The following is a 57,671-nucleotide window of genomic DNA, read 5'->3' as shown; positions in this document are numbered from 1 at the left end:
CGTCCCGCACCTCCAGCATCTCCGGCCCGCCCACTCCCAGGAGCAGGGCCGCCCTCATGGTCGCACGTCCGGATGGCCGGCCCGCCGCGTCGCGTTCAACGTCGCTCATGCCGACGATCAGCCTATGGAGGCGCAGCGGGAGTGATTTACCACAACTGTTCCTGCGAGGACTCCGAGTAGTAGAACGGGCCTTCCCGGAACTCGAACGGGGTGCCGTCATAACCGTCGAACCGCAGCGCCTCCTGGGCGCGGATGTCGTAGAAGGGCTCCTCTTCAAGCATCAGCTGGGCGACCGCCTCCGCCGTCGCCACTCGCTGTACACCGCCGCCCCCGTACCCGGTCGCCACGAACAGCCCCTCGGGGCCGAAGCGTCCGACCAGGGGCCAGGCGTCCGGTGTGGCGACCAGCACGCCGGCCCAGCCGCCCGCCACCCTGGCCTCCCGGAGGGCCGGAACCCGCCTCCGGAGGAGTCCCAGCCACTCGGCCGCGGTCGCCGGATCGGGGTGGCGAGAGAATCGATCCGCGTCGACGCCTATCTCGGACGGAGGGAGGCCCAGGAGCAGGGTCGCAGGGGAGCGAGGCATCACGTAGTGCCCGGCCTCGAACTCGGACATGAAACGGAGGCCGCCATGGTCGCCGACCACGATTATCGCTTGCAGGACGAAGCTCTCGGTGGGCAGGAAGATGCTGCTCCGGGCCAGCAACGGCGCCGACCAGGCCCCGGCAGCCACCAGAACCCTCGGCGCTACGACATGGTGGCCGGAGGTAACCACGCCCGACACGCGGCTGCTGTCGACGGTCAGCCGGTCTACGGCGCAACCCTCCCAGATCTCCGCACCCGCGTTCCTGGCCATGCCCGCCAGGGTCACGCTCAGGGTCTGGGAGAACACGAACCCGTCGGTCCCGGTGTAGTAACCGGCTGCCAGGTCATCCGTCCGCAGGTTCGGCCAGCGCGAGGCGATCATGTCAGGCTCGAGGTACTCGCCGGCCACCCCCAGCCGGTCCGCCAGATCCATCCTGGCCCGCAAGGCCCTTGCCCCGTCCTCGCTGGTGGCCATCTGCAACCCGCCCACCACGTGGAACCGAACCATCCCGCCTGTGACCCGGTCCAACTCGTCGATGATGGCTCGAGTCCTCAGTAGGACGGCCAGGTTGGCGGGCGAGGTCGACTCCTGGGGGATATGGCCAGCCGCCAGGGCGCTGGACTCCGAGGCGATGGTGCCGCGCTCCAGTACCGCCACCCTGAACCCGCCCTCCGCCAGCTTCCATGCCGCGAGCAGGCCGGGTAATCCGGCGCCGATGACCACTGCGTCGTATCGCATCGGCGTAGGTCAGCGCGGCGCGCCGGCCCGGAAGGGAGGGGATGCGGTCGCGATCAAGAGACCCCCACCGACTCCGGGTCCCTCGCGAGACGCTCCAACCAGGCGCGGTCCGGGCTCACGATCTCGTCTCCCTCCATCAGGAGCTCGGTGGTCTCGGGCCACTTGGGACCGGCGCCGGTGAACAGGCAAACCACCGTTTCCCCTTCCCGGATAGTCCCGTCCCTCGCCAGTGCCCAGGCTCCTGCCAGCGAAGCCGCCGAGGAGGGTTCCGGGCTCAAGCCCGCCGTAGCCGCATGAAGGGTGGCGGCCACCATCTCGGAATCCGTCAGGTCGATCGCCTGCCCTCCTGACTTCCGGATCGCCTGAAGGGTCATGGATCCGCCGGTCGGGTCGCCGATCGACAGGGCGATCGTCTGCGGATCCTCTATGTAGGGGACGGTATCCGAACCGTCGCGGAAGGCGCGAACGATCGGGTTCGCCCCGGTCGGCTGGACGCCGTGCACCTTCGGGATCGAATCGGTCCATCCCAACCGGGCCATCTCCCCGAACGCCTTCCAAGGTCCGTACAGGCCATCGCCTGCCGCGATGGGCACGATGTAGTGATCCGGGACGCGCCCGAGCGCCAGCACCGCGTCGTATGCCATGGTCTTGTAACCCTCCATGCCGTAGGGCGTGGCCACCGGGGTGGGCGTCATGTAGGTGGAGGGATACCAGCCGTGGTCGCGCACGAAGCTCTCGAGCGGTGGCCGGCGATCCATTTCCACGATCACGGTGGCGCCGAACAGCCTCATCCACCGGCGCTGCACCTCCGGTGCCCTGGGATCGACCAGGATCACGCATCGCAGGCCGCCCCGGGCCGCGTAGGCGGCCGCGCTCATGCCGTGGTTCCCCGTGGTGGAACAGGCCACACGGCGGTATCCGAGTTGGCGAGCCATCGACTGTGCCACCGAGTGGAAGCGGTCCTTGAACGAGTAGGTGGGGTTCACCGTCTCGTTCTGGATCCATAGGTCGGCGACCGGGTTGGCTTCGGATCGGGGAAGGCGGACCAGCGGCGTGCGGCCCTCGCCCAGGGATATCACCGCTGACTCGTCACTTACCGGGAGCAACTCCCGGTATCGCCATAACGACCGGTCGGCCCGGTCCCTCCAGTCGCGATAGGAGACCGCGGACGCCACCCGGGCCTCGTCGTAGACCGTCTCCAGGGCGCCGCCGCAGTCCCGGCATCCGAAGAAGTGACCACCCAGATCCGTCTCCAGGTGGCATCCAACGCATCGCAACCCTTCGGCGAACATCCCTACCCCTAGGCTCGTCCGACGGGAGGATAACGGTTCCGGGAACGGCGGCATGACGGCCCGGCCGGGCCGGCCCGAACCCGCTCTCCCTATACTCGCCAACGATTCATCGAAAGGAGTAAAGGGTGGTTACAGGCGCCCGAGGACCCAACGAGACCCTCATCGGAGTTGCAGGTTCGCGCCACCAACTGGGTACTCCCTCACTGGTGATCGACGTGGACGTCATGGACGCCAACATCGCCTCGATGGCCGAGCATGCCGCGACGCACGGCTACGAGGTACGGCCGGTCGCCAAGATCCACAAGTCGATCGAGATCACCCGCCGCCAGGTGGAAGCGGGAGGGCGCGGACCTTGCTGCGCCACGCTGGCCGAGGTGGAGGTCATGGTGGACGCCGGATTCAGCGATGTGATGCTGTTCACCGCCGTGGTCACCGCTCCCAAGCTGGACCGGCTCGCCGAGGTCAACGCTCGCGCCGAAGGGTTGATCGTGTGCGCCGACCACGCCGCCAACGTCGTCCAGTTGGGTGAGGCCGCCCGCCGTTCGGGCCGGCCGATCAGGGTGCTGGTCGACCTCGAGACGGGGAGCTACCGCACCGGGGTGGTCGGTGAGGATGCGGCGGTGGCACTGGCCCGTCTCATAGTGGACACCGACGGCCTCGAGTATGCCGGGGTGCAGGGCTACACCGGCGGTCACATGAACACCACCGACTACGAGGCCCGCCGCGCCAGGGGACTGGAGGTGGTGGAACCGGTGGTCTTGGCGGTCGAACGGCTCCGGGCCGAGGGCCTGGAACCCGAGATCGTGTCCGGGGGCGGTACCGGGAGCCATGCATTCGACCACGAGTTGGATGTCTTCACCGAGATCCAGGCCGGTACGTACGTGCTCATGGACACCAACTACTACAACGTCGTCCAGCGGCTCGACGAGCCCAGCCCCTTCGGGCCGGCCCTGTTCGTACGGACCGTCGTCATCAGCAACTGCCAGCCCGAGTTCGTCATGACGGATGCCGGCATCAAGGAAGTGGACGTGATCTTCGGCATCGAGAACCCGGCGATCCTGCGCGGCGCCCCGCCCGGGTCCGTCTACGAGATGGCCGGTGACGACATGGGCAGGATCCGGTTCGCTAATCCCGGCCAGGACCGGCTCGAGGTCGGCGATGTCGTGGAGATACTGGCCTCCCACTGCTACCAGACGATCGTCCTGTACCGCTACTTCCACGTGGTGAGCGGTGACACCCTGGTCGATATCTGGCCCGTCGACGCATACGACAACTGGTAACCCGGGGGAATCCGCAACTCTCCAACGGAGACCTCGGGGGTTCTTGGCGGGTGAATGGGCTCTGCCGTTCGCGCCTCAGCCTGTCACGGCGAACATCATGATGGGAACCGACCCAGTGTCAGGTCTATGTCGATAGTCTCGTCGCCTCGCTGCAGGGTCACGGTTACCAGGTCATCGGCCCGGTAGCTTCGTAGCCTGGCGACCAGCTGGGGCATGGATCTCACGGCTACACCGTCCAGCGCCACGATCACGTCGCCATCCTCTGCGCCGGCATCTCCGATGGCGGACTCCTCCAGGATGCTTATCTCGACCCCGAGCGGCGACTCCACGCCGTCCGCCAGTTCGCTGAACGCCGAACTGCCTCTGACTCCCAGGAAGGCGTGCCGGACCTCGCCCTCAGACATGAGGTCTTGGACGATTTGCTCGACCAGGTTGATGGGAACGGCGAACCCCAGACCCTCGGCGCCCACGTCGCTCAGCCCGATGGCGGTGGTGATGCCGAGCAGGAGACCATGGACATCCAGGAGGGCGCCGCCGCTCGATCCCCGGGTTATGGGAGCGTCGGTTTGCAGCAGTCCGTACAGGCTGGCGCCGGTGAGGGGGTTGGTCACCAGACTCCGGTCGAAAGCAGAGATCACCCCGGCGGTCACGGATGGGCCGCCGTCGAGTCCCAGGGGATTGCCCACCGCAATGGCAGGCTCGCCGGTCCGCAGGCCTTCCATCGAGCCGAATCGTATGTACGGGAGGTCGCCGGCCTCGACCTTCAGCACGGCGATATCCATGAGGGGGTCGGAGCCGACCAACTCCGCCGGATAGGACAGGCCGTCCGACATGATCACCTTCAGCGTGTCGGCGTCCTCGATCACATGGTGGTTGGTGATGATGAAGCCATCGGAACTGATCACCACCCCGCTTCCCGAACCGGCACGGCTGAGTTCCTCGTCGAGGTTGTGGACGGTCACGATCGAGGGAATGGCCCGGGAGGCCACGACGGCGACCAGGTCGGCGGGTGCGAACACAGGAACCGTCGTGCTGGATGGCGGAGACTCCGGTCCGGAAGGAACCGAAGTGGTGGCAGCCTCCGATGGCGACGGCTCGCCATCAGCGAGAGGGGCCGGGCTGCTCGAAGCGGTGGTTGGGTCGGGTTGAGCCGGAGTGTCCTGCGGGGCCGGGCTCTGAACGACCTCCCTCACCTCGACGATCTCGGTAACTCGTACGATCTCCCGATCGAAGGCGCCCGCCAGCCATAGGGCGGTAGTTGGGGCAGCGGCAGCCAGCAGTGCCGAACCCAGCGCTATCCGGAAGCCATAAAGCCCGCGATCCCGTGTTCGAGGGTGTGCTCGGTCGTCGCCCTCCCCGCTGCTGTGCGTAGGTGACGGTTGGTCGGCGGCATCCATTGACCACGGATTCTACGAAGCCGCCGGCCGTACCCGAACCACCCGAGATGCAGGGCTTTGGCCGAGTCAATGAGTGTGTATTTCCAGTTATTCTGTGGTTGAGGCTGTGTTAATGTCTTCACTTATGATTCACGCTTCGAGATGCGGGTCGGGAGGCCACGATCACGTAGCGCGCGAGGTGTGTGTGTCTCTCTCTCTCTCTCTCTCCCCCCCCCCCCTGTAGGAGCCGGCTAAGCAGACCCGGGCTCCAATACACCTGGCCGGCCTACCGGCAGCCTCCTCGCGTGCATGAGGACACCATCGGCGCGCTGTACGCCGTGGGCGCCACGGCAGGCTGTTCGACACATCCTCTGCGCTACCAGCCCGCCCCACCCGCACCTCCGAAGCCCCCGTTGACACAGAGGCGTGGGGCTCCGGAGGGAGCACGAGATGTCTTCGGTGAATCCGCTCTCGGGGGTGTGTGATGTCCGTCATGCCGCACCCCGTACCGAAGAGGAGAGGTCTGGCCTTGGTCCTGGCCGCCGTCCTGTCCGTGGTCCTGTCCGGGGCCGGCTCGGTGGGCGCCGCGGACGACGGCGGGGCTGAACCCCCGGCCAAGCCCACCGGGTTGTCGGTCTCCACCCAGCCCGGCTCGCTGGGCGTGTCGGTGGACTGGAACGAAGTGGCGGGCGCCGACTCCTACTGGGTGCGCTGGCGGGCGTTCGCCTCGGGCCAGAAGCTGAACGAGGGGGTGCGCACTGCCTCGAGTGACGCCGTCATCGCGGTGGACGGCTTCGGCGAGTGGGTGGTGCGGGTGCAGGCCTGCAACGACGTGGGCTGCGGGCGGCCTGTGGCCAAGCGATTCACCGCCGAGCCGGCCCCAGAGCCAACTCCTGAGCCAACGCCGGCCCCCGAGCCAACTCCTGAGCCAACGCCCGAGCCGACACTGGAGCCGGAGCCAACTCCTGAGCCAACGCCCGAGCCGACACTGGAGCCGGAGCCGGAGCCGGAGCCTGCTAATCGGGCGCCGGTGGTGGATGAGGGCGCGGCGCGGTACGGCTTTTTGGTGGATGCGGGCAACGCGCCGCGGGGCACGCTGGTGCATCGGTTCTTCGATGGGGTGTTCTCCGATCCTGACGGCGACCCGCTCACCTTCACCGCCGCGGTCGCCGCCGGCCGCGCCGATCTGGTGGACGCAGTGCAGGTCGCCGCCGACCGCTCGCTGCTGTTCGTGCGCGTCGACGGCGACGACGACTGGGCGGCGCTGTCGCCGATGCCGCCCAACCCGCTGGTCACCACCGTCACCCTCACCGCCACCGACCCCGACGGCCTGTCGGCGTCGCTGGCCACCACCTGGCACACCGCCTGGGACGCCCCCGAGCCCGAGCCGGTGCAGGCGCCCGTGCTGCTGCGGGCCCTGCTTCAGATGCAGACGCCGACTGCGGATGTGATGCGGAATTCGCCCAGCAACCAGCGCCCGCAGTTGCGGGCTTCGGTCGCGGCAAGCTCCCTTGAGCTTCCGGTGGGTGAGCCGGTGACGCTGATCGCCGACGTGTCCAACGCTCCCGAAGAAGGCGGCCCTTCCTACAGCTGGGAGATGGACTTCGGCGGCTCCTGGTATGCGTGGGGGGCGGGACCGAGCTTCTCCTACGCCACTGGCATCGCCGAGTCCCAGGCGTTCCGAGTAAAGGTGTCCTACGGTGCCGGAGTGTCGGCCACGTCTGACCCGATCACCATCACGTGGGCCGAGCCCGCCGCGGAGGCACCCCGCAGCCGCGCACCGTCGTCCGGGGTTGGGCGGAGGACCGTCGTCCGGGGTTGGGCGGAGGAGTTGGTGACCGGGCAGTCAGAGGACTTGGTGACCGGGCAGTCAGACGTCACCCCTCCCGATTTTGTCAGGGCGATTGTGTCGGCGCCCGGCTCCTGGAATGAGAGCTGGATGAGGATGACTTTCAACGAGAACCTCAACAGTGGTCGCGTGCCGCCGGGGAGCGCGTTCGAGGTGTGGGTCCTCGGACTGGACGACACATCCCGCATTCTCACCGGCAAGGATGGGGGCGTGACCCTGCTGGGGCCAGATGTCACGGTCATGCTGGATGGCGGCTTAGGGGTGACCGACATAGTCGCCCGGGTGTGGTACACGCAGCCGGACGTGGAGACCAACCGGTTGCAGGACACCGCCGGCAACGAGGTAGCGGACCTCGACATCGATTCGGCCTCTACAGTGGACGAGACCAATCCATGGGTGATCTTCGGCACCTTCATGAGCGACAAGGTCTACCTGACCTACTCCGAGACGCTGGACTCCAACTCGGTTCCCGCGGCTCGCGATTTCACGATGACTTACTACGATGAGGACTTCGCACCTACCACCGGCCCGGCGGTCACCGGAGTCGAGATCGAGGGGCCGCTCGTCATTCTGACCTTGGCCAACGCGATCCCCGATGCCGCCGCGAACCCCGCGTTCGCATACACGGGGGGGACCAATCCGATCCAGGACGAGGCCGGCAATGAGGCATTCGACGAAGCTGAACAAGGCCTGACTGCGGACACCGCCACCGCCACCGAATCGCCGACGAACACCTCGACTGCCCCGACGTGGCTAGGGGCCTACGCGGCCCGGGTGGAGCTGACGTTCGACGGGATTCTCGATCCGAGGTCGGTGCCCGACAGGACGGCCTTCCGGCTCCGGTACTCCGATGTCGTGCTCAAGACGGATAGCGGCGGAAATCCGACAGAATCCGGCGGCGACATACCGGCGTCTGTGGACTATGCCGTGATCCAGGGCCCGAGGGTGTACCTGTACCTGAACGGGCCCATATCGGGCTGCCTCGCCAACTACACCGTGACATACGCCAAGCCGACCGCCAACCCGCTCAAGAATTTCGCGGGCGGGGAGGTGGATGGTTTCGCGGACCAGTCGGTCACCAACACGCTGGCGATAACCGACCCTGCGGAGTTCGCCAACAGATGCCACGCGACAGAAGCCGATTGACGCCGAACGCGCCTCGCTGACTCGGCTTCCGGATCGCTGTTCGCTCCCCCAGTCGACGACGGTCCACGACAGCGAGCCTCAGGACGAACGACCGACAAGTCCCGGCAGCAAGATCCGCAAACAGGCTCCGGGCGGAGCAGTCGTTTGTGATGCAGGGCTTTGGCCGGGTCAATGCGTGTGTATTTCCAGATATTCTGTGTTTGAGGCTGTGTTAATATCTTCACTTATGATACACGCTTCGAGGTACGGGTCGAGAGGCCACGATCATGTAACGCGCGAGCCGTCTCTCTCTCTCTCTCTCTCTCTCTCTCCCCCCCCTCTAGGAGCCCGCGAAGCAAACCCGGGCTCGAGATACATCTGGCCGGCCTACCGGCTGCCCCTCCTCGTGCATGAGGACACCATCGATGCGCTGTACGCCGTGGGCGTCACCGCAGGCTGTTCGACACATCCGCCGCGCTACCGGCCCGACCGGCCGGTAACCCCAGCCCGGATGGCCGGTTCCCGGCCCGCCCCACCTACACCTCCGGAGCCACCCTCAATACAGAGTTGGGGGGCTCCGGTAGTAGCACGAGATGTCTTCGGTGAATCCGCTCTCGGAGGTATGTGATGTTCCCCATGCTGCGCCATGAACTGAAGAGGAGAGGTCTGGCCCTGGTCCTGGCCGCCGTCCTGTCCGTGGTCCTGTCCGGGACCGGCTCGGTGGGCGCCGCGGACGACGGCGGGGCTGAACCCCCGGCCAAGCCCACCGGGTTGTCGGTCTCCACCCAGGCCGGCTCGCTGGGCGTATCCGTGGACTGGAACGACGTGGCGGGCGCCGACTCCTACCGGGTGCGCTGGCGGGCGTTCGCCCCGGGCCAGAAGCTGAACGAGGGGGTGCGCACCGCCTCGAGCGATGCCGTCATCGCGGTGGACGGCATCGGCGAGTGGGTGGTGCGGGTGCAGGCCTGCAACGACGCGGGCTGCGGGCGGCCTGCGGCCAAGCGGTTCACCGCCGAGCCTGAGCCGACGCCCGATCTGGAGCCGACGCCCGAGCCGACACTGGAGCCGGAGCCGACACTGGAGCCGGAGCCTGCTAATCGGGCGCCGGTGGTGGATGAGGGCGCGGCGCGGTACGGCTTCTTCGTGGAGGCGGGCAACGCGCCGCGGGGCACGCTGGTGCACCGGTTCTTCGACGGGATCTTCTCCGACCCCGACGGCGACCCGCTGACGTTCACCGCCGCGGTGACGGGCGGCCGCGCCGAGTTGGTGGAGGTGGTGCATGTCGCAGCGGACCGCGCGCTGCTGTTCGTGCGGGTCGACGGCGACGACGACTGGGGGGCGCTGTCGCCGATGCCGCCCAACCCGCTGGCCACCACGATCACCGTCACCGCCACCGACCCCGACGGGTTGTCGGCGTCGCTGGCCACCACCTGGCACACCGCCTGGGACGCCCCCGAGCCGGAGCCGGCGGCGAGCGTCTCGGTGTGCGACCGCACCCCGCAGGTGCGCGACGCGCTGGTCGCGGCGACCGGTCTGGCGTGCGGCGACATCGGCGACGACGACCTCGCCGGGGTGGCGGCGCTGGACCTGTCCGAGTCGCGTGTGCGTGCGTTGTCGGGCGACGACTTCGACGGCCTGGTCGAGCTGCGCAAGCTGGACCTGTCCAACAACCGGCAGCTGCGGGCCCTGCCCCAGATGATGGGCAGCCAGCTGCCGAGCCTCGAGACGCTGCTGGTGTCCAAGACCGGCCTCGACGGCGGCACCTTCAGGACCTTGCTTGCGGCCGATCTGGGCCTGGGCGACACAGCGGGCAGCATCTTGTCGCTGGACCTGTCGGGCAACACGTTCGCCTTGCTGCACGCAGACGTGTTCGCCGGCATGTCGAGTCTGCGCTGGCTGAAGCTCGAGGACAACGCTCTGACCACGCTGCCCGCCGGCGTGTTCAACGGCCTGGGGGCGCTGGAGGAGCTCGCGGTGGGCGGCAACGCCATCACGTCTTTGCCCGCGGACGTGTTCAGCGGCCTGTCGAAGCTGCAGTTCCTGTCGATCGCCGACAACAGCTTGACCGCGTTGGACACGAACGTGTTCCGGGGTTTGGGCGTCGACGCCTGCACCTCGGACGCGACCGACGACCAGAAGGAGGCGAATCCCCTCCTTCACCCGGACGATCACGCCGAATTCAACCGGTTCGGGTTGCGGCGCTTGAACCTCCAGAACAACCAGATCACCGCCGCGGGCCTGCCCAACAATGTGTTCTCGCCGTTGAACTGTTTGGAGGAGCTGTGGCTGGCGGGCAACAGCGGCTCGCCGTTCACCCTCACCGACAAGGGCGTCAGAAGCGCGGCGGTGGTGACCGACAAGCTGTCGGTGACGGGCTTCGCCGCGGTCCCGGGCGACGGCCAGGTCGCCTTGAGCTGGAACGAGGGCGACAGCGCGGTGTCGCATGAGTACCGGTGGTTCGGGCGCAGCGCCACCGCCAGCACCCAGCAGGACTGGACCGCGGTGCCGAGCCCGACCACCAGCAGCGGGAGGACCACAGCGACGGTGACCGGCCTCTCCGCCGGCACGTTGTACACGTTCCAGCTGCGCGCCAAGAAGTCCAGCACCGGCAACGCCAGCAGTTACAGCCCCGAGGTGACCGCGTTCGCTGTGTTCGGCACGTCGCTGGCCGACACGCTGGGCGACGGCCAATTCGCCTGGGTCGACAAGCGCATCGCCGGTTTGGGCGGCGACGACGTCCTCATCGGCGGCGCCGGCAAGGACGTCCTCGACGGCGGCGACGGCACCGACACCGCGTCGTACGCGACCGCCGCAGTGAGGACCGTCACCGAGACCCGCACAGTCCAAGGCATGCAGGTGGAAGTGCAGGTGGAACACGGGGTCACCGTCGACCTGTCGTCGCCCGGCGACAACACGGGCAACGCCGCGGGCGACACCTACACGAGCATCGAGCGGATCGTGGGATCAGCCCACAACGACCGCCTCACCGGCGACAACGCCGCCAACCACCTCGGCGGCGGCGGCGGCAACGACACCCTCAACGGCGGCCTCGGGGCCGACACCCTGCTGGGCGGCGTCGGCAACGACAACCTGCTCGGCGGCGCCGGCAACGACACCCTGGCCGGCGGCGGCGGCAACGACGTCCTGTGGGGCGGCCCCGGCACCGACACCCTCGTCGGCGGCGCCGGCAACGACACCCTGTCCGGCCAGGACGGCGACGACACCCTCCTCGGCGGACGCGGCGCCGACACCCTCACAGGCGGCAACGGCACCGACACCTACCTGTTCGCTGTTGATTTCGACCACGACACCATCGGCGGCTACGCCGACAACGAACCGATCCGGCTGTGCATGGGCACCACCGCCACCACCCACACCGGCGCGGCGTCGGGCGGCAACTGGGTGATCACCGTCACCCACAACGCACAGACCCAGGGCACCATCACCGTGCTGGGCCGCACCACCGGCGCCAACATCGCCGTCACCGCCCACGCGGCGGACCACGCCGGCTGCGCCGCGGCCGCCGGGCCGCTGCGGGTGTGGTTCAGCAGCACGCCGCGCATCTTTGCCAAGGACGCCGACGGCACCCCCAGCACCCCGGTCATCTTCATGCGCAGTGACAACAACCGGCCGGCTTTCGTGGTCTGCCGGTTCGCGTCCTACGACAGCGCCGCCACAGTGCGCTCCCGCACCCGCAACTGCCCCGCCGGCACCCTGATCAGCTCGCGGTCGGACGCTGCCACCTACGCCGATGTCGAGTACTGGGTCAACTCCGCCGCCGACCGCACGCCCCGCTGGGGAGCGCGCCTGGACATCTGGGCCACGGGCGGCCCCGACGCATCGACCGTCACCGCCGTCTCGCCGCGGCTCAGCGGCCACGTCGGCGGCCACGAGCCGCCCAAGGACATCACCACCACACCCAGCGGCGACCGCGTCGAGCTCGCCTGGGACGCGCCCGACGGCCGAGGCCACCCCACCGCCAGCACCAACGGCTACACCGTGGCGTGGCGCGAGCAGGGCACCCACGCCTGGGCCACCGCGACCATCCCCCACGCCTCGGCGCGCGGCTGGACCTTGCGCGGGCTCGACCACAGCACCGCCTACGAGTTCCTGGTGTCCACCCGCAACGACGCCGCCGACCGCAACAACGCCACCCACTGGCACGGCTTCGGCGAACGCCTCACCGCCACCACCCTGTGCGACACCCCCAACCCGCCCGCCGACACCGGCGGCAGCCAACAGGCCGGCCAGTTCACCCGCAACTGGACCGCCCCCACAGGCGGCTCATGCCGCATCACCGGCTACGACATCGAATACTCCGTCGTCGGCACCGGATCGTGGACCCGCGTCGCCAAAACCGCCGACCAGACCAGCCACACCCAAACCGGCCTCACCCAAGGCGACTACTGGGTGCGCATCCGCGCCCGCAACACCGACAGCCACAGCGACTGGACCGCCAGCCAACGCATCACCATCCCAACCGCCCCAACCGCAGGGCTCAGAGCCTGGTTCATCAGCGGCACGCCGTTTATCGCGTTCGAGCCCGCCGACGTGCGCATCTTCATGACGGCCCAATTCAACAAACCAGGAGCCGGCGAGTGCGACCTGCGGGCGGGCACCGCCGCCAACGAAGCCAAATCCAGGGTCAACTGCCCCAGGGGAACGCTGGTCAGCACTAACGGCTACAACCGCGATCGGGCCACTGAGGACGACACGGTGAACCACTTCCTGGTGCTGGCCACCGACGACAACCACCCGACGCTGGACAAGTGGACATTCGTCCGCCCCCGCTACGAGAACGAGCTGGTGATCCGGGTCACCGCCACAGCCGGCAGCGAGACGGCGACCACCTGGGACTTCTTCACCCACATCGGCGGCCCCCAAGCGCCCCAGATCGCGGTGTCGGCGGGCAACGCCAAGATCTCCGTCGGCTGGTCGACGCCCACACCAAATGCGGGAGGCGGCCCCGCGCTGGGCAAGCCCGGCAACACGCTCAGCGGCTGGCAGGTCTGGCACCGCCAGACGGGCACCTCTGCGTGGACCAAGTCCGCCTGGCAGAGCGCCGCTACCCGCACCCTCGACATCACCAGCGGCATCACCAACGGCAACCAATACGAGATTCGCGTACGCGCCCGCGCCCGGTCGATACTCGACGGTGTTCTCCGTGAGTTCGAGGGCATGACCACCGGATCGTGCAGCAGCGACCTCTCGGTCATGTGCGCCGCCACCCCCAGCACCGCCGCGCTCACCGCGCCCGGCGCGCCCACCCCCGGCTCGACGCCGATCACCGCCGGCGACACCACCCTCGCCGTCGCCTGGAACGCGCCCGCCGACACCGGCGGCGCCGCGGTGCACGCCTACAGCATCCGCCGCCGCCCGTCGTCGAGCACCAACGACAGCGACTGGGTCACCGCCACCGTCGACGGCCGCACCACCACCCACACCCTCGGGGGGCTCACCAACAGCACCCAATACACCGTCCAGGTCCGCACCCACACCGCCCATGGCACCAGCACCTGGGCCACCATCGGCACCGGCACCCCGACGAACTAGCCCGGAGCGGCGCCGCAGAGCGACGTCGACGATTCACGATTGTGCGCAGGGGCTGGAACCCCGGCTGAAACCGACGTCGGCCGGGTCCCGATCGCTGCGGACTTTCGTCGTGATGGACGGCCGGAGCGTGTGATATGCCACGATGGAACAAAGACCTGATGGACCGCCTGGCAGAACCGGTCGGGTCCATTGCCCCAACCACCCGGATCCCTGCCCTGACCGGTTGAGACCTCAGGCCTTGCGATGCGCTCAGTCGCCGGATTGGCGTCGCCGCGCGTCGGCGAGTGCTGACACGACCTGGCGGATGTCCGCCTCGGTGTGGTCGGCGTTGACCTGAAGGCGGATCTCCTCGTCACCCCTGGGCACTACGGGGTAGGCGAGGCCCGTTGCGAGGATGCCGGCGTCGTACAGGGCCGCTACGAGGCGCCGGGTCTCGCCCGTGTCCCGCAACATCAGGGGCACGATGGGATGTTCCCCGGGGATGACCTCGTACCCGAGCGACCGGAGCCCGGACTCGAGCCGGTGGGTGAGGCGGCGCAGGCGGGCCAGCAAGGCCTCCCCCTCGGCACTCTGCAGGATGCGCAGTGCCTCTGTCGCCGCGGCAGCCTCGCCGGCGGTGATCGGGTTCGAGTAGATGTAGAGCGGGGAGGCCTCGCGGAGGAACCGGATCACCGGGCGGCGCGACACCACGTACCCCCCGTTCACTCCGAACGCCTTTCCGAGCGTGCCGATGAGCACGTCAGCGGGCGGGGCGCCCGTGTACTCCTCGGTTCCCCGTCCCGTGCGCCCGAATGCTCCTACACCGTGGGAATCGTCCACCACTACCACGACGTTCTCGGGGAAGCTGTCGTCGTGGCGGCGTGCGATCTCCATGATCCGGTCCAGCGGCGCATGGTCACCCCGCATGGAAAAGATCCCGTCGGTGACGACGACGGCGCGACGGGCCCGGCCGCGGGCCTCCTCCAGTAACCGGTCGAGCTCCGCCAGGTCGAGGTGCGGGTATACCGACTTGCCGGCGGGCCGGGAGAGGCGGATGGCGTTGATGATGGAGTTGTGGTTGAGCTCGTCCGAGATCACCGCTGTGGACGGATCGATGAGGGCGACCAGGGCGCCCACCACCGCGTTGTATGCCGACGAGTAGATCATCCCTTCTTCGCGGCCGTGAAAATCGGCCAGGCTGCGCTCCAACTCGACATGGGCCGCGTGGGTGCCGATGATGAACCGGACCGCTCCCGGACCTGCTCCGGCACCGAGCGCGGCGTCCTCTCCTGCCCGGATCACGGCCGGATGCAGCCCTAACCCCAGGTAGGAGTTCGAGTTCATCCGGATGAACTGGCGATCTCCCTCACCTTCAAGCAGGAAACGCGGACCGCGCTCTCCTACGGGCCGGATCACCCCCCGAACGACCGTTTCCCGCCCCTTGGCAGTCCCCTGCTGCTCGAGCCGGGATACATGGCTGTCGAGTACGTCTGACAAGCGGTCCAATGGCATCTAGCCTCGCTGTGGTCGATCAACCGTCCAGGTTATCCGCCGCGCGGCCGGCTTCTTCTGTCGGCCGGCCTGACGAAGCGACTCTCGATCCGGCGCCCATCCGACAGTTACGGCGAGAAGCGTCGCTTCGTACCGGCAACCTCTCGGAACGGACGAGTGTCAGGCCTCGATCAGCTGGAGGCCGGGAGGGCATGAGCTAGGAACGAGGCGAGTTCGTCGCGGCGTACGGGTTCCTCCGGGCAGTAGTTGCGGCCCGGTGTCTTGTTGCAACCCTGGGTAACGCCGGCGGCCGGGATTGCCTCCACCGCAGCGGCGTAGTACGACTCCGCGGGCACGTCGTCGAAGACTCCGGTGGGTGTTTCCACCGGAGTCAGTCCGTCGAAGGCGCTGGTAAGGAACAAAGCTATGTGGGCTCGCGTCACGTGTTCCTCCGGCCGGAACGTCCCGTCTGGGTAGCCGACGCTGATCTCGAGTTCGGCCAAGCGTTCCACGTAGGGCCTGTACCACGAGTCGTCTGGAACGTCCGTGAAGCGCGACGGTCCCGATGTTGAGGCGACCGGTTCGCCTAGAGCGAGTATCAGCAACGTGGCCATCTGGGCTCGCGTGACCGGCCGGTCGGGGCAGTACAGTTTCAGCTCGCGATTGCAACCGCTGGTGATGCCCCGGTTGGCGAGGAACTCGATGTTCTCCTCGTGTCTGTTGTTCTCGTCATCCGCGAACGTCCCGACATAAGGGTTGCCGACCCACACGCGGAACCGGTCGCCGACCCTTTCGGTGACCTCGACCCTGAATCCTTCGACAGTCAGCTGATCACCCGGACCGTATACGTGGTCGGTCAGGTCCTCGATCTCTTGATCATTGTCCGGGGGCGGCGGGACCTGCTGGGTTCGCCGGCCAAGGCCGGTGCATGTGAGCCGATCCGGATTCGCCGGTGGAGATTCGGGGCTGCAGGCAGAGGCGCGCTGGTCGACCCGGTAGGCCTCCACCCCCGAGGCTGGAATGCCGGCGTCATAGCCCGAGGCCACACGAGCACCCATTGAGATGAATTCCCCGGGGTTGCCGGTCGGTAGCACCAGCATCTGTGTGCCGGAGATGCCGATCGGCGCCAGAACGTAACTGGCGATTCCACCGTCGTGGACAGCCACATCGTCGGGGTCGATCCAACCGGCCGCGTACCTGTTGACCGCGATGGTGCCGGCCACCAGCCCGTGCCTTCGTAGCTCCCAACCGTGCGGGCTGCCACTGATCATGTCCATGGGGTTGTCGTACTCATCGATATCTATGTCGATCTCGAGCAGCGCTTCACTGGTCTCTGGCCGGTTGCCGCCGAACGAGTGGGGCCAGCCCAGCGCGTGGCCCACCTCATGGGCCACGACATCCAGGCGGATGTCGTCTGGGTAAGTGCAGTCGGAGCAGTAAGCCGAGACGGGCAACACAGTTTCCGCCGTCAGCTGAACGGAACGGCTGTTGTCGGGGAAGGCTCCGGCCGACACGGTCCACGTGCCATCGACATGGGAACTGTTCTGCCGCCCAACCCCTCCGGAGCTGACAGCCTCCTCCTTGTCGAGAACGATCACCGCTCCCTGCGCACCGCCTTCGGAGACTTCCGCCACCCGGTCCTCGCACTCGTAATCACTGGCGCGTGGTGATTCGTGAGTGGGGTCGGCCTCAACAACGCCGCCGACTACGAACTCAGGTCGGTACCGGCCACCGGACAGCCAGGCGAAGTACGGGGTTATCTCCCGGTTCAGAAGCGTGGCGGCATCCGCCGCATCGACCGGCAGGTCGCCGTCCGCAACGTCGCACACCCACACTTCCCAGGTGTCGGCGCCGAGTGTGTACGACCGGGCGAACCGGTGATCTGCGATCAGACCCAACGGGTCATGGTCATCACCGTTGGCGGTTCCCCATGCGGTACCGAACAACCCGCGACCGGCGTCGTTGACCGCCGCGACTATCACGCTGTACCGCTGGTAGTCGACGAGGCCCGTGATCCGGTATCCACGTGCGTCCGGACCCAGGCCGTTCCCTGCCCTGGTCCACAGCACCTCTTCGGCTTCCTCGTAGGTCTGAGTCGAGCGATCCTTTTCGAGTAGGTACCAGACCTCGTAGCCGTTTACCGGAGCGCCGCCATCATCGACGGGGGGTGCCCACTCCACAGTCACCGAGCCGGGTTCTTCCGCGCTCACCGTCGTTGTGGAGGGCCTAGGTGGCGGCCGTACCTCAGGTGCCGCCTCACCCGGCCGCGCCAGTACGGAATCCTCGGACCATTCCCATTGATCGTCACCGTATTGCGCGATGACGGTCAGCTCATACCAGACCCCGTTGGTCAGGTCTCGCACCCGCGCCTGCCGGTTGTCCGGACCCACTTGGCTCTCGTGCTGGTACGACCACCATCGTGTTTCTGCTGGTTGGGCGCCTGCCTCCGCAGCCGAAGGGCGGTAGACGACCGTGTAGCCATCAGCTTTCGGCCGGCCCGAGGGCACATCCCAGGCCAAGGTCACCGATCCGTCTGTCTGCCTGACGACACGAATATTCACCGGCCGGGCCGGCTTCTCGGACTCATCGGACTGAGCCGATGCCCCAGACGAAGACGCGAACATCACGGCGGCCGCGACGAACAGGAAGACCGCCGTCTTGTGGAACTTGTAGTGGGTGGTTCCGCGCATCGTTCGGCCCCGCGTACGTCCGCTACGCGATCACAGAAAACCTCTCGGGACCGAGGTGTGCCAGGTGCGGGAGAAGTGGGGTTTGCCGTCGGTTCGGACCTCTGACGCCGTGACTGCGTGGTAGGAGTCGGGGTTCCCCACCACGCGGGTAGAGCTTCTGACCTCGGTTCGGGAAGTCCCGTGGTCGACATCGAAGCGGAATGCGGCCTCGACACTCGAGTTGGCCGGGTCGGACCGGTCGGTGGTGACCTTGAAGTCCGTGTGGGTATGGATCCGTGCGCCGTTGTCGTTGGTGGAGTCGCCCCCCATCGAGATCACCACGCTCACCTCGGTACCCGCGAGGTCCTCCACCAGGTCCCATCGCGTCGGCTCGGCGGTCCCCAGCGGATCGGGCGGGGGATGGGCCGGTCGGTAGTCAGGAGGGGGGAGGCCGGAGTCGGGACGGCTCACCACCGGGAGGCTGATCCTGGAGGGGTGGTCGGTGTCCATGTGGATGGTGTTGACGGCGTTCTGCGGCAGGGGCCAGACCAGCGGGAAGTCCGAACTGGAGATCATGACGCCGATCCGGTGGCCTGCCTCGAACGTGTAGGACACAGCCTCCAGTTCGATGGTGACCTCGGTGACCTCGTTCGGCACGAGCGGCTCGGGGTCGGTCCTGGAGTTTCGTTGGGTGGCGTTCTTGATGGCCCTGGACACCAGCGCCCAGGGACCGTCGGGATGTACGTCGATCAGCTTCACGGAGAAGGCGGTGATCTCGGCGGTCGAGGATACGAAGAGGGTGGCCGCGGGGAAGCCGGTCACCTCGCAGCTCTCCTCGAGTGGCTCCCCGAGGAAGACCACGGACCCCGCGGCATCACGACGCTGGTCGATGGGGAGGCCGACGTCGGCGCCGAGCCCCGTTATCAGACCCATGGTCGAGATGCCCACAGCCGGGTCGTAGGTATATGAGACGCGGTCCTCCTCGCCTTCCGACAGCGGGACGCCGTTCAACCGCCCGTCGGGCCGGAGGTGGAGGGCCTCGTCCGTGGCCCGGGCGAGCGGCCACGCTGCCTCCGAACGCCAGTAGCCGCCGGCCGCTTCCCGGCGAGCCTGGGGGCGGTCATAACCACGCACCCAGAGGCTGACGGGAGGTTCGTCCGCAATGCCGGTGTCTTCCCCCTTGAGGTGCTGGTCGAACCAGCGCACGATCTCGTGAAGGTGGTCGAACCGTTCTCCAGGCGTCCCGATGTTGGGGGCTATGTGGAGGTAGGGACCCATCATCAGCTTCTTGGGTAGGTCCGGGCTCAGGCCCATGTACATGTAGAACGGGTCGGAGACGAAGATGTCATGCCACCCGCCGAAGATGAAGGTGGCTGCCCGGATGTTCTCGAGCCCGTAGCGGACCGAGCCTTCGTGCCACACCGGACCGTCCACCGGATTGCGGATCCAGGACTCGAGCCAGGGCTGGTTGGCGGCGAGGTGCTCGTCCCAGATCTCCAGCCACGCGCCTTCCGTATCGGGCGCGGGAGGCGCCCCTGACAGGGCGGTCATCATGGCGTTGTATGCGCCCGTCCAGATGGAGGTCTGCCACATCCCTCCCGGATGGCTGTTCTCGTAGAGGTCCCATCCGGCGTAGATGGGGGCGATGGCCTTGAGGCTGGGCGGCGCCTGGGCGGCGGTGAGCAGGGACGAGTACCCGCCGTACGAGACCCCGGTCATCCCTACCGCCCCGGTGCACCACGGCTGGGCAGCCAACCACTCCACCGCGTCGTAGCCGTCCTCCCACTCCTGCAGGCGGAGCATCCGGTCGCAAACTCCGGCCGAGGCGCCGGTTCCCCGCACATCGAGCAGGGTGGTGATGTAGCCATGGGCGGCGTAGTAGTTGGCGCGTTCCACGGTCAGGGCGCGCAGCAGGTCGTCCTTACGGTACGGGTAGTACTTGATGATCACCGGGGCGGGATCGTCCGACTCCGGATAGAACAGGTCGGCGGATAACTCGACACCGTCCCGCATCGGGATACGAACGTTGGCCCGGGTCCGGGCCGGGCCGGGTCGTTCTTCAAGCCAGGTAGTCATAGCCTGCAAGCTACACCAAAGCCCCGACGGCTGCCGGCTCCCGTCGAACCGGCGGCTGCGCCCTTCACCTGCTCCGCGAGCGTCCTAGCACTGATCTGTAGCCTCACGCGAACCGCGTACGGGTTGATAGATGTCATAGGATGTGATACATTGCGGTTAATACTCCCCGCCGTCCCGGTCTTCGGACTTGAACTGGCGGGGATTATCTATGAGTGAACAATTCTCGAGAGATCGAAGTACCGACAGATGGCTGATCGGGTAGTCCTGTTCGTGGACTATCAGAATGTCTACATGGCCGCTCGCGAAGTATTCCATCAAGCCCGGGCGCCGCTATCCGTTGTCCAGAGGCGGTCGATCGGTATCGCCAGAATGCGGTCTTCGGGTTGGGTGGTCCACTCACCGGTGTGGAACACGACCCCGACCCTGAACCGGTCACCGAGTACACGACTGGCTCCCCGTTTCTTACATGAATGGCCTGTCATTCGTTACACGATTGGCCGGCTAGAACGTGGATCGGGCTGGGATCGCGTCGGCGGATGTTGGTCCTCCTTCAAGCCTGGCAGCTGTGTCTGATGGGTGTCGCCCAGTGCTCCCCGCCGTCGCGGTCTCCGGACTTGAACCGGCGGGGACTATCCATGGGGATCAGCTTACGTCGAAGGAGCTGAGATTCCCCGAGAACGAAGCGCCCCGCTGCGAGTTACTGAACCGAGCGATGGCAGGCCGCTTCGTCGAGGGGCTGCCGGTCATGCGACCCGGCTGCGTTCAGGGAAGGGGGTCGTCGGAGGCGAACTTCCGCAACACGTTGGCGGTGATCCGCGACACGTTGTTGTCGTAGTCGTTGTGGGAGAGGCAGGCGCTCCAGGCGATCGAACCGGTGGTGAAGACGGCCCCGCCGTTGGGATACTCGAAGAGCACCATGTCCGCCCGCACCTGATCGTTGGTGGTGCCGGTCTGCTCGGAGTTCATGTGCATGACCTCCTCCACTACGTGATGGAAGCTGTCGTCGAAGTCCGTCGCCGTGGCCACCACCAGGGCGTGATCGGGCGTTCCGAGAGCTGGATCGGCCCGGTCCATCTCGTAGCCGGCCGCCCCCCATCCCAGGTTTAGGGTGTCGAAGTCGCCTATCACCTCATCGTCACCGATCCCCTCGAAGATGAAGGCAGCCCTCGGATCGAGGCTATCCGGGAGGCGCCGGTAGGCCGAGTTGGTTCCGGAACCGCCCTGGGCGGTCATTCCCACGCCCACCAGGCGTTGCGGCGCCCAGCCGCGGAACCTCCACAGGCCGCCCGGCTCCCCGGTGGTGCTGTGGTGGCTCTCCGCGAAGTCGGTCCGCCACGACCCGGTTCCGTTCCAGCGGCGCACCTCGATGACGTGGGGCCGCTCGGGATCGACCGACGTGATCCAGTAGAGGCCGTTGCCGCCCAGGTACATGAATCGCCCCCCGGCGTTGAGGTAGGCCTCAAGGGCGATGAGCATGTCCTCCGTCCAGTACTCGGGGTGGGCGTCGGACATCACCACGTTGTATCCGGACAGCAGGTCCAACCCATCGAAGTGGATGTCCTCGTCAGTGATCAGGTCGAACTCGAATCCCTGGCTCTCCATCCAGTCCATCTGGTGGAGGTCGGCGGACAGCAGGACCGGCGCGCCCAGACCGGCGCCGACCGTCCGCTGCTTGTTGTTGGGCCGGAAGTTGACGATGGGCTTGCGGCTCGACGAGTAGCAGATGCCACTCCCGTCGGTGTGCAGGTCGTAGAGCCCGCCCAGCTTGTTGTCGACCATGTAGTGCTCGTGGGGGAGGAGCGGGAACTCCACCTCCATCCCCTTACCCTCCAGGTACTCGATGAGCACGGGGTTGTTGGCCAGGTGCTCGTTGGCGTAGGCCAGGAAGGTGTAGGTCCCGAGCAGGAACGCGATCTTGGCGGTGGGTTCGCCGGTCCTGGGCCGTACCGCGAACGGGATGTAGTCCTCGGCGTCGTCGGTGGTGAGCCGGAAGGCGTACATGGCGCTTCTCAGGTCCTCGGGTACGACGTACTCGAAGTCCGTCTCCCAGCGTGCGTCGTCCAGGTCGTCGTCGTTGAAACGGATAGCCGCGTACTCCTCGGGGGCGTGCTTGAAGTCCATGTTCCGGCCGGCCCAGTTGTGACCGGTGACCGCCCGGCCCGGCATGTTGAGGGCCTCTCCGTGCAGTCCGTTGGGGGAACCGTCGGTGACGGTGGCGGTCGAGAAGTCCCGTCCGAAGTCCCATGCGCCTACCAGGTCCGGATCCCCCGCCACGGAGGAACGGTCCTCCCTGAGGGCGGCGATCTCGTCCGGTCCGAGCGCCCGCCCGATGATGGTCGGGTTGTCGATCTTGCCGTTGTAGAGGCCGCCGACCGTGCCCGGGACGTTCTCCGGACCACGGCTACAACCGCCGATGATCAGGCCGGCGCCGGTCCGTCCCGGCCCACCCGCGGCCGCTGCTCCGGCCTCCGCCGCGGTGTCCTGCAGTGGCCATTGGTCGAGGGGCGTCTGGTAGACACGCATCGAACCATCATCCGCGTCGTAGACACCGGCGGCGAAGTACCACTTGGCATCCCGCATGGCCACGCCGGTGCTGACCTCATCGACGGTCTCGCCGTCACCGATCCGGAGGGACAACGCGCCCTCCCCGTCCACGAACAGCCCGTAGCCGGTGTCCGTGTTGCAGTCCCATTTGGTGACCAACCCTTGCCGACCCTTGCCTACGGTGGTCGGGTAAATCCATGCCTGGATGGTGAAGCTCCCGTCCAAATGGAGCCGGGGATCGTCGGGCACTGCGACGAAAGAGCCGGGGTGGAGTTCCTGAATCCTCCCCGGGTACTCACCGTTGGCGGGTGAGTCGAGGTCGTCGATCTTGGATCCCGGTCCGTCAGGGTTGTCGTCGCCGTGGTTCACACGGACCAACTGGGCCCGGAAGGTCTGTGCCTTGCAACTGACCTTGAAGCTCACCATCTCACCGGGCTGGGCCCTCAGCCTGTCCGCATAACCTACGATCTCCACTTGTCAACCTCCTGAACCATGGTCAGGACCAGGATAGGACGTAGCTCGGGACGCAGACCAGAATCTCGGGTCCGGGATGCCTCAACCCAGGTTGTACCAGTCCAGAGCCTCCGGCGTCAGGAACTCACGCAATCCGTTCACGATCCACCGCTGCCCCTCGTCCTGGAAGGCGTACACGTCCTCGGAGCGATGGCCATCCGGTGTCCCGCGGGCGAAGATCGTCAGGATCAGGAAGTCCGATCCGTCCTCTCCGGCGCCGGTCTCGATCCTGGCGTACAACCGCCCCTGCCGCTTCCCGGTCCCGTCTGACATGGGGTACTGGGTGATGATCCGCATCGCCTCGAGATCAGGTAGATACGAGCCCTGGTTTGCGGAGAACATTCGTACCACCCGGTCCAGCCCGCCCGGACCGTCCCAGAGTCCCTCCGCCCGCAGCTGGAAGCGGTAGGAGATCTCGCACTGGAGCGGCTTGAACTCGCCCAGGTCGGTGTCTGTCACGAAGTCGACGAGGCCTTGCAGTGACTCGGCGAAATCCGAGCGCACCGAGGCATAACCCGGATAGGGGGTGACCGCTCCGTTGCTGGTGCTCTCGAGGGTCGCTCGCCAGTTGCGGGCGAACCAGTTGCGCTGGACCTGTACCAACCCGCTCCCGTCCTCACTGCTGAACCACCGGCGGATGTTCGTTATCGGGCTGGCGGACGGTAGAGCGGCCAACCCACCGTCCGGGTCCTCGATAAACGGTTTGTGGGGGGCCTTCTCCTCGTCGGTGGGGAACTGCTCGGCGTACTTCTGGTCCCACAGATCGTCCAGTTCGTAACGGAGCATGCGGTGGAATTCCTCGAATCCCACGCTCAGCGCAACCTCGACCAGCGCGGTGGTGGACGATCTGTCGAAATCTACGGGCACGCGTACTCCCACGGTGTTGTTGATCGGTGCTCCGGGGAGGATACCAGTGACCCTTTCTCAACCACTGCCCGCAGCCCCGCACCGTTGTGCACCAGGGTTAGGCTGGCGGTGTGTCGGGCGGTCCACCAGTGCCGTCCTCGGGCAGACCGCCGGAAGGAGAGCGACCATGGGAGTTTCCGGCCGGGTAGCGGTCGTCACCGGCGCCGCATCGGGTCAGGGCCGCGCCACGTCCCTGCAGCTGGCCGGTGAGGGCGCCCTGGTGGCCGCGCTCGATGTCGACGCCGCAGGACTCGAGAGTCTCGTGGACGAGGTATCGGCTACGGGAGCCCGTTGCCGCGGACTCCAGGTGGACGTGTCCGATGCGGAAGCCGTGGCGACGGCATTCGCCGAGATCGAGGCCGACCTGGGCCGAGCCTACGTGCTGGCCGCCGCCGCGGCGATCTACCCGCCGGGGGTTTTCTCCCACCTCCGCGATCCCGAGGAGACCGCCAGGATCTTCGACGTGAACCTGATGGGGGTCGTCCACTGCGCGAGCGCCGCAACCAGCCAGATGATCGAGGAAGGCCGCGGGGGGCGGATCGTCCTGTGGTCTTCCATAGGCGCCGGCGCCGCCATAGCCGGCCACGCCGCCTACTGCGCGGGCAAGGCGGCCATCGAAGGACTTGGCCGGGCACTGGCCGCCGAGTTGGGGCCCTACGGGATCACCGTCAACACGATCGCTCCGGGGGCCATAGACACTCCGATGCTCGGTACGCCGCCCGATCCGGCCTACTTCGAGGTCCTGCCCGCCGGCCGGGCCGGAACGCCCGAGGAGGTGGCGCACCTGGTCAGCTACCTGTGCTCGGACGCGTCGGGGTTCATGACCGGGGCGGTGCTGGCTCTGGACGGAGGCCTGAGCGGTGTCAACGGAGCCGTAAGGCCGGAGGTGTGACAGAGGCGGCCGGCGCCGGTCATCGGAAAGCCGATCCACATCAGGAGGTTCAACCATGAAGAACGCGGTTACGGTTACCGGCCTCGTCCCGGCCGACCGGATCGGTCGTACGCTTCCCCACGAGCATCTCTTCGCCACGATGACCTATGCCTATCCGGCCAGCGGCGAGGAGGCATACCGGCCCATCACTATCGACCGGCTGGGTGAGATCCGCTCCGACCTGATGACGAACGCCAACAACATCCATCTCGACAGCAGCTGCGGGCAGGCGATGGAGTTGAAGAAGGCAGCCGATGCCGGCATCGACACGCTGGTCGAGTTGACCACCGAGCCCATCGGGAGGAACCCCGAGAGGATGGTCGAGGTGTCCGAGTTCACCGGCGTCAACGTGATTTCGGGAACGGGCCAGTACCTTGCCCACCACCAGCGCCCGTGGGCCCTCGGGGCATCCAGGGAGGAACTGGCCGAGCTGATGATCCGCGAGTTGACGGAAGGGATCGGCGACACCGGTATCCGTACGGGGGTGATCGGGGAGATCGGGCTCTTCGAGCCGGTTCGTGCCGCCGAGCTGAAGGTTCTGGAGGCGGCAGTCCTGGCTCAGCGTGCTACGGGCGCGCCTCTATGGGTGCACCTGATGAACGTTCCGGTCGTCGACGATGCGCTGGCCGTCTTCGACGAGTATGAGCCGATCTACGAGAAGACCGCCTTCTGCCACATGGACTTCGACATCCGCGATCTCACCCGGCACGAGCGGGCGATGGACCGGGGCATCAGCGTGGAGTTCGACTTCTTCGGCTCGGTGTGGCTACCGGTCGATCACTACATTCACTGCCCGACCGACCCGCAGCGGCTGGCGGTGCTGGCCGACTGGTCGGATAGAGGCTATGCCGATCGCGTGCTCATCAGCCACGACGTCTGCACCAGGGTCCAGTTCACCTCCCACGGGGGTTACGGATACGCCTACATCCCCACGATCGTTCCGGGATTGATGGACCAGATGGGTATCGACCCGGAGTTGTTGGACATCTGGATGATCGACACGCCCCGCCGGCTGCTCGCCTGGGCGGACTCCTGACTCTCACGAGCCGATGGCCGGGATGCGGCGGTACGCTCTAGACCATGGAGGATGGAGCAGACTGGCTCGATGAGATAGCCGCCGACTCACGGTTCGCTTGGGCGAGGCCCACGCCGACCACACTCGAGACCAAGCTCAGGCCGGACCTTCCTTGCCGGGTGATGATGTCCCCGGCAGGTTCCGATCCGGTTCTCTTCCTTGCCATCGGGACGAACGGCACCCACAACTACTGGCAATGGGCCACGCTGGATCGGGTGACTTCCTCTCCGATGCCCAAGGAGGCGGCCCTGGCAGGCCTCATGAAGATCATCGACCTGACGATGATCACGTCCAAGAGCGGAGTGGTCCCCAAGCTACTGAACGCATGAGGCTGGTAGACACCATCCCGGGTACAAGAGCGCAGGCGCCATAGCCGGGACGCGGATACAGATCATCTATTCGATCGGTCAATAGGCGCTTGCCGGGCCGAGAACGCCTATCTCCTCTCGATCAGCCTGCCGGACAAGTATTTGTGGATCACACTGGACAACAGTGTCTGATAGGGCATCCCTTCTTCCCTGGCCCGGGTGTGAGCAAGATTGAAGTCGCGTTCGGTAACCCGCAGGTTCACGCGCTTGGTCTTGTTGAACGTATTGCGAGCCGCCTGACGCGCTATCTCGACTTCGCGTTCAGCGCCGGGGGCGGAGCGCAACTCACCTCGCTCGAAGCGGTCGAGAATCTCGCGTTCTTCCGCACTCATTTCGTGGTTCACGATTATTGCCTCCTCCCATAGTCCCTCATCGCTTTCCGGCTCGGAGAGCGGGCCGGCAATCAGCGCCAGTCGAGTAGGACGCCGATCATGTCGCGCTCGGCGGCGTCGAGGTCGGCGTATGCGGCATCTATCTCCGCGGCGGGATAGGTGTCGGTGTGCATGGCTTCCAGGGGGAGCCTTCCCTTCGAGTGGAGCTCGAGCAGGAACTCGATGTTGGCAGCGCATGTGAAGCGGGTGAGACGCCGTGACGGGTCCTCGTAGGGAGCGTTGCTGGTACCGAGGATCGAGGCCTGCTTGTTGTAGAAGTCGGCCGAGAGGAGGGGTCCCACATCCTCGGGGTGCAGGGCGATGGCCACCATGCGGCCCTGGTCGTCGAGGATACGCATGCCCAGGTCGAGTGGGGCCGGGCCGACTGCCGCCTCGACCACCACGTCGATTCCGAATGGCTGGAAGCGCTCCATCAACGCGTCCTCGAAGCCGTCCTCGGTGGGGTCGAGGACCAGCGCTTTGGGTAGCGCGGCCGCCGCCCGGCGGCGTCGGTCCGGGCTGATCTCGAGACAGGTCAGGTAGGCGCCGATGGCGTCGGCCACCAGCGCGGCGCCGAAGCCGATCAAGCCGAGACCGATCACCGCCACGTTGAGGCCCGGAATGAAACCGCCCCGGCGGAGGGCATGCAGCCCGAGCGTCGGAAGGTAGGCGAACGGTCCGACTTCGGTCGGAACGCCGTCCGGCACCTTGACGGCTTGCCACTCCCGGGCGTCGAAGATGGGCTGGTGCCTGGCCAGGGCGAAGACCCGGTCGCCCTCGGCCAGCGAACGTACCCCCTCGCCGACCTCGACCACCTCGCCGACGAGGTTGTACCCGCAGTTGACCGGGTACTTGGCGCCCGAGGGCTGGTTGCGGCCGGTGATGCGGTACTCGGGTATCACCCCCATACCCTCGGTCGTGGCCGCATCGATGTCGGCAAAGCTGTCCCACACCTCCTCGACCATGGGCTCCCCGCGGTAGAGCCGTAGCTCGGTACCCGGGCTGATCAGGCTGACCAGGGTGCGGATCCGGACCTTGCCGGGTTCCACATTGTCGGGAATCGTGACGGGGACCCAATCGAACCGGCAGGGCGCCACGATAAGCGGTCGGTCTACCTCCATCTCCCTACCCCTCCTCTACACGGGATCTTCGGGGAAGTAACAGTGCACCTCGTGGCCCTCGACCGGGATGTCGGCGGGAGGGAACTCGCCCGAGCAGACCTCGTCTGCCTTCCAGCACCGGGTCCGGAAAGGGCATCCGCTCGGAGGGTGCCGGGGGTTCGGGAGGGTGCCTTCCAGGATGATCCGCTCGCTGCTCTTCGTGATCATCGGGCTGGCCGAGAGTAGGGCCCGCGTGTACGGATGGAGCCGGTGGTCCCTCACCTCGGCGACCGGGCCTTCCTCGACCTTGCGGCCCAGGTACATCACCGCCACGCGGTCGACCAGCCAGGAGACCGCCTGGATGTTGTGGCTGATCAGGATCACCGAGAGGTTGAGGGCATCGCGCAGTTCCGCCAGCAGATTGAGGATCTGGTTCTGGACGCTGACGTCGAGGGCCGAAGTCGGCTCGTCGGCCACCAGCAGGGAGGGGTTCAGCGAAAGGGCACGGGCGATCGCCACGCGCTGGCGCTGGCCTCCCGACAACTCGGAGGGGAGCTTGTCCGCCGCGTCCCGTGGAAGGTGCACCATGTCGAGTAGCTCCTGCACACGGGCGTTCCGTGCTGCCTTGTCGCCGACTCCGTGGATGATCAGCGGGTCGGCCAGAGTGTCCCTTACCTTCAGACGGGGGTTGAGGCTCGAAGTCGGATCCTGGAAGACGATCGCAACCTGGCGAGCGAAGTGGCGGCGGCGCCATCTGGTCGGCTGGGCCCAGACATCGGTTCCGTCGTAGATGATCCGCCCTCCGGTGGGTCGGATCAGCCCGACCACGCAGCGGGCCACCGTGGACTTGCCGCATCCCGACTCGCCTACCAATCCCAGAGCCTCGCCGGGGGCCACCGTCAGCGAGAGATCCTCCACCGCGTGGACCTTCTGCCGTCGAGGAGCCCGGTAGTGGTGGACGAGATTCTCCAGCCGGAGCAGGACGTCGGGGCCGGTGGTCGCGCCCTCCCGGCCGGCAGGGGCGGTGACGGTGGGAGCGGGTCCGGATGTCATCCGGCGGCTCCGTCGGTAGCCTCGGTTCCTCCGACCGGGAAGTAGCAGGCCAGGTCGTGGCGGTCGCCGGCGGACTCCAGGGGTGGGGGAGTCTCGGTGCACGGGTCGCCGGCGTTGATGCATCGCTCGACGAACCGGCACCCGGCAGAGAACTCGAGGGGACTCGGAACGACCCCGTCGATCGAACGGGCGGGCCGCTCTCTCCCCTCCAGGCTGACGATCGAACCCAGCAGCCCCGCCGCGTACGGGTGCCGGGGGTCGCGGACCAGCTCCTCGGTGTGCGCCACCTCGACCAACTGTCCGGCGTACATGACCATGGTGCGCTCGCACAGTTCCTTCACCAGGGCCAGGTTGTGGGTGATGAGGATGGTCGTGAACGACAACTCGGCCTGCAGCGATCTCAACAGCTCGACGATCTGGGCCTGGACGGTCTCGTCCAGGGCGGTGGTGGGCTCGTCGCCGATCAGGATGGAGGGTCGCCGGGCGAGCGCCATGGCGATCAGCACTCGCTGGCGCTGCCCGCCGGATAACTGGAACGGGTAGGCAGCGGCTATGGCCTTGGGGTTGGGCAGGTGGACCAGTTCCAGCAACTCGTACATGCGCTCACCCCTGTGGTCACTGTCAAGCCGGAGCGCCTGCCGCAGTTGCGCCCTGACCGTCATCCCGGGGTTCAGGCTCATCAGCGGGTCCTGGTACACCATGCCTATCTCCCGGCCCATCAGATTGCGGCGCTCCGTGGGAGACAACCGGAGCACGTCCTGGCCCTTCCAACGGATGGAACCCGTGGCCTCTACCAGACGCGGTAGCAGCCCGATGACGGACAGACCGGTCAGCGTCTTGCCGCACCCGGACTCGCCCACGATTCCCAGGTTCTCGCCCTCCAGCACCGAGAACGACACCCCCGATACGACCGGTGTGTTCCCGTAGGCATGCCGGATATGGATGCTGAGGTCCTCGACCTCCAGGATCGGATCACCCGCCGCTGCGTTCATCACTGCCCCAGCAGGTGCCGTCTACCGCCGAGGCGGTCCGCCATGCTCTCCGCCACCGTATTGAGTGCCAGCACCGTGAGGAAGATGGCAAGACCGGGGAAGGTCGTGTACCACCAGGTGCCTGCAATCAGGTACTGGGAGCCGCCGTAAACGAGATTCCCCCAGGTGGGAGCGGGGGGAGGAAGACCGGCTCCGAGGAAACTGATGGAGGCTTCCAGGATGACCGCATCCGCCGCCACCAGGGTGAAGAACACCAGCAGCGGCGTGGCGATGTTCAGGGACACGTGCCGCAGCAGGATGCGGAGTTGGGAACTCCCCATGGCCTTGAGGGCGGCGACGTAGTCCTCGGACAGCTGGTCGAGGACCGCGGCGCGGATGTAGCGGGCCATGATCGGGGTGTAGACGACGGTCAGGACCAGCAGCAGGGTCCGGAATGACTGACCGAATGCCGACGACACCACTACCGCCAGCACGACAGCCGGGAACGCGAACTGTATGTCCACCAGGCGCATCAGCACGTCGTTGATCCACCTGAGTTTTCGACTCCGGGATGTGGAGGCGGCCACCATCCCCATCGTTCCTCCCAGGATGAGGGCCAGCACGGGGGTCAGGACGGCCACGAGAGCCGACATCCTTGACCCATGGATCACCCTCGAGAGGATGTCCCGAGCGATCTCGTCGGAGCCGAAGATGTGATCCGGCCAGTCGGGCCCGGTGTTAGGAGAGGTCAGCCCCACCATGTAGGGATCGTACGGAGACAGCCAGTGGGCGAATATCGCCACGAGTATGACGAACACGACCCATGCCAACCCGAGCTTGGCCCGGAATGGCAGCCTCCCCATCTTCAACGGACCGGCGGGAGCAGCCTTCATCGCAGCCTCGACCGACTTGGGGCCGAACCTGATCCGTGGCTGGTGTTCGGGGCTGGGGTCGCGTGCTTCGGTCACGTCACGAATTCTCGCGGGCGCTCGGCTTGAAGATGATGAACGCCACGTCGGCGGCCAGGTTGGAGAGGACGAACATCAACGCGCCGACCATCGCGATCCCGGTGACGATGTTGAAGTCGCCGGTTGTGGCTGAGTCGATCATCTTCCAGCCCAGGCCGCGGAGGTTGAAGACCCTCTCGACCAGCACCACGCCGCCCAGGATGTAGCCGGCCTGCAATCCAAGCACGGTCAACGGGGCCACCAGGGCGTTGCGAAGAACGTTCTTGCGGACGATCGCCCGGTCCCGCAGTCCTATCCCGCGTGCCGTACGTACGTAGTCCTTCTCCAACTCGTCCAGCGCCGAAGAACGCACCACGCGGGTCAGGAATCCGCCCACGGGAAGGGCTATCGACAATGAGGGGAGGGTCAGGGACCTCAGCCATCCGATCTTGTCCTCGGCGAAGGGTACCCAACTTCCGGCGGGGAACCACGTGAACCCTATGGGGTTCGCCAGGGCGAATGTCAGAATCAATAGCAGAGCCAGCCAGAAGATCGGCATCGAGAGTACCCCCAGCGTCACCGCCCTGACTGTGGAGTCCCACCAGCTGCCCGCGAAATAGGCGGAGCTCACCCCCAGTACGAAAGCGATCAGGGTGGCGAGGAACAACGAAATCGCCGCCACCGATAGCGAAATGCCGATGCCCTCGCCGAGGATGGTCAAGACGGGCCGGTCGCCATAGATGCTCAGGCCGAAGTCGCCGCTGGAAAGGTCTCCGACGTACCGCCCGTAGCGGATGAGTACCGGATCGTTGAGCCCGAATTCCTCGGCGAGTTGCTCGCGGGCCTCGTCGCTGGCGTACAGCCCCAGGCCTGCGTAGCGAGCGTCGACCGGAGAGAACTCCAGCATCACGAACACGTAGAACGTGATGCCGAGGATGACCGGTAGGGCTTGGAGGAGACGTTGCAGTACGAGCCTGCCCACGGCTCCCATCAGGCCCTACCGGCCTTTACCGATACCAACCCGATATCGGCTCGGTTGCTACTTGATCTGCCGAGCCGGCCGGCTATTCGCCGGACGGATGGACGCCGAACATCGTCATGCCCAGCGTCTGAGGCATCTGGTAGCCGGCTACCGACTTGTGCCAGGCGTGGGCTATGGGCTGGAACAGGATCGGAACCGCACCGGCCTCGGTAACGAGTATCTCGTTGGCCGCCGCGTACAGGTCGTTCTGCTTGTCGAAGTCCGGTTCCTCCAGCGCCTGGTCGAGCAGGTCGTTCAGCGTCGACGGCACGTTTTCCGTGGCGAAGCTGGCGTTCTCCGCCCAGCCACCCCACCAGCCGCGGAACAGGTTGTCCGGGTCGTAGGTGAACACCTCGAAACCGATGGTGGCCACCCAGGCGTCGTACCGGGCGGGGCCGCCGCCCTCGGGCCGCATGATGTCGGACACCCAGCGGGCGTCGATCGAGTCCACCAAGAGCAGCGGGTCGAAACCGCCCAGCTGCATCGTCTGGGCGAGCAGGGGCGCCTGCGGGTAGACGTACGCCCACTCGACAACACCGAGCTGGAATTGCACCGGCGCATTGTCCGGGTCGTATCCGGCCTCCCTGAGCAATGCCTTCGACTTCTCAGGGTCGTAGTTGTACTGCATCTGCGGTTCCCGGTACCGGTCGCTCTCTGGAGGGAGCGGCGAGCGGGCGATCCGACCTTCGCCTGCCAAGCCGATCTCGATCAACTGCGGCGCGTCGATGGAGTACATCACTGCCTGGCGCACCAGCTGGTTGTCGAAGGGGGGCTTGGTGGTGTTGAAGAAGATCATCTCCAGGAAGGTGGTCTCCCGAGCAACGCCGAGATTGAGGTTCGGCGAGTCTTCGATAGCCCGGTAGAGCTGCGGCGACACGCCGTCCAGGATCTGCACCTGACCGGCCTCGGCCTGGGCGATCCGGCCCGAAAGTTCAGGAATGACCAGATAGGTGATGTCCTTGGCCGCCAGGGGTTGGGGACCCTCGTATCCGTCGTACCGCTTGAACGTGTTGATCTCGGTGTCGAACGGGCCGTCGACCATCATCGAACCCGAAGAAGGCGTCGGCGCGAACGAGTAGTCCATGCCGCCCATCGCCTCCACTACCGCTTCGGGATAGGCATTGATGCCGGAGATCCGCTGGAACAGGACGTCCTCGGGGATCGGCTGGGTGAGGTTGAACCGGAGCTCGTCGTCGGCGACGACCTCGACCGACTCGATGAACGAGATGTATGCCGTGAAGGGCGACCCCAACTCCCTCTCGGGCGCCAGGCGGTCGAATCCGTACGCGATGTCGGAGGCCTTGATCGGCGAGCCGTCGGTGAACGTCCGGTCCGTCCTTACCTTCACGCTATAGGTGGTGCTGTCGACCTGCTGGGGCATCTCGGCCGCCAGGCCCGGAATCAACGACCGGTCGGGAAGCTTGATCAACAAACCCTCGAAGTTGTGCTGGCCCGAGGCGAGGGCGCCGGCGGTGGTCCGGTTGTTGTCGAGCGAGATCCACCCGCCCACCTGCGCGAGCGTGATGCTCTCGAACTCCGCCGGAGCATCGGCCATCATTGCCGTGGTGGTGGTCTCCTCCGCCATGGCCGCCTCCGTGGTGGCGGGGGCTGCGGCTGCCGTGGTGGCCGGGGCTGCGGTGGTGGCCGGGGCTGCGGTGGTGGCCGGAGTGTCGTCCCCTCCGCATGCTGCCAGAACGGTCGGAGCAACGGCGCCCACCCCGATCATGAGACCGCTACGCCTCAGAAACTCTCTTCGGTCCATTGATTTGGGCACAACCAACTCCTCCCGCTTGGGATGCCACGTCCGGCAGAATATAATAGGTGGAGATGTCAGTCGGCAACTTATCCCGTTCTGCTTTCTAGTGTTTATATGTATTGGTTAAGCAAAACAGTTGGTTCGCGTTTGAACTACCGGGTTACGGATCTATTTATCGCCAATACCATTATTAATATGGTAACTCATCGAATCTGAGTCTTCTCAAGGCGTTCATATGGTCGGATCAGCAGGTAACGAGTTGCGGATAGGTGTCGACATCGGCGGCACCTTCACCGACCTCATGATGGTCGGCCAATCCGGCCAGGTCGAGATCGGCAAGGTGCTCACCACTCCCGATCCGTCACTAGGGGTCGAGGAGGTGCTGGAACGGACGCTCGATCGTTCGGGCTATACCGGGGCGTCGGTCCGCCATCTGGTCCACGGAACCACCCTGGTCACCAATGCCATCATCGAACGCAAGGGGGCACGGACGGCTCTGCTCACTACTTCGGGGTTCAGGGATTCCATAGAGATCGGCCGCGAGCATCGCTACGAGCTGTACGACCTGAACCTGGAGCATCCCCGCCCGCTCGTACCGCGCCATCTCCGCTTCGACGTCCCGGAGCGAACCCTGACCGACGGGACGCAGGCCGTCGAACTCGGCAAGGACTACGTGACGCGCCTGGTCCGTGAGTTGGCCGGCGCCGGCGTGGAGGCGGTGGCGATCTGCTTCCTCCACTCCTTCACCAATCCCGATTCGGAGGAACGAACTCGCGATGTGGTCAGTGGAGAGGCCCCGGGAATGCGGGTCTCCCTTTCCTCGGAGGTCGTTCCCGAGATAGGCGAGTTCGAGCGAGCGTCCACGACCATCGCCAACGTATACGTCCAGCCTCTGGTCGAGGACTATCTGCATGGTCTCCGCAGCCGCCTGGAGAGAATGGGTTTCGAGGGGCAGTTGTTCGTGATGCTCTCCAGCGGCGGTGTGGCAACCCTCGACACCTGCGTCCGGTTCCCGATCCGTCTCCTGGAGTCGGGTCCGGCCGCCGGAGCACTGGCGGCGGCGGCGGTAGGGACGGCCATGGGCCGCGACTCGCTGCTGTCCTTCGACATGGGGGGTACCACCGCCAAGCTCAGCGTGGTGGACGGGGGCGAGCCGCTCGTCACCCACGATTTCGAGGTGGACCGCCGCTATCGCTTCAAGAAGGGCTCCGGTCTCCCGGTGAAGGTTCCGGTCATAGAGATGATCGAGATCGGCGCGGGCGGGGGGTCCATTGCCAGGGTCGACTCCCTGGGGCTGCTCAAAGTGGGTCCCGACTCGGCCGGCGCCGATCCCGGACCGGTCTGTTACGCCCTGGGCGGGAACTCCCCCACGGTCACGGACGCCGATCTCGTTCTCGGCTACCTGGACCCCGATTACTTCCTGGGGGGCGCCATGAGGCTGGACGTGGCCGCTGCGGAGGCCTCCATCGCCCGAAGAATCGGCGATCGGCTGGGGATGTCGGTGCCCGAGGCCGCCTGGGGGGTTCACCAGGTCGTCAACGAGGCCATGGCCAACGCCGCCCGGGTCCACGTCGTGGAGCGGGGGAAGAACCCTAGAGCCCTGCCGGTGGTCGCCTTCGGAGGCGCCGGACCCGTCCATGGCTACGGCGTAGCCGAGTTGTTGGGCAGCACCGAGTTGGTGCTGCCGTACGGCGCCGGCGTCACCAGCGCGATGGGGCTCCTGGTGGCTCCGCTGGCGTTCGACTTCGTGCGGTCCTACTACGGGAGGCTCGACGAGCTGGATTGGGGTGCGGTGAACGGCATCTTCGAGGAAATGGAGCGGGAAGGAACCGACCTTCTGGTCGAGTCGGGCGCCGGACCCGACGAGATCACTCACACGAGGACCGCTGACATTCGCTATGTGGGCCAGGGCCACGAGATACGGGTTCCGGTCCCCGACGGGACGCTGACGGTCCGCCAGCGCCGAACGATGTACGAGGAGTTCGACCGGGTCTACCAGAGCCTTTACGGCCGGGAGGGGCCTCCGGTCGGGCTCGAGGCCCTCACCTGGCGGGTGGTGAGCCGGGGACCACGGCCCATGCCTGTCGAGACGGCCAGGGGCGACGTGACCGGCGATGCGGAGTCGGCCCGCAAGGGTGAGCGGCCTGCCTTCTTCCCGTCGGTGGGGGGATTCGTGACCACGCCGGTCTACGACCGCTACCGGCTGGGTCCCGGCTCGACCATGGCCGGGCCGGCGATCATCGAGGAGCGGGAGTCCACCGCCATCATCGGGCCGGGTGGCCTGGTGCGCGTGGACGACAGGTTCAACATCGTCGTCTCGCTGGGAGGGGCAGCATGACCACTCGGACGGGTCTGGATCCGGTCCTCATCGAGGTGCTCTGGAGCCGGGTGCTTTCGGTCGTCAACGAGCAGCAGGTGGCCTTGCAGCGAACGGCGTTCAGCACCATCGTGCGAGAGACCCAGGACCTGGCCTGCGGGGTCTTCGACACCAACGGTTGGATGATGGCCCAGTCGGTCACCGGGACCCCCGGGCACATCAACGCCATGGCCACCGGCGTGCGCCACTTCCTGAAGGAGTACCCCCCGGGCAGCCTGAGCCCCGGCGACGTGTTGCTCACCAACGATCCCTGGATGACCGCCGGCCAGATCAATGACATAACGGTGTTGACGCCGGTCTTCAAGAACGGCATCGAGGTTGCCTACTTCGCCAACACCTGCCACGCGGCCGACATCGGCGGGCGGATACTCTCGGCCGAGGCCCGGGAGGTGTACGAGGAGGGTCTGCGCATCCCCATCATGAAGCTGTACGACCGGGGCGCCATCAACCAGGATCTGATCTCCATCGTCCGTGCCAACGTCCGCACCCCTGACGAGACGGTGGGCGATCTGTATGCCCAGACCTCCTGCAATGACGTCGGCGCCAGGGCGCTGCTCAGCTTCATGGACGAGTTCGATCTCGACTCGATCGATCCCCTCTCCCACGAGATCATCACCCGCTCGGAAGAGGCCATGCGTAGCGCCATTCGGGAGATTCCCAACGGCGTCCACGAGCACGAGACCTGGAGCGACGGCTTCGAGGAGCCGATCCTGATCAAGGCGAAGGTGACCATCGAGGACGAGGACATCCTCATCGATTTCGCCGGCTCGTCGCCGGAGAGCGTCCGGGGAATCAACGTGGTCTTCAACTACACCCACGCCTACGCGTCGTTCGCGATGAAGGCGGCCATCAGCCCCGATGTCCCCCACAACGACGGCGCCTTCCGTCCGGTGCACGTCTCGGCCCCTCCCGGGTCGATCCTCAACTGCCTGGAACCGGCTGCGGTGGCCTCCCGGCACATCATCGGCCATTTCCTGCCCGGTGTCGTGTTCGGGGCGCTGGCGGAGGCCCTGCCCGACCGGCTCATGGCGCCCGGCTCCGACCCGATCTGGATCTCGATCTGGCGGGGGAGGCCCCGGCGGTCGGACGACCGGTTCACCTTCAGCCTTTTCCAGTGCGGCGGTGCCGGGGCGCGGGCGTCCAAGGACGGCCTCAACACGACAGGCTTCCCCAGCGGGGTGGCGGGGGTGCTGGCCGAGTCCGTGGAGACCCTCACGTCCATGGTCCAGCACCGGCGGGAACTACGCACCGACTCCGGCGGAGCCGGCAAGTTCAGAGGCGGGCTGGGCCAGTGGACCGAGATGAGCTGTGTCACCGACGAGCCATGGACCGTGTCGGGCATGGTCGATCGCATCTCCTACCCGCCCGAGGGGCTGCTGGGAGGAGGGTACGGAGCGGCCGGCGAGTTCCGGATCGACGGCGCCAAGGAGGCCCAACCGAAACGCCTGCTGGTGCTCGACCCCGCCAGCCGGGTCCAGCTCAACCTGCCGGGCGGCGGCGGTTACGGAGATCCGTTCACCCGGGACCCCGAGGCTGTCCTATGGGACGTTATCGAGGGTTACGTCTCCGTGGAGGCGGCGAGGCGTGACTACGGCGTGGTGGTCGAGTACCTGGGCGAGGACGGCCAACTGGTACGTCTACCCGCCGACTACCGCCTCGACCTGGAAGCGACCCGAAAACTCCGCCACGCCGGGTAACTCGTTACCGGTAGGGTCGGCGACCAGCTGTACGGTGTGGGACCCTGGCGTCTCCCTCTGGTTGGTCCCGGCGTTCAGCTTCCTGGCCGGGAACGGTTGGAGCCAGGAAGTCCGAGGCCCATCCAGGGACGGCGCGACGGCTGAGGCCGCATCACGTCCCACTTCTTCATCTCCGACACATGCCTTCGTGTCATCGGTTCCGCGTGTCCGAGAACTCTCTTGCGGATCATCGGTCTCCAAGCCTTGTCACAGAAGCGGAACGTGCCTGGATGGATCCTCATGGGCCAGTCCAGTTCGATCGATGGAATGCCCCCGAGTCTGGATGTCATGAAGGGTGGCAGGGTCTTCACACGATCGCGGGCAAAGGAGAAGATGTAGGCCTCGTACAGGGGCTCGCGCTCAAGGAACTCATGTATGTCCTTGCGGTCGTACGGTTCCCAGTCGGCGCGGTGTCCTTCATCGACCAGAGTACGAATCACATCCCTTCGCATGCACTTGGTGCACCGGTGGCAAGCCCCGCCGTCCCGCTCCATGCAGTAGACCACTCTTCCCGAACGGACAAGGTCGAGGGATAGTGCCATCGTGAGGTACTCGCTCGCACCGGATACGGGTGAGAAGACGGGTATTCCGATGTCGTCGAATGCCGATTGCCAGAAGTTCCCGGTTGGTCCGTGCCACTTTCTGGCTTTGAACCGGTTGTAGTAACGAATCCCGTTGCGAAGGAGGGTGCCCCCGAGGTTCGACCCCATCAGGATGATCCCGAACCGGTAGTCCGTTGCCATCAGCAGGGACGTGGCAAACGCGCAAGTCCACCCGTGCCATCCGCCCGGATGTGAGACGTACCGTTGGTTCGTAGTCACCACCCGGCCCCGGTCAGGACCGAGGTGCCGGACCACGTCATGGGCATGGGAGGGAACGACTTGGCCGTCCCTTATATGAGCTTCGTGTACGACAAATGCTTCGGGAAACATCTTGCGGACGGCGCTGGAATCTATCCCCCCTCCGAACGAGAGAACCATTCGCGAACCTTCATACTTTCCTAGTCCACGATCGACATTGTCGAACCGGAACTGACGCTTGAACGGGACTCTTCTGAACGCCTTCTCGAGTCTTGGCGACACCGGGCTAGGGAAGATCACTCGTTGCCCTATGAACGGATAGAGAACGGATAGAAGATCATCAAGCAGAGAAGACCCAACAGGTCCGGGTGAATGGATCGCACGCCGTAGTCGAAGGTGATCTCTTGCCCCGAATAGGTGATCGGCTGGCCCCATCCTTCTTGACGCTCTCCGGCGTATTGTTCGTCGAACTCGAATATGGCGCGTAACGTAGAAGAGTCCTTGCCGGATTCGAACTCGAACCTCATATCGCCGACAGCGTAGTGAGAGGACGGCGGGTCCTAGGCGGCCCCACGACTGCTGCGCCGACCGAGGCTCGCCGCTGTTCAGCCCGTTGCCATGTAGACGTTCTTGAGCTCGGTGTAGTAGTCGAGAGCGTCGGGGCCGAGAGCCCGGCCGATGCCCGATTGCTTGAAGCCGCCGTAGGGTGTGGCGACCCGCACCGACCAGTTGGAGTTGACCGACACGGTGCCGGCCTCCAGCGCCCGGGCGACCCGGAGCGCTCTGGCGCCGTTCTCCGTCCAGATCGATCCGGACAGGCCGTAGACGGTGTCGTTAGCGATGGAGATGGCCTCTTCCTCGCCGTCGAACGGCAGGACGCAGGCGATGGGGCCGAAGATCTCCTCGGTGACCGCGCGGGCGCCGGGCGAGTTCGGAGTCACGACGGTGGGCGCGAACCAGAATCCGGGACCGTCGGGGGCGGTCCCGCGGGCCACCACGGTGGTGTCATCGTCCAGGAACGAGGCCACCTTGGATCGGTGTTCCGCCGTGATCAGGGGTCCCATCTCGGTGGCCTCGTCCATGGGATCGCCCACCTGCATGGCGGCAACGTTGGCGGAGAACAGGCCGAGGAAGTCGTCCATGGCGCTGCGTTCCACCAGGATCCGGGATCGCGCGCAACAGTCCTGGCCGGCATTGCCGAATACCGCGCCGGGAGCGGCGGCGGCCGCCTGCTCGAGATCGGCGTCGGCGAACACGATATTGGCCGACTTCCCACCGAGTTCGAGCGTCACCCGCTTGATCGTCTCCGAGGCGCGGGCGCTGATCCGTTTGCCGACTTCGGTCGAGCCCGTAAAGCCGATCTTGGCCACGTCCGGGTGCTCGACGAGACGCTCGCCCACCAGCCTTCCCGGCCCGGCCAGCACCTGGAACACGCCTTCCGGCATGCCTGCCTCCAGCGCGATGCGTTCGAGTTCGATGGCCGTCAGCGGTGTCAGTTGCGCCGGCTTGAGAACCACCGTGTTGCCGGCTGCCAGGGCGGGCGCCACCCCCCAGGAGGCGATGGCGAGAGGGAAGTTCCATGGCGTGATCAGGCCGACCACGCCCATCGGTTCCTTGAAGGTCATGTTCACGCCGCCGGGCACGGGGATCGTCTTTCCGGTCAGGCGTTCGGGCGATCCGGCGTAGTAGGCGAAGGTGGCCGCCACCATTCCCACCTCTCCCAAGGCATCGCTGATCGGCTTTCCCACGTTGCGCGACTCCAGTTGCGCCAGCGACACCGCCTGCTCCTCTACGGCTGCGCCGACGCGTCGCAAGATGGTGGCCCGGTCGCCGGCCGTGACGTTACGCCATGTTGCGAAGGCTGCCTTAGCCCTGGCGACGGCCCGGTCTGCGTGTTCCACCCCCGCAGCGGGAAGCCGGGTGATGACCTGTTCGGTCGACGGGTCGATGATCTCGATGGAATCTGCGACCGGATCCATCCCTCACTCCAATCTCATAGGCTGGTTGCTTGCGGTGGTAACCGCGACACCGGGCCGGGATGACACCCGGTGGGCCGTCGGCGGTTGGTATCCTGCCGGCGGGCCACAGGCAGCGTTCCGGCGGGCGCGCCACTTCCGTTCCAAGAGTACAGGGGACCGCCCGCACGCCGGCGAGGACCGATTGGAGGTCGATTGCAGTCGAGAGCACCGTTCGTAGCGCCGGGGGCCGGGGCCGTGCTCCAACTCGAGCTGGCCAGGCCGTATCGGATCATCGTGGCCGGGGACGGCGCCCGCGTGGAGGACTCCACCGGCAAGCGCTACCTGGACGCCATGAGTGGTGGTTCCATGGCGGCCACCCTGGGCCACGGCCGCCGCGACCTCATCGATCTGGTCTGGGAGCAATCCCGCCGGGTCGGATACCTGGACAACAACCACCTGACCAATCCATGGCAGGAGTTGCTGGCCGCGAAGCTGGTGGACGTGGCGCCGCCGGGGTTCACTAGGGCGCGGTTCGTAACAGGAGGCTCCGAGGCCAACGAGGCCGCCATACGGGCCGCCCGCATGTACCACGTCGCCCGCGGTGAGCCGCAGCGCTGGCAGATCATCTCGCCCGCCCAGGCCTATCACGGTCCCACCATGCAGACCCTCGCCCTCACCGGGAGGCCCGGATTGCAGGGCGCCTTCGGCCCCTACCTCACCCGTCACCGCCACATTCCGCCCTCAACAGCCCGTTTCGACGCGACCGGGCAGCAGGCTCTCGATGCGCTGGACGAGGCGCTCGAGCAGGTCGGTCCCGAGAACGTTTCCGCCTTCTTCTGCGAGCCGGTGAGCGCCGCCTCGCTGCCCGCCTACTCGCCCCCGGCCCGGTTCTGGGAGGGGCTGGCGGAGCGCAGGGAGCGCCACGGCTTCCTGATCTGCTTCGACGAGGTCGTGACGGGGATCGGCCGGACCGGTAACTGGTTCGCGGCCAACGACCTCCCCATCGTCCCCGATGTGATCGCTACCGCCAAGGGTTTGGGGGCCGGTTACACCGCCATCGGGGCCGTCCTCTATCGCAATCCCGTGTACGAGGCGATCGCCTCCGCGGTGCGATCCTTCTCGCTGGGTCATACCTGGGACGGCTCGCCGCTGCCGTGCGCGGTGGGTCTGGCGGTGCTCGGAATCCTCGAGTCCGAAGGCTGGGTCGACCACGTGGCGACGCGGGGTCCGTCTCTCCGCCGGGAACTGGAGGAAGCCCTCTCGGGCAACGATCTCGTGGGGGAGGTCAGGGGGCGGGGCTACCTGCTCGGGATCGACTACGTGGATCCTCGGGACGGCCGGTCCTTCCTTCCCCCCGAACTGGGCGTGGCGGGGCGGATCGAGCGGGCCGCGGCCCGTCACGGTCTCCTGGTCCTGGGCACCATGCCCACCCGGGACGGGTTCGCAGGCGACCAGCATCTGTTCGCGCCGCCCTTCCCGACCCCGGACGGCGATCTCGGGGAGATGGTGGATCGGATGGCCGCCGCGGTCGGGGAGGTCGCCGCAGAGGTGAGGGACGAGCTCGGCCCGAGTCTGTCCGCTGGAGGCGTTCCGTCCGCGGGACTTCGCGTCCTGATCGTCCAGCACGAGGATCCGACACCGGCCGGGTTCGTCCATGAGTGGTTGGAGGACCAGGGCGCCGTCGTGGAGATCTACCGCATCGACCTCGAGGACCGCTGCGTCGATCCCACCCGCTACGACCTCATCGTCTCTCTCGGCTCAGAGTTGGCGGCTTTCGACGACTCGATTCCCTGGATCGACCGGGAGAAGGACCTGCTGGTGGAGGCTCAAGGTGCCGACGTCCCGATCCTGGGCCTGTGTTTCGGCGGCCAGTTGCTGGCGCGAGTCCTAGGGGGCGACTCCTACCGGGGGGAGTTGTCCGAGGTCGGCTGGTTGCCGGTACGAAGCGCCAACGAGGACCTGGTGCCTCCCGGACCCTGGTTCCAATGGCACTTCGACACCTTCTCGGTTCCGCCCGGAGGCGAGCTCATCGCTGACAGTGAAGCCGGCCCGCAGGCGTTCGTGGTGGGACGCAGCCTCGGGGTGCAGTTCCATCCGGAGGTCACCAACGAGATCATGGACGGCTGGGTCGAGGCCTACCGCCATGAGCTCGACGACGAGGGGGTCGATCCCGACGCCCTGCTGGAGGAGACCCGGCGGATTGAGCCCAGAGCGAGAGCCGTCGCGGCGCAGTTGCTGGAGCGCTACGCCGAGGACATAGCCGGCCTGGCCCTGCCAGGACCCGGAGGGGACCGATCATGACCGGATCGGCCGGGGGCATTGACCAGTTGACCATCGACGCCGCCTCCACCAGCGTCTTCCACAAGTACCTCGACCGGGTGTATCCGAGTATCGACCGGGGCGAGGGCGTGTGGCTGTACACCATCGGCGGCAGGAGCATCCTCGACGCCTGCTCGGGCGGCGCGATGACGGCCGGTCTCGGTCACGGGGTGGGGGAAGTAGCAGACGCCGCCCAGACCGCCATGGGCGATATTGCCTACTACTACGCCCACCACTTCACCAACGGGCCCCAGGAGCGGCTGGCGGCTCGCCTGGTGGAGATCGCCCCCGAGATGGCCAAGGTCCGTTTCCTGAGCGGCGGCTCCGAGGCCAACGAGACCGCTCTCCGGCTGGCCCGCCAGTATCACGTGGATCGCGGGGAGGGCACGCGGTGGCGGGCCATCTCCCCGGCCCAGGCCTACCACGGCGGCACAATGGCTACGGTGTCGCTCACCGGCCGCCCCACCTTCCGGGCGCCGTTGGATCCCTACCTGTCCGAGCATCTCCATATCCCTCCGTCTACCCCGAGGTTCGACCCGACGGGAGGTGCCGCGCTAGACGCCCTCGACGAGGCGATCGAGCAAGCAGGCCCCGAGAACGTCTCCGCCTTCTTCTGCGAGCCGGTCAGCGGGGCGTCCCTACCGGGCTACTCGCCCCCGGACCGTTTCTGGGAGGGGCTGGCGGAGCGGCGGGACCGGTACGGCTTCCTGGTCTGCTTCGACGAGGTGGTCACCGGTATGGGGCGTACGGGAGGCTGGTTCGCCTACCAGAATCTACCGATCACTCCCGACATCGTGACCATCGGCAAGATGCTGGGCGGGGGCTATATGCCGCTGGCGGCCACCATGTGCCGCCAACCCGTATACGAAGTGTTGGCGAGTGGCTCGAAGGAGTTCGACCTGGGCCATACCTGGGACGGAGCGCCCCTGAGCTGCGCGGTCGGACTCGCAGTGCTCGACTACCTGGAGCGGCACAACTTGGCCGGGCTGGCCGCGGAGCGAGGGCCGGCCCTTCTCGACCGGCTTCGGGCGGCGCTCGAGGGTTATGCGATCGTGGGGGAGGTCCGGGGCCGCGGGTTCCTCCTGGGTGTCGAGTACGTGGATCCGCGGGATGGCGTCTCCATACCGCCCGACTCGCTGGGGATCGCGGAGCTGATCGACGCCTGTGCCTTGGAGAACGACCTGCTCGTGATGTCCACCCACCCCAACGCCGATGGCTATGCCGGGGATCAGACGGTCTTCGCCCCGGCCCTCCCGAGTACGGACGAGGAACTGGCCGAGATGATCGAACGGTTCGCCCGGGTGGTGGGGGAGGTGGACCGGACGGTCACGGACCGCTTGGCGAACGGAGGAACGACATGACCTGGAATCCTTCCGACGACGGCTTCGTCCTCCTGGGTATGCCGGATGTCCACGGCTCCGTCCGGGGCAAGGCCTTCCGGCCCGGCGCCTTCCGGTCGGCGGTGGACAAGGGCACGGTGATGACCGACCTGTGGCTGGGTCTGGACCCGGTCGACATGCCGATCGCCGACTACCGGGAGTACGGGATCAACACCGGCGCGCCCGATCTCCTGCTGCAGCCGGATCCCGACACCCTCCGGCCGCTGGCATGGAGGCCGGGCTGGGGGATATGCCTGGCCGATCCGAGCTGGCCGGACGGGTCGAGATGCCGGTTGGCCTCACGTGAGGTGCTGCGGGATGTGTTGGCGGACCTGGCGGACATGGGCTACGAGGTGATGGCGGGTTTCGAGTACGAGGTGAGAATCTTCGACAGCGCCGGTGATCCGCTTTCTTCAGGCATCAGCTACAGCCTCGGGGAGATCGGCCGTTTCGACCGGCTGCTCGAGGTGCTGGTCCCGGCCCTCGAGGGTCTTGGCGTGAACCTCGAAGCGGTCCACACCGAGGCCGGTCCGGGCCTGCTCGAGTTGAACATATCCGCCCGGCGGGGGCTCCGGGCCGCCGACGACGCCGCCCTGCTCAAGTTCGCCGTCAAAGAGGTGGCGGCCTCCCTGGGCCTCACCGCCAGCTTCCTGGCCAAGACCATGCCGCTCGAGGAGGGTTCGAGCGGCCACATCCACCTCTCGTTCTGGCAAGGCGAGCACAACGCCTTCGCCCCCACTGCGGAAGGTGAGTTTCCCGCGACGTGCATGTCGGCCATTGGGGGCATCCTCGACCATCTTCCGGCCGCCTCCCTCCTGGTGAACCCCACGGTGAACTCCTACAAGCGGCTGGTTCCCGGCTACTTCGCGCCGGTGAACGTGAGCTGGGGTTACGAGAACCGCTCCACTTCGGTGCGGGCCATCCGGGGCAACCGCCTGGCCCGTTCCCGGCTCGAGTGCCGCCGTCCCGGCGCTGACGCCAACCCCTACCTGGCACTGGCGGCCCTGCTGGCTTCGGCGATGATCGGGATCAGGGACGGTGCGTCCCCCCCGGCCCCCGAAACCCGGGATGTCTCCGAGCGGGCGGACCTGCCGCCCCTGCCCAACTCGCTGGAAAGTGCCCTGAGGGCCTTCCGGGCAGATACGGCCTTGCAGGAGGCCATAGGCGCGGAGTTCAGTGACTACTTCGCCATCTCGCGGGCGTGGGAGCTACGCGCCTGGCAGGAGAGCGTCAGCGACTGGGAGCGGGAACGCTACACCAGGGCTGTATAACCGCCGCGACTCCAAGGAGGGACGGATGCCCGACGCACTCAGGAAGCCCGTAGGCGGAGCGCTGTTCGGGTACGCGATCATCTACACCGTTCAGGTCGTCTTCCACACGTTCTATTCCGACGTGCTCCCTCCGGGCGACGTGTACCGGATCCTGAACTATCTCACCGCCGCGGGCATCCTTGTCTCGGTGGCTGTGGTGTGGACTCGCAAGACGGGCGCCCGCGACGCCGCCGCAGGCCGGTACCTCGCGGCTCAGGCCGGGTTCTACTGCGCGCTCGCCCTCGCCATATTGTTCTTCGCCCTGTGGTTCAGGTTGCTGAACCTGGCCGATGGCGAGTCCCTCAGCCAAGCCGACAACGTCGCCTGGTATCTGGTTGCGGTGCTCAACCCGCTGGTGCTCGGGACCGTGGGCGCCGGTCTCTGGAGATCGGCCGGGAAGGAATAGGCGCGGGAATCCGGCCGGTTGCGTCGTGGCGGTCAGCGGTGGCCGCTCTGCCCGTGGTCCGACGGTTGGGGCGCGAGCACTCTCTCGGGGGTTAGGGGTAGCCGGCTGGCGAGGCCGGGCCGGCCCAGGGCATGCTCTATCGCGGTGGCGATGGCCGCGGCCACTCCAGGGACGCCTCCCTCGCCTGCTCCTTTGATACCGAGAGGGTTGGTGGCGGTCGGATCCTGCTCGCCGATGAGGGCGGTCATGGTCGGCGTCTCGGCGAGGGTGGGCAACAGGTAGTCCATGAACGATCCGCACAAGGGGTTGCCGTCTCCGTCGTAGGCGAACTGCTCGTACAGCGTGCCCCCTACCGCCTGGATAGCGCCTCCCTCCATCTGTCCCGCCACCAGCATCGGGTTGATCGCCCTCCCGATGTCGTAGTACAGGATCAACTGCTCGACCGCCACCTCGCCCGTCTCCCCATCCACCCGGACCACGGCCAGGTTGGCGCCGCACGGGTAGACCACACGCTCCGCCTCGAACACCGAGTCCACGGCCAGGCCGGGCTCGGACCTTCCGTACTTGCGGGCCGTCACAGGATGGAGCCGGGCGGCGGCCTCGAAGATGGACAGGCTGAACTCGGGCGATCCGGATACGAAGACGGAGCCGTTCCGGTAGTCCAGGTCGCTTGCGTCCACCTCGAAGTCCACGGCCGCAACCTGCTTGGTGATCCGCACCACTTCGTCGGCGGCCTGCACCAGGGCGCTCCCGGCGGTGACCGTCGACCGGCTGGCGTAGCTTCCGATCCCGTAGGGCGTCCGGTCCGTGTCGAGTAGTTCCACCCGTACCCGGGCGTGATCGAGCTGGAGCCGATCGGCCACGATCTGAGCCAGCACAGTGCGGATGCCCTGGCCGACCGAGGAGCATCCCGACCGGACCCGGACCAGACCGTCGGGATCGACCTCGACGGCGCCGGTCTCCCACGGACCCAAGCCCGACTTCTCCATGAACATCGCCACACCGACCCCGACCTGCTCGCCCGCCTCCCGGCGCTGCTCGAGCCCCTTCCAGTCGAACGAGCCGACCAGCCGGTCGAGGATGCTCGGGAAGTCGCCGTCGCTGAAAAGCATCGGCTCGCCGGTTGACGAAAGCGGGCGGGAATAGGGGATCCGATCGGGTTTGATCAGGTTGCGGCGCCGCACCTCGACCGGGTCCATGCCGATCTCGGCGGCGTACAGGTCGATGAGCCGCTCCCGCACGAAGCTGGATTCGAACCTGCCGGGAGCCCGGTAGGTGCCGGTGGGGGTCTTGTTCGTGACCACGCACCGGGCCGTTCCCCGGTACGCCTCCAGGTCGTAAGGACCGGGGATCATCGACAGGGTCAGGTCGGCCACCCGGATGCTGTGGGTGCGGGCGTAGGCGCCCATATCCATGTCGAAGTCCGATGCGATGGCGGAGATCCGGCCCTCCCGGTCACCCGCGATGCGCGCCCGATGGAACTGCTCGCGGGAGTGGTTTGCCGTTAGGAGGTGTTCCCTGCGGTCCTCGATCCAAGCCACGGATCGGCCCAGCCGGTCGGCCGCCCATACCGCCAGCACATCCTCCGGATACAACTCGCCGCGCACTCCGAAGCCTCCCCCCACCGCCGTCTCGCGCATGCGTAGACGGCCGGGAGGCATGCCCAGGAGAGCGGTGGTGGTGGCCAGGTTCCAGTGCGGCACCTTGGTCGCGCCATGGACGGTGAGCCGTTCGCCGGACGGGTCGAACTCGACCACTATGCCCCGCGTCTCCATCGGCACTCCGCTGTGGCGGCCGGTGGCAAGCTCGGCTTCGACCACCACCTCCGCCTCCGCGAACGCCCGTCCTGCGTCGCCGAAGCGGGCTTCGAGGGTGGTCACCAGGTTCTCCGGCTCGAACAGGCGCCGGCCTGGCCGGTCCTCGGCGCCTGCGTCCAACATCGGTGGGCAGGTGTCGATGTCGGCGAAAACCAGATCGGCGGCGTCCTCCGCCACGTACCGATCACCGGCCACCACCACCGCCATCGGCTCGCCGACGAAGCGCACGCGGTCGTGGGCGATGATCGGCTGGAGGTAGGGGATCACGGTGTCGTCGAACGAGACCCGGGGCGGGATGCTGGGTATGCCTCCGAGCGACTCGTTCACTTCTTCCGCGGTGAATACCGCCTCCACTCCCGGCAGCCGGCGGGCTTCGAGGCAGTCGATGCTCCGTATCGTGCCGTGGGCGACGGGCGCCCTGACCACCACCATCGTGAGCATGCCCGGAAGCCGGACATCGGCTACGTAGCGGGCCCTGCCGGCCAGCAGCGGAGGGTCCTCATGGCGCCGGATGGAGCTTCCGATACCACCGACAGGCGCCGGCCGCTGCTGTGGGGTCATGGGTCGGTAAGGCCTCGGGTTGGCGCCCGGATACTACACTCCGGCCCTCATGAAGCCTGCTCCGTTCGACTACCACCAGGCCCGATCCGTGGTCGAGGCGGTAGCCCACCTCGGCGAGTACGGCTACGAGGCCAAGATCCTGGCAGGCGGCCAGAGCCTGGTGCCGGCCATGAACTTCCGCCTGGCCCGCCCTGCGGTCCTGGTCGACATCAACCCGCTGCACGAACTCGACTATCTCGAGGAGGACGGCGACACCCTCCGGATCGGAGCGATGGTCCGCCACGTGACCTTCGAGCGACCGGTCACGGAAGGCCCCACCGGCCGCCTCCTGACCATGGCCGCTCACCACGTCGGCCACCTGCCGATCAGGATCAGGGGCACGTTCGGGGGCAGCCTGGCCCATGCCGACCCCGCCGCCGAGTGGTGCGTGATCGCCCTGCTGCTCGATGCCGAACTGTCAACCAGGAGTCCGTCCGGTGGCCGCGACATCCCTGCCGCCGGCTTCTTCCAGACGGTATTCACCACTGCTCTCGAACCCGAGGAGCTCCTGGTGGAGGCTCGCCTGCCCAGGCTCTCGCCGCGCACCCGGATCGGGTTCCAGCAGTTCAGCCGCCGAGCGGGTGACTTCGCCCTGGCCATGGCCGCGGTCGCGTTCGAGTCCGATGACGGGCGGGTCGGGAACGCCCGCATCGCGCTCGGTGGGGTGAGCGATCGCCCACTCCGAGCCGGCGAGGCGGAGCAGGCGCTGGAGGGCCAACCCGCCACCGAGGAGTCATTCCGCGCCGCCGCCGAGATCGCCGCTCTCGAGATCGACGCCGTCGGCGACATCCACGGGTCCGCCGGCTACCGGCGGGACCTGGTGCGCGCCCTGACCCGACGAGCCCTTGAGCAGGCGATCGCCGCGTGATCCCGTGGATCGGGCAGCCACTCCCGCGCTTCGAGGACCCACCCCTACTCACCGGCGACGGCCGGTTCGTGGCCGACCTCACCCGGGATGCCTCCTTCCTGAGGTTCGTCCGTAGCCCGGTCGCCCACGGCCGGATCGTTTCCATCGAGGCGCCTAAAGGGATCACCGCCTTCACCGCCGAGGACCTGAGGGAGGTGCGTCCCATCCGGCCGTTGCTCCACCGGCCGGACTTCCACCCCATCGAGCAGCCGGTGCTGGCTTCCGGCAAGGTCCGATTCGTGGGTGAGCCCGTCGCGGTAGTGGTGGCGGCCACGCCCGAGGAGGCGGAGGATTCCGCCGAGAAGGTCTTCGTGGACATCGAGTCCGAGGATTGCGTGATCAACGCCCCCGAAGCCCTCCGCCCCGGCGCTCCGGCCGTTCACGACCACGTGGAGGACAACGTGGTGGTAGACGCCCGCTTCGAGACCGAGCGGGTGGACGAGGTCTTCTCCGGCGCGGCGGTAGTGGTGGACTTCGATCTGCGGTCCCGGCGCCAGAACGCCCTCCCTCTGGAGGCTCGAGGCTCGATTGCCGCCTACGACCCCCGTTCGGGGCGGACCACCTTTACCGCTTCCGTCCAGTCGCCTCACGTGGTCCGTACCGTCCTAGCCGACCTGCTCGGCATGCCCGAGTCCGACCTCAGGGTGGTGGTTCCGGATGTGGGAGGAGCATTCGGGCAGAAGTTCTGCCTGGCCCCGGAGGACGTGGTGACGGCCTGGGTGGCGAGACGGCTCCGGGCCACGGTGTCGTGGGTGGAGGATCGGCGCGAGAATCTGATGTCGTCCTTCCACAGCCGCGACCACCACTACCGGGTACGCGGCGCCTTCGACGCGGACGCCCGGCTGCTGGCGGTGGATGCCGACCTGCTGTGCAACATCGGCGCCTACTCCTGCTACCCGGTCACCTGCGGGGTGGAGCCGCTGATGGCGCTGGCCGAGTTCCCAGGGCCCTACGACTTCCGTACCTACCGGGTCCGGTCCCGGGGCGTCACCACCAACACCTGCCCGATGGCGCCCTACCGTGGGGTGTCGAGACCCGTGATCACCCTGGCCATGGAGCGCCTCATGGATCTGGCGGCTGTCCGCTTCGGCATCGACCCGGCCGAGATCAGGCGCCGCAACCTGATAACGGAGTTCCCCTACGCCTCGGCCACCGGCCTGGTCTACGACGAGGGCTCCTACGTGGAGTCCCTGGACCGGGCAGTCGAGGAGATCGGCCTGGAGGACTTCCGCGGCCGCCAGGCGGCAGCCCGGTCCGAGGGCCGCTATCTAGGGGTCGGTTTCTCCGTGTTCTCCGAGCGCACCGGCTACGGGACCTCGGCCTTCGCCGCCCGGAGCATGGACGTGACGCCCGGATACGAGACCGTGGACCTGGCCATGGACCCGTCCGGCAACGTGGAGGCCCGGGTGGGGGCCTCACCCCACGGCCAGGGCTTGGAGACCACCCTCGCCCAGCTGATCGGGGACCGACTGGGTGTCGAGCCGGCTCGGGTCCGGATCGTTCACGGCGACACCGACCGCACGCCGTACGGCTGGGGTACGTTCGCCAGCCGGTCCCTGGTCATCGCCGGGGGAGCGGCCCGCCTGGCGTCCGACCGGCTGGCGGCCAAGCTGGCCGCCATCGCATCCGCGGAGTTGGAGGCGGCGCCGGAGGACATCATCATCCGGGCAGGCCGGGCGACCGTGGCGGGTACGGACGCCGGGATCGAGGTGGCGGAGCTGGCCCGCCTCGCCTACCACTCCAGCCACCGCCTGGCCGCCGGAATGGCCCCTGGCCTCACGGCGACGGCCACCTACGATCCGGCCGGGACCTTCTCCAATGCCTGCCATGTGGCCACTGTGGAGGTGGATCCGGAGACGGGTGGGGTGCGCGTGGACCGGTTCGTGGTGGTGGAGGACGCGGGGCGCCTCATCAACCCGATGATCGTGGACGGGCAACTCCACGGTGGGGTCACCCAGGGGATCGCCGGCGCGCTGTACGAGGAGATCCGCTACGACGGGGAGGGCAACATCCTCACCACCTCGCTCATGGACTTCTTGCCTCCCACCCTGGCCGAGGTTCCCACTATCGAGGTCCACCACCTCGAGACCATCTCCGAAGCCACCATCACCGGCGCCAAGGGCCTGGGAGAGGGGGGCACGATCGGCGCCCCGGCCGCCGTCATCAACGCGGTCGCCGATGCGCTGTTGCCCCTCGGGGTCGAGATCGCCGAGGTGCCTGCAACCCCCTCCCGGCTGCGTAGGCTGGTAAGCGAGAGCGAGAGGATTCCCGCATGAGCGAGCGAACCAAGGTCGAAGTCACCCTCGCGGTCAACGGCCGGTCCTACCGGGTCCGGGTGGAGCCCCGGCGCACCCTGGCAGACACCCTGCGGGACGATTGTGGCCTCACTGGAACCCACCTGGGGTGCGAGCACGGCGTGTGCGGCGCCTGCACGATCCTGGCCGACGGCCAACCGGTCCGGTCCTGCCTGATGTTCGCCGTCCAGTGCGAGGGCATGGACCTCCGCACTGTGGAGGACCTGGCCGACGGCGACCGGCTCCATCCGATCCAGCAGGCCTTCTGGGACAACCACGGGCTCCAGTGCGGCTTCTGCACTCCGGGCTTCCTGATGCTGGCGGCCGGGTACCTGGAACAGCATCCCGATCCCGACGAGGACGAGCTGCGGGCCGTGCTGTCCTCCAACCTGTGCCGCTGCACCGGGTACCAGAACATACTGAAGTCGGTGCGCCAGGCCGCCGAGGTCATGCGGGGATGAGCTATGTCGGTAGCTCGGTCAAGCGGATCGAGGACCGACCACTACTGACAGGAAAGGCCCGGTTCGCCGCCGACCTGTCCCTTCCCGACCAGCTGCACATGAGGGTGGTGCGTTCCCCGGTGGCACGCGGCCGGTTGCTGGGGATCGACACCTCGGAGGCGCTCGCCATGGACGGAGTGGAGGCGGTCTGGACCGGCGACGACGTTCGGGACGTAACTCCGATCGACTTCCGTATGCCCTGGGTGGAGGGTTTGGAGCGGTTCCGCCAACCCATCCTCGCCGGCGACCACGTTCGCTACGTGGGGGAGCCGGTCGGGATCGTGCTGGCCGAAGACCCCTACCTGGCCGAGGACGCCGCCGAGCTGGTCTTCGCCCAGATTGAGGAACTCGATCCGGTGGTGGATCCGGTGGCGGCGGGGTCGGGGGCTGTCGAGACGACGGTGGTGGAGAAGGCCTACGGCGATCTCGAGGGGGCGTTCGGGGACGCTCAGGTCGTCGTGGAGATGGAGTTGGCGGTGGGGAGGCATTCCGGGGTGCCCATGGAGACCAGGGGAGCGCTGGCTCACTACGACGCGATGAGATCGGTGCTGGAGATGTTCGGCGCCGCCAAGGTACCCCACCACAACCGGGCGGCCATAGCCTCCATGCTCGGGCTCCCGCTCGCCGCCGTCGTGCTCCGGGAGGGTCACGTGGGAGGAGGGTTCGGGATCAGGGGAGAGCTCTATCCGGAGGACGTGCTGGTGTGCCTGGCCGCCCTCCGCCTGGGGCGCCCCATCCGCTGGGTGGAGGATCGCCGGGAGCACATGCTGGCCGCCAACCACTCCCGCGATCAGGTCCACCGGATAAGGGCGGCGGTGGAACCCGACGGCTGGATCAGGGGTGTTGTCGACGAGTTCTGGGTGGACCAGGGGGCCTACCTGCGGACCCATCAGGTGACGGTCACCGAGCTCACCACCTCCATGCTCCCGGGGCCGTACGCCTGGCCCGCATACCGGAGCCGTGGCCATGTGATGCTCAGCAACAAGACCCCGTGCGGTACCTACCGGGCCCCCGGCCGGTACGAGAGCACCTTCGTCCGTGAGCGTCTGATCGACGTCATAGCCCACCGGCTCGGTCTCGACCCGGCCGAGGTTCGCCGCCGCAACCTGGTCCTGCCGGAGCGCATGCCCTTCAAGCGGGGGATCACCGCGCTCGGCACCGAGTTGACCTACGACTCCGGTGACTACCCGGGTCTCCTGGATCGGACACTCGAGTACCTGGACTACGAGCGGTTGACGGCCGACCTCGCCCGGAGACGGTCGGATGGCGAGTCGGTGGGCCTCGGCATGGGGTTTTTCGTGGAGAAGAGCGGTCTCGGTCCGTTCGAGGGGGTGAAGGTCACGGTGGACGAGGCGGGGCACGTGCTGGTGATCACCGGCGTGGCCTCGATCGGTCAGGGTGTCGAGACGGTGCTGGCACAGGTGTGTGCCGACGCGCTGGGCGTGGACATCGAATCGGTCCGGGTACGTCACGGCCAGACCGATGACCTCCCCTACGGGATGGGCGCTTTCGCCAGCCGGGTCACCGTCATGTCCGGCTCCGCCACGCTGATCGCTGCCCGCCGCGTGCGGCGCAAGGCCTTGGATGTGGCGGCCTCGGTGCTGGAGGCCGACCCGGACGACCTCATCATCGATCGGGGCCGGGTGTTCGTCCGGGGTTCGGCGGGCGGGCCGGTCATCACCCTCGGTGAGGTGGCGCGCAGGCTCCGTCCCGGCCTGACGGATGGCGAGCCCGGCCTGGCCGCCGAAGGTTGGTTCACGGTGGACCATATGGCGTATCCATACGGCATCCACGCCGCGGTCGTCCGGGTGGATCACGAATCCGGCCGGGTCGAGGTGGAACGGCTCGTGGTGTGCTACGAGGTCGGCAAGGCGGTCAACCCGGAGCTGGTCAACGGCCAGATCGCCGGCGGCGCCGCCCAGGGCATCGGGGGCGCTCTACTCGAGGACTTCGCCTACGACGAGTCCGGCCAGCCCCTGGCGGCCACGTTCATGGACTACCTGATGCCCACGGTCACCGAGATGCCGGAAGTGGAGGTGCTGCTGCTCGAGGAAGCGCCCAGCCCGCTCAATCCGCTCGGCGTCAAGGGAGCGGGTGAGGGAGGCATCACCGCGGTGGGGGCGGCCGTCGCCAATGCCGTGGCCGACGCGCTGGGTTGTCCCGAGAAGGTGACCCGCCTGCCGCTGGGCCCGGAGCGGGTCCGCCGGATCGCTGCGAACATCGCCTGAGGAGGCGCCTCGGGCCGGGGAGACTCCGGCCGGAGTCCCTACTGCCGGCTACTCGGCTCTTGGGAGGTAGTGCTCACTCGTTCCTCCGTCCGTTCGATAGGGCCACCGCGGCATGCATGGCCGTGCCGGTGATGATGGCCTCCTCGTCGAAGACGGCCCGATCGGCGTGGAGCCCCGGTGCCTGGCCCGGTTCCAGGTCAGGAGGGCAGGCCCCGAGCAACGACATGGTTCCCGGCACTTCCCGGAGCACGTATCCCCAGTCCTCTGCGGCCATGACCGGCGAATCCATCCACGCCACGCGATCGTCGCCCAGGGTGTCGCGGGCCACCGTGTCCACCCAAGTTGTGTGATCGGGATCGTTGACGGTCACGGGATATCCCAGGTTGATCTCGACCTCGGCCTCCACGCCGTGGGCTGCCGCGATGCTCGGGACCACCCGGTTGATCAAGGCGTGAAGCTGATCTCGGGTACTTTCGGAGACGGCTCGGATGGTTGCGACCATTGTGGCGGTCTCGGGGATCACGTTGTGGGTGGTCCCGGCCGCGACGGTGGCGAAGGTGATCACGCCCGGCTCGAAGACGTTGATACGGCGGGTGATGGCGGTCTGTGTGGCCAGGACGATCTCCGCCGCCACCGGGATCGGGTCGCAGGAGAGGTAAGGGGCCGAGGCATGACCTCCCTTGCCCCGGAGCGTGACCCGCGCCTCATCGGCCGAGGCGAGTTGCGGGCCCTTGCGGTGGAACACCATGCCGGTGCGCGTCCAGGTGTTCACATGGAAGGCGAAGGCGCTTGAGGGCCGGTCCTTCACCGTGGACAGCAGACCCTCTTCGAGCATGAAACGCGCCCCGGCGAAGCCTTCCTCACCGGGCTGGAACATGAACAGCACCGTCCCCGCCAGGCCGGACTTCACGGAGGACAGCAACCGTGCCGCCCCCACCAGCATGGCGGTGTGCAGATCATGCCCGCAGGCGTGCATGAAGCCGTCATGGCGGCTGGCGAATCCCAGGCCGGTCGCTTCCGTCACCGGTAGGGCGTCCATGTCGGCCCGCAGCAGGGTCACCGGGCCGGGATGATCACCCTCCAGCACCGCCACGATCCCACTGGTGGTCTCATGGAGCACGATGTCGAGAGGCAGGCCTTCCAGTGCCTCGAGCACGATCCTGCGGGTCTCCGGGAGGTGGTTGCCCTGCTCGGGGAATCGATGGAGTAGCCGCCGCAGGTCGACCAGGTCCGGGAACAGGTGCTGGGTGGCTGCTAGGAGGTCGGGCACGATGCCGGATGTTACCGCTTAGCGGTAGTCCCCAGGGGCGGTGCTAGATGGCCGTCCAGCCGCCGTCGTGGGTCATGACCGCCCCGCTCACGAACCGGGAGGCGTCGCTGGCCAGGTAAAGGACCAGGGGAGCGAGCTCCTCGGCGGTGGAGGCTCGCCGGAGCGGTATCCGCTCGTGGATGGTCCGTTGGAGGCTCGCCTCCTGCTCGGGGGTAGCGAAGTTACCGGCCCGCTTGCTCAGGTTGGTGCCCAGGTGCCAGCCGGGGGCTACCGCGTTGGCGCGCAACCCGAACTCCCCGTAGTCGGCCGCAGTCTGGAGGGTTAGTCCGATCATGCCTGCCTTGGAGGCGGCGTATCCGGCCTGGGAGATGACGTCCGGATGGAAGCCCCGCATCCCGAGCACCGAGGCGATGTTCACGATGGACGGGTTGTCCGTGGTCAGCATCGCGGGTATCAGGGCTCTGGTGCAGAGGAACGCGCTGCGAAGGTTGACCGCTATCACGTCATCCCATTCCTGGACCGGGATGTCGGCCACCCGCCGCGACGGCGGGGAGTTGCCGGCGTTGTTGATCAGCACGTCCACGCCCGAGCCGGTGTCCGCCAGCCGCTCGGCCATCGATTCGACAGCGGTCGCATCCGCCACGTCGCATTCGATCGCCCATCCCTGACCGCCGTTCCCGGTTACCAGAGCAGCGGTTTCCGCGGCGGCGGCCGGATCGATGTCCACCGGGATGACCTCGGCCCCCGCCTCGGCCAGGATCCGGCAGAAGGCCCGACCGAACCCCCCACCCCCACCGGTCACGACGGCCCTACGCCCGGCCATGGAGAATCGCTCTTCGATCATGGTGAACACCTTATTGCCCGTGCCGAGGCCGATCCTAGGAGGCCGGTAGGAACGGATGGAGTTCGCACTCTCCCACGCTCGGCAGGCGTTGCGCAGGACGCTCTGCCGAGGACCGGGCGAGGGTGACGTCGCCACAACGCTCATTCCGTCAAGAGCGAGGCAACTCGATGCTCCCCCGTCCGGTGGTCATCGCAGTCGGGATCGCGCCGCCAGATGTGGTACTCTCGTTCGCGATCCGGCTACTAGGCCGGTTGGTGGGTTCGCAGACGGGTCTTGGTTCTTCCAGTCATCGTGAACCAATCCTGAGAAGACCGCTCTTCTTTACCGCCCTTTCGAGGCATCGCCCCATCGAGGCGCCACCGAACCCATGAGAAGCCCGCGTCACGCGGGTCAAGGAGACCAATGCCCCCCACATTCGCCCAACTGGGCGTACCCAAACCCATAGGCCAGGCTCTTGCTCGGCGCGGTATCACCCGACCGTTCGAGATCCAGACAGCCACTCTGGCCGACGCAATGACGGGCCGCGACGTGTGCGGCCGCGCTCCCACCGGCTCGGGCAAGACTCTGGCCTTCGGGATTCCCCTCGTGGCCAGAGTAGGCCGTGCCGCACCGCGCAGGCCTAGAGGGCTCGTACTGGCCCCGACCCGCGAACTCGCCGATCAGATCGCAACCGAGCTTCGTTCCTTCTCAGGAAAGGTCCGCGTGGCAGTCGTCTACGGCGGCGTGGGCTACGGCCCCCAGATCATGGCTCTACGCGGCGGCGTCGACATACTGGTGGCGTGCCCCGGGCGCCTCGAAGACCTGATCCATCAAGGTGTGGCCGAGCTCTCCGCGGTCGAGATCATCGTCATAGACGAGGCCGACCGCATGGCCGATATGGGGTTCATCCCCGCTGTTCGGCGCTTGCTCGACCAGACCGCGGCCAAGCGCCAGACGATGTTGTTCTCCGCCACGCTGGACAGCGAAGTCGCCTCACTCACCCGCGACTACCAGCACCGCCCTGTACGGCACGAAATCGGACAGGGGACTCCCGACGTCGTCGATGCGGACCATGTGTTCTGGCACGTGGAAAGGACGAAGCGAATCGAGGTCAGTGCCCGCACGATCGATGCTGCGGGACCCACGATCGTCTTTTGCCGAACCCGCCGCGGCTCTGATCGGGTAGCCCGTCAACTCAGTCGGACAGGCATCCTGACCGCGGCGATCCACGGCGGGCGGAACCAGAACCAACGCACCAGGGCGCTGAAGGATTTCGCCTCCGGCAGGGTGCAGGCGTTGATCGCCACCGATGTGGTCGCACGAGGAATCCATGTCGAGGATGTCAGCGCCATCATCCACTACGACCTTCCCGCCGATCA

The 57,671-nt window shown here is 67.0% G+C and carries 40 protein-coding genes (2 of these 40 cut by a window edge); 17 read left to right on the top strand and 23 right to left on the bottom strand.

Features of this window, described 5'->3' with window-relative positions; translation table 11 throughout:
• The 3 genes in view from OXM57_08920 to OXM57_08910 are tightly spaced (at most 53 nt apart) and all read right to left on the bottom strand, a layout consistent with a single transcriptional unit that may run on beyond the window.
• On the bottom strand, window positions 1–109 hold the start of the coding sequence (locus OXM57_08920; GenBank protein ID MDE0352802.1) for an alcohol dehydrogenase family protein. 1,016 nt of this gene lie to the left of the window's left edge; only the first 109 of its 1,125 coding nucleotides appear in the window; the start codon lies at window positions 107–109; its stop codon lies beyond the left edge, outside the window.
• A gap of 37 nt (window positions 110–146) precedes the next feature.
• On the bottom strand, window positions 147–1,322 hold the full coding sequence (locus OXM57_08915) for an FAD-dependent oxidoreductase (GenBank protein MDE0352801.1): 1,176 nt from the start codon (window positions 1,320–1,322) through the stop codon (window positions 147–149).
• Window positions 1,323–1,375: 53 nt separating this feature from the next.
• Window positions 1,376–2,614: a threonine synthase gene (locus tag OXM57_08910; protein ID MDE0352800.1), complete on the bottom strand. Its 1,239-nt coding sequence runs from the start codon at window positions 2,612–2,614 to the stop codon at window positions 1,376–1,378.
• 125 nt (window positions 2,615–2,739) lie between these two features.
• Here OXM57_08910 and OXM57_08905 point away from each other — a divergent pair, with 125 nt between their 5' ends.
• Window positions 2,740–3,894 carry an alanine racemase gene (locus tag OXM57_08905; GenBank protein MDE0352799.1) on the top strand — a complete coding sequence of 385 codons (1,155 nt, stop codon included), beginning with the start codon at window positions 2,740–2,742 and terminating at the stop codon, window positions 3,892–3,894.
• A 95-nt stretch (window positions 3,895–3,989) separates the two neighbouring features.
• Here the strand turns inward: OXM57_08905 and OXM57_08900 are convergent, their stop codons facing one another.
• Window positions 3,990–4,913 carry a trypsin-like peptidase domain-containing protein gene (locus tag OXM57_08900; GenBank protein MDE0352798.1) on the bottom strand — a complete coding sequence of 308 codons (924 nt, stop codon included), beginning with the start codon at window positions 4,911–4,913 and terminating at the stop codon, window positions 3,990–3,992.
• Between the two features lie 850 nt (window positions 4,914–5,763).
• Between OXM57_08900 and OXM57_08895 the strand changes: the two genes are divergently transcribed.
• Together OXM57_08895 and OXM57_08890 are read left to right on the top strand one after the other, a co-directional pair.
• Window positions 5,764–8,265 (top strand): SwmB domain-containing protein, encoded by a 2,502-nt coding sequence (locus tag OXM57_08895; GenBank protein MDE0352797.1) that lies wholly within the window; start codon window positions 5,764–5,766, stop codon window positions 8,263–8,265.
• A gap of 606 nt (window positions 8,266–8,871) precedes the next feature.
• On the top strand, window positions 8,872–13,797 hold the full coding sequence (locus tag OXM57_08890; protein MDE0352796.1) for a fibronectin type III domain-containing protein: 4,926 nt from the start codon (window positions 8,872–8,874) through the stop codon (window positions 13,795–13,797).
• A 249-nt stretch (window positions 13,798–14,046) separates the two neighbouring features.
• Here the strand turns inward: OXM57_08890 and OXM57_08885 are convergent, their stop codons facing one another.
• The 6 genes from OXM57_08885 to OXM57_08860 form a co-directional block, all read right to left on the bottom strand.
• Window positions 14,047–15,288 carry an aminotransferase class I/II-fold pyridoxal phosphate-dependent enzyme gene (locus OXM57_08885; protein MDE0352795.1) on the bottom strand — a complete coding sequence of 414 codons (1,242 nt, stop codon included), beginning with the start codon at window positions 15,286–15,288 and terminating at the stop codon, window positions 14,047–14,049.
• A 170-nt stretch (window positions 15,289–15,458) separates the two neighbouring features.
• A complete protein-coding gene (locus OXM57_08880; GenBank protein ID MDE0352794.1) occupies window positions 15,459–17,957 on the bottom strand; it encodes a fibronectin type III domain-containing protein in 2,499 nt (832 codons plus the stop codon).
• Window positions 17,958–17,987: 30 nt separating this feature from the next.
• The gene (locus OXM57_08875) at window positions 17,988–20,012 is read right to left on the bottom strand and encodes a CocE/NonD family hydrolase (protein ID MDE0352793.1); all 2,025 of its coding nucleotides are present in this window, start codon (window positions 20,010–20,012) and stop codon (window positions 17,988–17,990) included.
• A gap of 156 nt (window positions 20,013–20,168) precedes the next feature.
• Window positions 20,169–20,327: a hypothetical protein gene (locus tag OXM57_08870; protein ID MDE0352792.1), complete on the bottom strand. Its 159-nt coding sequence runs from the start codon at window positions 20,325–20,327 to the stop codon at window positions 20,169–20,171.
• A gap of 447 nt (window positions 20,328–20,774) precedes the next feature.
• A complete protein-coding gene (locus OXM57_08865; protein ID MDE0352791.1) occupies window positions 20,775–23,030 on the bottom strand; it encodes a LamG domain-containing protein in 2,256 nt (751 codons plus the stop codon).
• A gap of 81 nt (window positions 23,031–23,111) precedes the next feature.
• Window positions 23,112–23,936, bottom strand: coding sequence for a hypothetical protein (locus OXM57_08860; protein ID MDE0352790.1), 825 nt, complete (start codon window positions 23,934–23,936; stop codon window positions 23,112–23,114).
• 166 nt (window positions 23,937–24,102) lie between these two features.
• Between OXM57_08860 and OXM57_08855 the strand changes: the two genes are divergently transcribed.
• From OXM57_08855 to OXM57_08845, 3 genes are read left to right on the top strand one after another with little or no spacing between them, the layout of a single operon-like run.
• Window positions 24,103–24,867, top strand: coding sequence for an SDR family NAD(P)-dependent oxidoreductase (locus OXM57_08855; protein ID MDE0352789.1), 765 nt, complete (start codon window positions 24,103–24,105; stop codon window positions 24,865–24,867).
• A 55-nt stretch (window positions 24,868–24,922) separates the two neighbouring features.
• Window positions 24,923–25,942: a hypothetical protein gene (locus OXM57_08850; GenBank protein MDE0352788.1), complete on the top strand. Its 1,020-nt coding sequence runs from the start codon at window positions 24,923–24,925 to the stop codon at window positions 25,940–25,942.
• Window positions 25,943–25,986: 44 nt separating this feature from the next.
• Window positions 25,987–26,310 (top strand): hypothetical protein, encoded by a 324-nt coding sequence (locus OXM57_08845; protein MDE0352787.1) that lies wholly within the window; start codon window positions 25,987–25,989, stop codon window positions 26,308–26,310.
• Window positions 26,311–26,417: 107 nt separating this feature from the next.
• Here the strand turns inward: OXM57_08845 and OXM57_08840 are convergent, their stop codons facing one another.
• The 7 genes from OXM57_08840 to OXM57_08810 all read right to left on the bottom strand — a co-directional run bounded on the left by OXM57_08840 (window position 26,418) and on the right by OXM57_08810 (window position 33,586).
• Window positions 26,418–26,693: a hypothetical protein gene (locus OXM57_08840; protein ID MDE0352786.1), complete on the bottom strand. Its 276-nt coding sequence runs from the start codon at window positions 26,691–26,693 to the stop codon at window positions 26,418–26,420.
• Between the two features lie 59 nt (window positions 26,694–26,752).
• A complete protein-coding gene (locus tag OXM57_08835) occupies window positions 26,753–27,841 on the bottom strand; it encodes a zinc-binding dehydrogenase (protein MDE0352785.1) in 1,089 nt (362 codons plus the stop codon).
• 15 nt (window positions 27,842–27,856) lie between these two features.
• Window positions 27,857–28,873, bottom strand: a complete 1,017-nt coding sequence (locus tag OXM57_08830; GenBank protein ID MDE0352784.1) for an ABC transporter ATP-binding protein — start codon at window positions 28,871–28,873, stop codon at window positions 27,857–27,859.
• Window positions 28,870–29,865, bottom strand: coding sequence for an ABC transporter ATP-binding protein (locus tag OXM57_08825; protein ID MDE0352783.1), 996 nt, complete (start codon window positions 29,863–29,865; stop codon window positions 28,870–28,872). The genes OXM57_08830 and OXM57_08825 overlap by 4 nt, the downstream gene beginning before the upstream one ends.
• A complete protein-coding gene (locus OXM57_08820) occupies window positions 29,865–30,812 on the bottom strand; it encodes an ABC transporter permease (protein ID MDE0352782.1) in 948 nt (315 codons plus the stop codon). The genes OXM57_08825 and OXM57_08820 overlap by 1 nt, the downstream gene beginning before the upstream one ends.
• Window position 30,813: 1 nt before the next feature.
• On the bottom strand, window positions 30,814–31,773 hold the full coding sequence (locus OXM57_08815) for an ABC transporter permease (protein ID MDE0352781.1): 960 nt from the start codon (window positions 31,771–31,773) through the stop codon (window positions 30,814–30,816).
• Window positions 31,774–31,855: 82 nt separating this feature from the next.
• Window positions 31,856–33,586, bottom strand: a complete 1,731-nt coding sequence (locus OXM57_08810) for an ABC transporter substrate-binding protein (protein ID MDE0352780.1) — start codon at window positions 33,584–33,586, stop codon at window positions 31,856–31,858.
• A gap of 217 nt (window positions 33,587–33,803) precedes the next feature.
• Between OXM57_08810 and OXM57_08805 the strand changes: the two genes are divergently transcribed.
• Together OXM57_08805 and OXM57_08800 are read left to right on the top strand one after the other, a co-directional pair.
• Window positions 33,804–35,906, top strand: a complete 2,103-nt coding sequence (locus OXM57_08805; GenBank protein ID MDE0352779.1) for a hydantoinase/oxoprolinase family protein — start codon at window positions 33,804–33,806, stop codon at window positions 35,904–35,906.
• A complete protein-coding gene (locus OXM57_08800) occupies window positions 35,903–37,642 on the top strand; it encodes a hydantoinase B/oxoprolinase family protein (protein ID MDE0352778.1) in 1,740 nt (579 codons plus the stop codon). The genes OXM57_08805 and OXM57_08800 overlap by 4 nt, the downstream gene beginning before the upstream one ends.
• Window positions 37,643–37,716: 74 nt before the next feature.
• Here the strand turns inward: OXM57_08800 and OXM57_08795 are convergent, their stop codons facing one another.
• The 3 genes from OXM57_08795 to OXM57_08785 form a co-directional block, all read right to left on the bottom strand.
• Complete coding sequence (locus OXM57_08795; protein MDE0352777.1) at window positions 37,717–38,661, bottom strand: DUF6395 domain-containing protein; 945 nt, start codon at window positions 38,659–38,661, stop codon at window positions 37,717–37,719.
• Window positions 38,662–38,789: 128 nt separating this feature from the next.
• Complete coding sequence (locus tag OXM57_08790; protein ID MDE0352776.1) at window positions 38,790–39,008, bottom strand: hypothetical protein; 219 nt, start codon at window positions 39,006–39,008, stop codon at window positions 38,790–38,792.
• A 78-nt stretch (window positions 39,009–39,086) separates the two neighbouring features.
• Complete coding sequence (locus OXM57_08785; protein MDE0352775.1) at window positions 39,087–40,460, bottom strand: aldehyde dehydrogenase family protein; 1,374 nt, start codon at window positions 40,458–40,460, stop codon at window positions 39,087–39,089.
• A gap of 192 nt (window positions 40,461–40,652) precedes the next feature.
• On the opposite strand from OXM57_08785, the gene OXM57_08780 reads away from it, so the two are divergent.
• The 4 genes from OXM57_08780 to OXM57_08765 are packed head-to-tail and all read left to right on the top strand — an operon-like array spanning window position 40,653 to window position 45,853.
• Entirely contained in the window at window positions 40,653–42,740 is a 2,088-nt protein-coding gene (locus OXM57_08780; GenBank protein ID MDE0352774.1) for an aminotransferase class III-fold pyridoxal phosphate-dependent enzyme, read from the top strand.
• Window positions 42,737–44,119 (top strand): aminotransferase class III-fold pyridoxal phosphate-dependent enzyme, encoded by a 1,383-nt coding sequence (locus OXM57_08775; protein ID MDE0352773.1) that lies wholly within the window; start codon window positions 42,737–42,739, stop codon window positions 44,117–44,119. The genes OXM57_08780 and OXM57_08775 overlap by 4 nt, the downstream gene beginning before the upstream one ends.
• Window positions 44,116–45,408, top strand: a complete 1,293-nt coding sequence (locus tag OXM57_08770) for a glutamine synthetase family protein (protein ID MDE0352772.1) — start codon at window positions 44,116–44,118, stop codon at window positions 45,406–45,408. Before OXM57_08775 ends, OXM57_08770 begins: the two co-directional genes overlap by 4 nt.
• Window positions 45,409–45,433: 25 nt before the next feature.
• The gene (locus OXM57_08765) at window positions 45,434–45,853 is read left to right on the top strand and encodes a hypothetical protein (GenBank protein MDE0352771.1); all 420 of its coding nucleotides are present in this window, start codon (window positions 45,434–45,436) and stop codon (window positions 45,851–45,853) included.
• 32 nt (window positions 45,854–45,885) lie between these two features.
• On the opposite strand, the gene OXM57_08760 is transcribed toward OXM57_08765, so the two are convergent.
• Window positions 45,886–48,231: a xanthine dehydrogenase family protein molybdopterin-binding subunit gene (locus OXM57_08760; GenBank protein MDE0352770.1), complete on the bottom strand. Its 2,346-nt coding sequence runs from the start codon at window positions 48,229–48,231 to the stop codon at window positions 45,886–45,888.
• 49 nt (window positions 48,232–48,280) lie between these two features.
• Here OXM57_08760 and OXM57_08755 point away from each other — a divergent pair, with 49 nt between their 5' ends.
• Genes OXM57_08755 through OXM57_08740 form a run of 4 tightly spaced genes read left to right on the top strand, consistent with a single transcriptional unit; the run spans window position 48,281 to window position 54,199 of the window.
• The gene (locus OXM57_08755; GenBank protein ID MDE0352769.1) at window positions 48,281–49,138 is read left to right on the top strand and encodes a xanthine dehydrogenase family protein subunit M; all 858 of its coding nucleotides are present in this window, start codon (window positions 48,281–48,283) and stop codon (window positions 49,136–49,138) included.
• Complete coding sequence (locus OXM57_08750) at window positions 49,135–51,453, top strand: xanthine dehydrogenase family protein molybdopterin-binding subunit (GenBank protein MDE0352768.1); 2,319 nt, start codon at window positions 49,135–49,137, stop codon at window positions 51,451–51,453. The genes OXM57_08755 and OXM57_08750 overlap by 4 nt, the downstream gene beginning before the upstream one ends.
• Window positions 51,450–51,932 carry a (2Fe-2S)-binding protein gene (locus tag OXM57_08745; protein ID MDE0352767.1) on the top strand — a complete coding sequence of 161 codons (483 nt, stop codon included), beginning with the start codon at window positions 51,450–51,452 and terminating at the stop codon, window positions 51,930–51,932. Before OXM57_08750 ends, OXM57_08745 begins: the two co-directional genes overlap by 4 nt.
• Window positions 51,929–54,199, top strand: a complete 2,271-nt coding sequence (locus tag OXM57_08740; protein ID MDE0352766.1) for a xanthine dehydrogenase family protein molybdopterin-binding subunit — start codon at window positions 51,929–51,931, stop codon at window positions 54,197–54,199. Before OXM57_08745 ends, OXM57_08740 begins: the two co-directional genes overlap by 4 nt.
• Window positions 54,200–54,272: 73 nt before the next feature.
• On the opposite strand, the gene OXM57_08735 is transcribed toward OXM57_08740, so the two are convergent.
• Window positions 54,273–55,469 (bottom strand): M20 family metallopeptidase, encoded by a 1,197-nt coding sequence (locus OXM57_08735; protein MDE0352765.1) that lies wholly within the window; start codon window positions 55,467–55,469, stop codon window positions 54,273–54,275.
• 43 nt (window positions 55,470–55,512) lie between these two features.
• Window positions 55,513–56,313, bottom strand: coding sequence for an SDR family oxidoreductase (locus OXM57_08730; protein MDE0352764.1), 801 nt, complete (start codon window positions 56,311–56,313; stop codon window positions 55,513–55,515).
• Window positions 56,314–56,715: 402 nt separating this feature from the next.
• Between OXM57_08730 and OXM57_08725 the strand changes: the two genes are divergently transcribed.
• Window positions 56,716–57,671, top strand: the 5' portion of a protein-coding gene (locus tag OXM57_08725; protein ID MDE0352763.1) for a DEAD/DEAH box helicase. Its footprint extends 361 nt past the window's final position; only the first 956 of its 1,317 coding nucleotides appear in the window; the start codon lies at window positions 56,716–56,718; the stop codon falls past the right edge of the window.

The organism is bacterium (genome assembly GCA_028820935.1).
In the GTDB taxonomy this organism is placed as follows: Bacteria; Actinomycetota; Acidimicrobiia; order Spongiisociales; family Spongiisociaceae; genus Spongiisocius.
This window is presented reverse-complemented; position numbering and strand designations above follow the sequence as displayed.

Excerpts from the sequence above, each read along its gene's own strand:
- OXM57_08915 (MDE0352801.1), bottom strand. The coding sequence starts at position 1,322 with ATGCGATACGACGCAGTGGTCATCGGCGCCGGATTACCCGGCCTGCTC.
- OXM57_08910 (MDE0352800.1), bottom strand. The coding sequence starts at position 2,614 with ATGTTCGCCGAAGGGTTGCGATGCGTTGGATGCCACCTGGAGACGGAT.
- OXM57_08895 (MDE0352797.1), top strand. The coding sequence starts at position 5,764 with ATGCCGCACCCCGTACCGAAGAGGAGAGGTCTGGCCTTGGTCCTGGCC.
- OXM57_08890 (MDE0352796.1), top strand. The coding sequence starts at position 8,872 with ATGTTCCCCATGCTGCGCCATGAACTGAAGAGGAGAGGTCTGGCCCTG.
- OXM57_08885 (MDE0352795.1), bottom strand. The coding sequence starts at position 15,288 with ATGCCATTGGACCGCTTGTCAGACGTACTCGACAGCCATGTATCCCGG.
- OXM57_08880 (MDE0352794.1), bottom strand. The coding sequence starts at position 17,957 with ATGCGCGGAACCACCCACTACAAGTTCCACAAGACGGCGGTCTTCCTG.
- OXM57_08875 (MDE0352793.1), bottom strand. The coding sequence starts at position 20,012 with ATGACTACCTGGCTTGAAGAACGACCCGGCCCGGCCCGGACCCGGGCC.
- OXM57_08870 (MDE0352792.1), bottom strand. The coding sequence starts at position 20,327 with ATGGAATACTTCGCGAGCGGCCATGTAGACATTCTGATAGTCCACGAA.
- OXM57_08855 (MDE0352789.1), top strand. The coding sequence starts at position 24,103 with ATGGGAGTTTCCGGCCGGGTAGCGGTCGTCACCGGCGCCGCATCGGGT.
- OXM57_08850 (MDE0352788.1), top strand. The coding sequence starts at position 24,923 with ATGAAGAACGCGGTTACGGTTACCGGCCTCGTCCCGGCCGACCGGATC.
- OXM57_08845 (MDE0352787.1), top strand. The coding sequence starts at position 25,987 with ATGGAGGATGGAGCAGACTGGCTCGATGAGATAGCCGCCGACTCACGG.
- OXM57_08835 (MDE0352785.1), bottom strand. The coding sequence starts at position 27,841 with ATGGAGGTAGACCGACCGCTTATCGTGGCGCCCTGCCGGTTCGATTGG.
- OXM57_08830 (MDE0352784.1), bottom strand. The coding sequence starts at position 28,873 with ATGACATCCGGACCCGCTCCCACCGTCACCGCCCCTGCCGGCCGGGAG.
- OXM57_08825 (MDE0352783.1), bottom strand. The coding sequence starts at position 29,865 with ATGAACGCAGCGGCGGGTGATCCGATCCTGGAGGTCGAGGACCTCAGC.
- OXM57_08805 (MDE0352779.1), top strand. The coding sequence starts at position 33,804 with ATGGTCGGATCAGCAGGTAACGAGTTGCGGATAGGTGTCGACATCGGC.
- OXM57_08800 (MDE0352778.1), top strand. The coding sequence starts at position 35,903 with ATGACCACTCGGACGGGTCTGGATCCGGTCCTCATCGAGGTGCTCTGG.
- OXM57_08795 (MDE0352777.1), bottom strand. The coding sequence starts at position 38,661 with ATGGTTCTCTCGTTCGGAGGGGGGATAGATTCCAGCGCCGTCCGCAAG.
- OXM57_08790 (MDE0352776.1), bottom strand. The coding sequence starts at position 39,008 with ATGAGGTTCGAGTTCGAATCCGGCAAGGACTCTTCTACGTTACGCGCC.
- OXM57_08785 (MDE0352775.1), bottom strand. The coding sequence starts at position 40,460 with ATGGATCCGGTCGCAGATTCCATCGAGATCATCGACCCGTCGACCGAA.
- OXM57_08775 (MDE0352773.1), top strand. The coding sequence starts at position 42,737 with ATGACCGGATCGGCCGGGGGCATTGACCAGTTGACCATCGACGCCGCC.
- OXM57_08770 (MDE0352772.1), top strand. The coding sequence starts at position 44,116 with ATGACCTGGAATCCTTCCGACGACGGCTTCGTCCTCCTGGGTATGCCG.
- OXM57_08765 (MDE0352771.1), top strand. The coding sequence starts at position 45,434 with ATGCCCGACGCACTCAGGAAGCCCGTAGGCGGAGCGCTGTTCGGGTAC.
- OXM57_08760 (MDE0352770.1), bottom strand. The coding sequence starts at position 48,231 with ATGACCCCACAGCAGCGGCCGGCGCCTGTCGGTGGTATCGGAAGCTCC.
- OXM57_08755 (MDE0352769.1), top strand. The coding sequence starts at position 48,281 with ATGAAGCCTGCTCCGTTCGACTACCACCAGGCCCGATCCGTGGTCGAG.
- OXM57_08745 (MDE0352767.1), top strand. The coding sequence starts at position 51,450 with ATGAGCGAGCGAACCAAGGTCGAAGTCACCCTCGCGGTCAACGGCCGG.
- OXM57_08740 (MDE0352766.1), top strand. The coding sequence starts at position 51,929 with ATGAGCTATGTCGGTAGCTCGGTCAAGCGGATCGAGGACCGACCACTA.
- OXM57_08730 (MDE0352764.1), bottom strand. The coding sequence starts at position 56,313 with ATGATCGAAGAGCGATTCTCCATGGCCGGGCGTAGGGCCGTCGTGACC.